At 72.6% G+C, this 57,347-nt stretch carries 46 protein-coding genes (1 of these 46 running past the window's edge); 14 read left to right on the top strand and 32 right to left on the bottom strand.

Going from position 1 to position 57,347, the window contains the following annotated elements; translation table 11 throughout:
* Positions 1-1,371: the 5' portion of a DUF4192 domain-containing protein gene (locus ABT129_RS18535; protein WP_351902100.1), read on the bottom strand. Its footprint begins 78 nt before the window's first position; 1,371 of the gene's 1,449 nt are visible here — the first part of the coding sequence; its start codon is at positions 1,369-1,371; its stop codon lies beyond the left edge, outside the window.
* A 142-nt stretch (positions 1,372-1,513) separates the two neighbouring features.
* Between ABT129_RS18535 and ABT129_RS18530 the strand changes: the two genes are divergently transcribed.
* Both ABT129_RS18530 and ABT129_RS18525 read left to right on the top strand, forming a co-directional pair.
* The gene (locus tag ABT129_RS18530) at positions 1,514-3,697 is read left to right on the top strand and encodes a RecQ family ATP-dependent DNA helicase (RefSeq protein WP_351902098.1); all 2,184 of its coding nucleotides are present in this window, start codon (positions 1,514-1,516) and stop codon (positions 3,695-3,697) included.
* A 228-nt stretch (positions 3,698-3,925) separates the two neighbouring features.
* Positions 3,926-4,555 carry a hypothetical protein gene (locus ABT129_RS18525; protein WP_351902096.1) on the top strand — a complete coding sequence of 210 codons (630 nt, stop codon included), beginning with the start codon at positions 3,926-3,928 and terminating at the stop codon, positions 4,553-4,555.
* An 80-nt stretch (positions 4,556-4,635) separates the two neighbouring features.
* On the opposite strand, the gene ABT129_RS18520 is transcribed toward ABT129_RS18525, so the two are convergent.
* From ABT129_RS18520 to ABT129_RS18510, 3 genes are all read right to left on the bottom strand, one after another.
* Positions 4,636-5,274, bottom strand: a complete 639-nt coding sequence (locus tag ABT129_RS18520; protein ID WP_351902094.1) for a hypothetical protein — start codon at positions 5,272-5,274, stop codon at positions 4,636-4,638.
* Positions 5,275-5,380: 106 nt separating this feature from the next.
* Positions 5,381-6,091, bottom strand: coding sequence for a ribonuclease HII (gene rnhB, locus ABT129_RS18515; protein ID WP_351902092.1), 711 nt, complete (start codon positions 6,089-6,091; stop codon positions 5,381-5,383).
* A 127-nt stretch (positions 6,092-6,218) separates the two neighbouring features.
* The gene (locus ABT129_RS18510) at positions 6,219-6,836 is read right to left on the bottom strand and encodes a TetR/AcrR family transcriptional regulator (RefSeq protein ID WP_351902090.1); all 618 of its coding nucleotides are present in this window, start codon (positions 6,834-6,836) and stop codon (positions 6,219-6,221) included.
* 133 nt (positions 6,837-6,969) lie between these two features.
* On the opposite strand from ABT129_RS18510, the gene ABT129_RS18505 reads away from it, so the two are divergent.
* Positions 6,970-8,523, top strand: coding sequence for an MFS transporter (locus ABT129_RS18505; RefSeq protein WP_351902088.1), 1,554 nt, complete (start codon positions 6,970-6,972; stop codon positions 8,521-8,523).
* Positions 8,524-8,639: 116 nt separating this feature from the next.
* Here the strand turns inward: ABT129_RS18505 and ABT129_RS18500 are convergent, their stop codons facing one another.
* Genes ABT129_RS18500 through ABT129_RS18490 form a run of 3 tightly spaced genes read right to left on the bottom strand, consistent with a single transcriptional unit; the run spans position 8,640 to position 11,846 of the window.
* A complete protein-coding gene (locus tag ABT129_RS18500) occupies positions 8,640-9,548 on the bottom strand; it encodes an ADP-ribosylglycohydrolase family protein (protein ID WP_351902086.1) in 909 nt (302 codons plus the stop codon).
* A gap of 12 nt (positions 9,549-9,560) precedes the next feature.
* Positions 9,561-10,220, bottom strand: coding sequence for a histidine phosphatase family protein (locus ABT129_RS18495; protein ID WP_351902084.1), 660 nt, complete (start codon positions 10,218-10,220; stop codon positions 9,561-9,563).
* A gap of 9 nt (positions 10,221-10,229) precedes the next feature.
* Entirely contained in the window at positions 10,230-11,846 is a 1,617-nt protein-coding gene (locus ABT129_RS18490) for an ABC-F family ATP-binding cassette domain-containing protein (RefSeq protein WP_502981807.1), read from the bottom strand.
* A gap of 111 nt (positions 11,847-11,957) precedes the next feature.
* Here ABT129_RS18490 and ABT129_RS18485 point away from each other — a divergent pair, with 111 nt between their 5' ends.
* Entirely contained in the window at positions 11,958-12,587 is a 630-nt protein-coding gene (locus tag ABT129_RS18485; RefSeq protein WP_351902081.1) for a TetR/AcrR family transcriptional regulator, read from the top strand.
* Positions 12,588-12,772: 185 nt separating this feature from the next.
* Here ABT129_RS18485 and ABT129_RS18480 read toward each other — a convergent pair whose 3' ends face one another.
* Positions 12,773-13,378 (bottom strand): YdbC family protein, encoded by a 606-nt coding sequence (locus ABT129_RS18480; protein WP_351902079.1) that lies wholly within the window; start codon positions 13,376-13,378, stop codon positions 12,773-12,775.
* 42 nt (positions 13,379-13,420) lie between these two features.
* Complete coding sequence (locus ABT129_RS18475; protein ID WP_351902077.1) at positions 13,421-14,197, bottom strand: arylamine N-acetyltransferase family protein; 777 nt, start codon at positions 14,195-14,197, stop codon at positions 13,421-13,423.
* 195 nt (positions 14,198-14,392) lie between these two features.
* Here ABT129_RS18475 and ABT129_RS18470 point away from each other — a divergent pair, with 195 nt between their 5' ends.
* Positions 14,393-14,923 carry a TerD family protein gene (locus ABT129_RS18470; protein ID WP_351902075.1) on the top strand — a complete coding sequence of 177 codons (531 nt, stop codon included), beginning with the start codon at positions 14,393-14,395 and terminating at the stop codon, positions 14,921-14,923.
* Positions 14,924-15,060: 137 nt separating this feature from the next.
* Here the strand turns inward: ABT129_RS18470 and ABT129_RS18465 are convergent, their stop codons facing one another.
* Both ABT129_RS18465 and nrdR read right to left on the bottom strand, forming a co-directional pair.
* Positions 15,061-17,955 (bottom strand): vitamin B12-dependent ribonucleotide reductase, encoded by a 2,895-nt coding sequence (locus ABT129_RS18465; protein ID WP_351902073.1) that lies wholly within the window; start codon positions 17,953-17,955, stop codon positions 15,061-15,063.
* 169 nt (positions 17,956-18,124) lie between these two features.
* Positions 18,125-18,634 carry a transcriptional regulator NrdR gene (gene nrdR, locus ABT129_RS18460; RefSeq protein ID WP_351902071.1) on the bottom strand — a complete coding sequence of 170 codons (510 nt, stop codon included), beginning with the start codon at positions 18,632-18,634 and terminating at the stop codon, positions 18,125-18,127.
* 439 nt (positions 18,635-19,073) lie between these two features.
* Here nrdR and lexA point away from each other — a divergent pair, with 439 nt between their 5' ends.
* Positions 19,074-19,862, top strand: a complete 789-nt coding sequence (gene lexA, locus ABT129_RS18455) for a transcriptional repressor LexA (protein WP_209497163.1) — start codon at positions 19,074-19,076, stop codon at positions 19,860-19,862.
* Between the two features lie 111 nt (positions 19,863-19,973).
* Here the strand turns inward: lexA and ABT129_RS18450 are convergent, their stop codons facing one another.
* The 5 genes from ABT129_RS18450 to ABT129_RS18430 form a co-directional block, all read right to left on the bottom strand.
* Positions 19,974-21,947, bottom strand: a complete 1,974-nt coding sequence (locus tag ABT129_RS18450) for an ATP-dependent DNA helicase (RefSeq protein ID WP_351902068.1) — start codon at positions 21,945-21,947, stop codon at positions 19,974-19,976.
* 50 nt (positions 21,948-21,997) lie between these two features.
* The gene (locus ABT129_RS18445) at positions 21,998-23,812 is read right to left on the bottom strand and encodes an IucA/IucC family protein (protein ID WP_351902186.1); all 1,815 of its coding nucleotides are present in this window, start codon (positions 23,810-23,812) and stop codon (positions 21,998-22,000) included.
* A gap of 100 nt (positions 23,813-23,912) precedes the next feature.
* Complete coding sequence (locus ABT129_RS18440; protein WP_351902066.1) at positions 23,913-24,599, bottom strand: GNAT family N-acetyltransferase; 687 nt, start codon at positions 24,597-24,599, stop codon at positions 23,913-23,915.
* A 55-nt stretch (positions 24,600-24,654) separates the two neighbouring features.
* On the bottom strand, positions 24,655-26,982 hold the full coding sequence (locus tag ABT129_RS18435; protein ID WP_351902183.1) for an IucA/IucC family protein: 2,328 nt from the start codon (positions 26,980-26,982) through the stop codon (positions 24,655-24,657).
* Between the two features lie 46 nt (positions 26,983-27,028).
* The gene (locus ABT129_RS18430; protein WP_502981805.1) at positions 27,029-28,516 is read right to left on the bottom strand and encodes a diaminobutyrate--2-oxoglutarate transaminase family protein; all 1,488 of its coding nucleotides are present in this window, start codon (positions 28,514-28,516) and stop codon (positions 27,029-27,031) included.
* 625 nt (positions 28,517-29,141) lie between these two features.
* Between ABT129_RS18430 and ABT129_RS18425 the strand changes: the two genes are divergently transcribed.
* Positions 29,142-30,320, top strand: coding sequence for a trypsin-like serine peptidase (locus tag ABT129_RS18425; protein ID WP_351902064.1), 1,179 nt, complete (start codon positions 29,142-29,144; stop codon positions 30,318-30,320).
* A 234-nt stretch (positions 30,321-30,554) separates the two neighbouring features.
* Positions 30,555-31,721: a trypsin-like serine peptidase gene (locus ABT129_RS18420; protein ID WP_351902062.1), complete on the top strand. Its 1,167-nt coding sequence runs from the start codon at positions 30,555-30,557 to the stop codon at positions 31,719-31,721.
* Positions 31,722-31,801: 80 nt separating this feature from the next.
* On the opposite strand, the gene hflX is transcribed toward ABT129_RS18420, so the two are convergent.
* From hflX to miaA, 6 genes are all read right to left on the bottom strand, one after another.
* Positions 31,802-33,295 (bottom strand): GTPase HflX, encoded by a 1,494-nt coding sequence (hflX, locus tag ABT129_RS18415; protein ID WP_351902060.1) that lies wholly within the window; start codon positions 33,293-33,295, stop codon positions 31,802-31,804.
* A 161-nt stretch (positions 33,296-33,456) separates the two neighbouring features.
* Positions 33,457-34,947 carry a M1 family metallopeptidase gene (locus tag ABT129_RS18410; protein ID WP_351902058.1) on the bottom strand — a complete coding sequence of 497 codons (1,491 nt, stop codon included), beginning with the start codon at positions 34,945-34,947 and terminating at the stop codon, positions 33,457-33,459.
* Between the two features lie 137 nt (positions 34,948-35,084).
* Positions 35,085-37,256: a RelA/SpoT family protein gene (locus ABT129_RS18405; RefSeq protein WP_351902056.1), complete on the bottom strand. Its 2,172-nt coding sequence runs from the start codon at positions 37,254-37,256 to the stop codon at positions 35,085-35,087.
* Positions 37,257-37,459: 203 nt separating this feature from the next.
* The gene (gene dapF / locus ABT129_RS18400) at positions 37,460-38,329 is read right to left on the bottom strand and encodes a diaminopimelate epimerase (RefSeq protein ID WP_351902054.1); all 870 of its coding nucleotides are present in this window, start codon (positions 38,327-38,329) and stop codon (positions 37,460-37,462) included.
* Positions 38,330-38,441: 112 nt separating this feature from the next.
* The gene (locus tag ABT129_RS18395; RefSeq protein ID WP_351902177.1) at positions 38,442-38,945 is read right to left on the bottom strand and encodes a hypothetical protein; all 504 of its coding nucleotides are present in this window, start codon (positions 38,943-38,945) and stop codon (positions 38,442-38,444) included.
* A 108-nt stretch (positions 38,946-39,053) separates the two neighbouring features.
* A complete protein-coding gene (miaA, locus tag ABT129_RS18390; RefSeq protein ID WP_351902052.1) occupies positions 39,054-39,992 on the bottom strand; it encodes a tRNA (adenosine(37)-N6)-dimethylallyltransferase MiaA in 939 nt (312 codons plus the stop codon).
* Positions 39,993-40,170: 178 nt separating this feature from the next.
* On the opposite strand from miaA, the gene ABT129_RS18385 reads away from it, so the two are divergent.
* Positions 40,171-40,500, top strand: coding sequence for a hypothetical protein (locus ABT129_RS18385; protein ID WP_351902050.1), 330 nt, complete (start codon positions 40,171-40,173; stop codon positions 40,498-40,500).
* A gap of 70 nt (positions 40,501-40,570) precedes the next feature.
* Complete coding sequence (locus tag ABT129_RS18380; RefSeq protein ID WP_351902048.1) at positions 40,571-40,936, top strand: antitoxin; 366 nt, start codon at positions 40,571-40,573, stop codon at positions 40,934-40,936.
* Between the two features lie 94 nt (positions 40,937-41,030).
* On the opposite strand, the gene ABT129_RS18375 is transcribed toward ABT129_RS18380, so the two are convergent.
* Entirely contained in the window at positions 41,031-41,771 is a 741-nt protein-coding gene (locus ABT129_RS18375; protein WP_351902046.1) for a class III extradiol dioxygenase subunit B-like domain-containing protein, read from the bottom strand.
* A gap of 330 nt (positions 41,772-42,101) precedes the next feature.
* Positions 42,102-43,622 carry a tRNA (N6-isopentenyl adenosine(37)-C2)-methylthiotransferase MiaB gene (gene miaB / locus ABT129_RS18370; RefSeq protein WP_351902044.1) on the bottom strand — a complete coding sequence of 507 codons (1,521 nt, stop codon included), beginning with the start codon at positions 43,620-43,622 and terminating at the stop codon, positions 42,102-42,104.
* A 250-nt stretch (positions 43,623-43,872) separates the two neighbouring features.
* On the opposite strand from miaB, the gene ABT129_RS18365 reads away from it, so the two are divergent.
* From ABT129_RS18365 to ABT129_RS18355, 3 genes are all read left to right on the top strand, one after another.
* Positions 43,873-44,535, top strand: a complete 663-nt coding sequence (locus ABT129_RS18365) for a DedA family protein (protein ID WP_351902042.1) — start codon at positions 43,873-43,875, stop codon at positions 44,533-44,535.
* A gap of 92 nt (positions 44,536-44,627) precedes the next feature.
* Entirely contained in the window at positions 44,628-45,809 is a 1,182-nt protein-coding gene (locus ABT129_RS18360) for a sensor histidine kinase (protein ID WP_351902040.1), read from the top strand.
* The gene (locus tag ABT129_RS18355; RefSeq protein WP_351902038.1) at positions 45,800-46,444 is read left to right on the top strand and encodes a response regulator transcription factor; all 645 of its coding nucleotides are present in this window, start codon (positions 45,800-45,802) and stop codon (positions 46,442-46,444) included. The genes ABT129_RS18360 and ABT129_RS18355 overlap by 10 nt, the downstream gene beginning before the upstream one ends.
* 73 nt (positions 46,445-46,517) lie before the next feature.
* Here ABT129_RS18355 and ABT129_RS18350 read toward each other — a convergent pair whose 3' ends face one another.
* Positions 46,518-47,603 carry a CaiB/BaiF CoA transferase family protein gene (locus tag ABT129_RS18350; protein ID WP_351902036.1) on the bottom strand — a complete coding sequence of 362 codons (1,086 nt, stop codon included), beginning with the start codon at positions 47,601-47,603 and terminating at the stop codon, positions 46,518-46,520.
* Positions 47,604-47,753: 150 nt separating this feature from the next.
* Here ABT129_RS18350 and ABT129_RS18345 point away from each other — a divergent pair, with 150 nt between their 5' ends.
* Complete coding sequence (locus tag ABT129_RS18345; protein ID WP_351902034.1) at positions 47,754-48,170, top strand: organic hydroperoxide resistance protein; 417 nt, start codon at positions 47,754-47,756, stop codon at positions 48,168-48,170.
* A 93-nt stretch (positions 48,171-48,263) separates the two neighbouring features.
* Here the strand turns inward: ABT129_RS18345 and hemL are convergent, their stop codons facing one another.
* From hemL to ABT129_RS18310, 7 genes are all read right to left on the bottom strand, one after another.
* The gene (hemL, locus tag ABT129_RS18340) at positions 48,264-49,577 is read right to left on the bottom strand and encodes a glutamate-1-semialdehyde 2,1-aminomutase (protein WP_351902032.1); all 1,314 of its coding nucleotides are present in this window, start codon (positions 49,575-49,577) and stop codon (positions 48,264-48,266) included.
* Entirely contained in the window at positions 49,574-51,637 is a 2,064-nt protein-coding gene (locus ABT129_RS18335; protein ID WP_351902030.1) for an acetate--CoA ligase family protein, read from the bottom strand. Before ABT129_RS18335 ends, hemL begins: the two co-directional genes overlap by 4 nt.
* The gene (gene hemA / locus ABT129_RS18330) at positions 51,634-53,004 is read right to left on the bottom strand and encodes a glutamyl-tRNA reductase (RefSeq protein WP_351902028.1); all 1,371 of its coding nucleotides are present in this window, start codon (positions 53,002-53,004) and stop codon (positions 51,634-51,636) included. The genes ABT129_RS18335 and hemA overlap by 4 nt, the downstream gene beginning before the upstream one ends.
* Positions 53,005-53,008: 4 nt before the next feature.
* Positions 53,009-54,028, bottom strand: a complete 1,020-nt coding sequence (hemB, locus tag ABT129_RS18325) for a porphobilinogen synthase (RefSeq protein WP_351902026.1) — start codon at positions 54,026-54,028, stop codon at positions 53,009-53,011.
* A 328-nt stretch (positions 54,029-54,356) separates the two neighbouring features.
* Positions 54,357-55,157: an aspartate/glutamate racemase family protein gene (locus ABT129_RS18320; protein ID WP_351902024.1), complete on the bottom strand. Its 801-nt coding sequence runs from the start codon at positions 55,155-55,157 to the stop codon at positions 54,357-54,359.
* Positions 55,126-56,376, bottom strand: coding sequence for an FAD-dependent oxidoreductase (locus ABT129_RS18315; RefSeq protein ID WP_351902022.1), 1,251 nt, complete (start codon positions 56,374-56,376; stop codon positions 55,126-55,128). The genes ABT129_RS18320 and ABT129_RS18315 overlap by 32 nt, the downstream gene beginning before the upstream one ends.
* Positions 56,373-57,164 carry a maleate cis-trans isomerase family protein gene (locus tag ABT129_RS18310; protein ID WP_351902020.1) on the bottom strand — a complete coding sequence of 264 codons (792 nt, stop codon included), beginning with the start codon at positions 57,162-57,164 and terminating at the stop codon, positions 56,373-56,375. Before ABT129_RS18310 ends, ABT129_RS18315 begins: the two co-directional genes overlap by 4 nt.
* Between the last annotated feature and the right edge of the window lie 183 nt (positions 57,165-57,347).

Below are 57,347 nucleotides of genomic sequence, written 5' to 3'. Positions count from 1 at the left end.
GGGCCGCACCCCGGCCGTCGGCCGGCGCTCGCCTCCGCCGGTCCGGCGGCCGGGGTCACGGAGGGTCTGCCGCGTGCCCTGCGGGCGGGCGGTGCGCATCCGGACCCGCCGGGAAGAGGCGGCGGTGTCCTGCTCCGAGGCCGCTCGGCCGTCCCGCTCGTTCCTCAGGCAGGAGCGGAGCGACTCGGGGTCGAGCCCTTCGTTGCACGCCTGGTGCAGCAGCTGGGCGAAGACGTACTCGGGGTCGGCGTCGAGTGCGAGTCCGAGGGCGACCCGGGCGGTGGGCTCGTCGCCGGTGGACCAGGCCGCCCAGCCCGCGAGGGTGAGGGGCGCGGCGGCGTGCTCCTGGTAGGGGGTGACGCAGCGCCGGGCCAGCACGCGCCAGAGCCGCAGGGCCGCCTTGCCCTCCCAGCCCTCCATCCATTCGGCGGCGCGGTCACGTGTGACGCGGTCCTGGAGACCGATGATCAGCGCGGCCGCTTCGTCGGTCCCGACGAGCGCGTCGTCGGCCGCGTCGCCCTCGGCCGTCCACACGACGGCCCTCCCCGCGCCCGCCGGGACCGCCCGGCCGGCCGGGGCAATCGGGGCCGTCGGACCGGCCGGGGCGGTCTTCTGGCTCTGCGGGTTCTGCGGGTTGGCGAACCGGCGGAGGACCTCACGGGCGAGTCGCACAGTCGTCTCGCGCACGTCCTGGCGCTCCCGGCCCTCGGCGTCTTCGAGGATCCGGGGGACGATCGACGCGGAGGTCGCGTCGAGTGCCGCACGCTGTTCCTCCTCCCGGGGCCCTCCGGACGGCTTGAACCGGCCCTCCATGTCCCGCAGGGAGCCCCGCACCTGGACTCCGGCGTAGGCCGCTGCCGCCGCCATCACCGACGTACCGCTGAGGGCGAGCGGGGTGCCGTCGGGCGGACAGCAGCGTGCGTCGGGGCAGCAGTAGGAGAAGTAGAGACCGTCGGAGATGCAGAGGGCCTCGTAGACGGGGATGTCGAGTGCGCCGCAGGCGGTGCGGAGGCGCTGGGCGAAGGGGCGCAGGCGCTCCATGACGCTGCGGCCCGTCTCCCCGGCGGCCGGGTCCTGGCACAGGAAGACGACGATGCCGTCCGGTCGGCTGCCGCTCCTCGCACCTCCCTCGACCAGGCATTCGGCGAGGTGATCGGCGGTGGACGCCCATTCACGGGGCGAGCGCGGAATGCCGAGCCTGACCCGGCCGCCGAAGCGGCCGTGCTCGCCGTGCAGGGCGGCCAGGACGACGGAGTCGGTGGGGTGGAAGCCCAGCATGAACGGCAGGGCGTCGGCCAGTTCCGCCGGGCCTCGCAGGGTGATCTGCTGGGTACGGGTGGGTCCGCTGGATTCGTGGTGGTTCGCGTTCATGGTCAGGACGTTCTCGTGATCTCCCGAAATCCGAAACCCCTGTGGATAACTCCCGGAACGCGGCATCCGTCCGTCCGTCGAGTTGTCCACAGGTCCGGCGTCTCATTCGCGCGATGTCCGAGGCATCGGGTTGCATGGAGGCATGACCCACGCAGACCCCTTGGAAGACCGCGCCGCCCTGCGCACCGCCGCCGATGCCGTGCTGGCCCGTCTCGTCTCGGACCCGACCGGCCGGGCGAGACTGCGCGAGGACCAGTGGCGGGCCATCGAGGCCCTGGTCGCGGACGGACGCAGGGCCCTGGTGGTGCAGCGGACCGGCTGGGGCAAGTCGGCCGTGTACTTCGTGGCGACGTCGCTGCTCCGCGAGCGCGGCAGCGGTCCGACCGTGATCGTCTCCCCCCTCCTCGCGCTGATGCGCAACCAGGTGGAGGCGGCTGCCCGGGCGGGCATCCGTGCCCGGACGATCAATTCTTCGAACACGGAGGAGTGGGAGACCGTCCAGGAGGAGGTCTCCGCCGGCGAGGTGGACGTGCTCCTGGTGAGCCCCGAGCGGCTCAACAATCCCGACTTCCGCGACCAGGTGCTCCCCCGCCTCGCGGCCGCCACCGGGCTGCTCGTGGTCGACGAGGCCCACTGCATCTCGGACTGGGGACACGACTTCCGGCCCGACTACCGCAGGTTGCGCACGATGCTGGCCGACCTGCCGTCCGGGGTACCGGTGCTCGCGACCACGGCGACGGCGAACGCCCGGGTGACGGCGGACGTGGCCGAGCAGCTCGGTACGGGGGCCGGCACGGACGCCCTGGTGCTGCGCGGGCCGCTGGACCGGGAGAGCCTGAGCCTGGGCGTGGTCAGGCTTCCGGACGCGGCGCATCGGCTGGCCTGGCTGGCCGATCACATCGGCGAGCTGCCCGGCTCCGGGATCATCTACACACTGACCGTCGCGGCGGCCGACGAGGTCACGGCCTACCTGCGCCAGTGTGGACACACGGTCTCCTCCTACACGGGCCGCACGGAGAACGCCGACCGGCAGCAGGCGGAGGACGATCTCCAGGCCAACCGGGTCAAGGCACTGGTGGCGACCTCGGCCCTCGGCATGGGCTTCGACAAGCCGGACCTGGGGTTCGTGGTGCACCTCGGGTCGCCCTCCTCCCCGATCGCCTACTACCAGCAGGTCGGCCGGGCCGGGCGAGGCGTGGAGCACGCGGAGGTGCTGCTGCTGCCCGGGCAGGAGGACGAGGCGATCTGGCGCTACTTCGCCTCGGTCGCGTTCCCGCCCGAGGAGCAGGTGCGCCGCACGATCGACGTGCTCGCGCAGGCCGGCCGGCCGCTGTCCCTGCCCGCCCTGGAACCCTTGGTGGAGCTGCGCAGGACCCGGCTGGAGACGATGCTCAAGGTCCTCGACGTGGACGGCGCGGTGAAGCGGGTGAAGGGCGGCTGGGAGAGCACGGGCCGGCCCTGGGCGTACGACACCGAGCGGTACGCGTGGGTGGCCCGGCAGCGGGCCGCCGAGCAGCAGGCGATGCGTGACTACGCGGCGACGACAGGGTGCCGGATGGAGTTCCTGCGGCGCCAGCTGGACGACGAGGAGGCCGCCCCGTGCGGTCGCTGTGACAACTGCGCGGGGAACCGGTTCGATCCCAAGGTGTCCGACGCGGCTCTGGACGCGGCCAAGGGCGAGTTGGGCCGGCCGGGCGTGGAGGTCGAGCCCCGGAAGATGTGGCCGACGGGGCTCGCCGCTGTCGGGGTCGACCTGAAGGGGCGTATCCCCGCCGGCGAGCAGGCGTTCGGCGGCCGGGCCCTGGGGCGGCTCTCGGACATCGGCTGGGGCAACCGGCTGCGTCCGCTGTTGGCCGACACCGCTGCGGACGGTCCCGTTCCGGACGATGTCGTGCAGGCGGTGGTGCATGTGCTCGGTGACTGGGCCAAGGGGCCCGGGGGTTGGGCCTCCGGGTCGCCGGACGCGCCTGCCCGTCCCGTCGGCGTGGTCACGGTCGCCTCGCACCGCAGGCCGCGCCTGGTGGATTCGCTGGGCCGGCGGATCGCCGAGATCGGCAGGATGCCCCTGCTGGGCACGGTGGAGTACGGCCCCGAGGCGGACGAACTGCGGTTGTCCCGGACCAACAGCGCCCAGCGGGTGGTCGGGTTGCAGCGGACCCTGACGGTCTCCGCCGAGCTGGCCGACCGGCTGGCCGCGGCGGGCGGTCCGGTTCTCCTGGTGGACGATCTGTCCGACAGCGGCTGGACGTTGGCGGTGGCGGCGCGGCTGCTGCGGCGGGCCGGAGCGGAAGGGGTGTTTCCGCTGGTGCTTGCCGTCCAAGGGTGAAACAGGAGGGGAAACGGGGAGTGAACAATGGGCAACTGGGCAGGGATATGAGTGGCATACCAACGCATTCCCGTCAGCGGCCTCAATTGCTCGTTGCCGCTCGCGCACGGGCCAGCAAGAATTGGGAAACCGCCTCGCACGGCCCGTCAGCGGTCCGGAAGGACTGTGCTGTGGTGCGCCCTCACCCGACCTTGCCCGCCTCGCGGGCGCGTATCCGAAGGGAGGACCGTGACCCTCGGATTCGCTCCGCCCACAGCCACCTCGCTCAGATCTTCGTCCGAGTCCGCCAGCCGCCTCGCTCGGGTACTCGAACCTGCCGAGTGGTCAGCGGCGGGGATCCCCCTGCTGCGCAATCCGCGTGAGGTCGTCAGCGGCCTCCACTCGCGTCACACGCCCACGCCCTCGACGGCGGTCCTGGCGATCCTGGACCACGAGGAACGACTCGCCGCCAGCGCCTCGTTCGTCCGGCGCCCCACGCCCGCGGACGGCTGGGAGTTCCGCAACGCTCTGCTCGCGCACCTGCGGCGGGTCATCCCGCACGACCTCCGAAGGCGCACGCCCGTGCGGACCGCGGTTCTCCTGTACTGCCGGGAGGGCGACGAGCGCTGGACGGAGGAGGACGGGGCCTGGATGTGGGGGCTCCGGGACGCTTGCACCCTGCACGGGCTCCGCTGCGGCGCGTACATCACGCTGACCCGTGGCGGTTGGCAGGTGCTCGGCGAGGGCCGGGGCGGCCGTCGACCGAGCTCCGACTCGATCCCGCTGCCTCTCGGTGACGGGCCGGCCGAACTCGGCCTGCTCACACCGCGAATCGCGAGCGGCGCCACCGAGCCCCTGCGCCGGGCCGCCGCCCGCTGATCTCTGATCTCTGATCTCTGATCGCGTGAACGACGTCGGCCCCCGCCGGGCCCGGTTCGGTCCGGCGGAGGGGCTGTCGGTCAGACGCCGGCGCCTGCTCCGAGGAGCGTCGTGACGCGCTGCGGGTCACCGCAGACGACAAGCAGCGCGCTCGCGCGGGCCATCGCCGTCGGCAGAGCCTTGGCGGCCGTCTCGTCGTCTCCGCTGTTGAGGGCGACGATCACCACGGGGCGGGTGGCGGCCCGCTCCACGGCGGCGGCGTGCGCGAAGAAGACGTCGTCACCGGTGTCCTGCTGGGCCCAGTAGGCGGCTTCGCCGAAGGACAGCTCGTGCGTGGCCCACGGGTGGGGGGCGCCGGTGGTGAGCACCAGGACCTCGCCCGGCGCCCGGCCGTTCTCCAGAAGCAGGTCCAGGGCCTCTTCGGCGGCGTCGAGCGCGCCGTCGACGGGGGCCGGGATCAGCTGGAGCTGCGGCGTGGATCGCTGATCGGAACGATTCTCCGGGGTGTTCGCCGGAGACTGCCCGGCACCGGGGTGCGGGCGCTGCGCCGGTGCGGCGGGCCTGGCCGGGCCGGGTACAGGGCGTCCGGGACGCGGGGTGGCCGCGGAACGCGGGCCGGGTACGGGACGGGGGGTCGACGCGGGGCGGCCGGCGGCCGCGGTGGCGCGGGGACCCTGGGCGCTCTCGTGAATCTGAGGCTCCTCGGGGATGAGAGGCATGAGTGGATGTCTATCAAATGCCGATGCGCCAGGCACCGGCGGGTGGGCACACATGTGCACCCCGGCCGTGTGGGAGCCCCGTCGGCAGGGCCCCTCGACCGGAAGTTCAGAAGTCGAAGCCGAGTTGGCCCCCGCTCTCCAGCGCGGCCGCCTCGGCGGAGAGGCGGACCTTTTTGAGGTGGCGCCACCTGGGCATCGCGTCCAGGTACGACCAGGAGAGACGGTGGTGCGGGGTGGGCCCCAGCTCTTCGAGCGCCGCTTTGTGGACCGGCGAAGGGTAGCCCGCGTTGGCGCCGAAGGCGTAGGCCGTGTACTCCCCGGCCCCGATCCCCAGCTCCGCCATGACCGTGTCCCGCCGGACCTTCGCGATGACGGAGGCGGCGGCCACGGCGATGCAGGACTGGTCGCCCTTGATCACCGTACGGACCTGCCAGGGGCTGCCGAGGTAGTCGTGCTTGCCGTCGAGGATCACCGCGTCGGGCCGTACGGGAAGACCTTCGAGGGCCCGGACCGCCGCGAGCCGCAGCGCCGCGGTCATTCCGAGTTCGTCTATCTCCTGGGGGGAGGCGTCGCCGAGCGCGTACGCCGTGACCCACCCCTCCAGCTCCGCGGCGAGCGCGGTACGACGCTTGGGGGTGAGCAGCTTGGAGTCGGTGAGGCCTTCGGGGGCCCGGCGTAGACCGGTGACGGCCGCGCACACGGTGACCGGGCCGGCCCACGCCCCGCGTCCGACCTCGTCGACTCCAGCGACGATCTTGGCGCCGGTGGTGGCTCGGAGCGATCGCTCGACGGTGTGGGTGGGTGGTTCATACGGCATGGCGCCTGACAGGTTACGCCGCCTGGTGCGGAGTGCGGTACCCGGATTCCCCTCGGGCGCCCGAGGGGACCTCGCGGGCCGGGGGCACCAGGCCTCGCGGCGGTCCCCCGGGCGCCGTCCCTCCGCCTCAGACGCGCAGCAGGGGCACCATGATCCGGTCGATGAGTTCGGCGAGCTCGGCATCCTGCCATTCGCTCGCGCACACCTTGGATCGGTACATCATCATGGCGGGAATGACGTCGACCACAAGATCGTCGATCGCGTCGGCCCGCACCTCCCCCCTTGCGATTCCCCGGCTCAGAACATCCCGGAAGAGCCGGGCCGAGGGCTCGACCACTCCCGTGAGAATCAGGCCGTGGAACCGCTCGGCGGAGTCGGCATCGCATTCGTGAAGCACCGCACGCAGAGCGAAACCGGGCTTGGAGTACATGACGTCCCGGACCCGTCGGCACAGCCCGTACAGGTCCTCCCGCACACCGCCGAGGTCGGGCGCCTCGTCGAGTGTCGGCAGTCCGGCCTGGAGGGCGTCGGCGACGAGGTCTTCCTTCGAAGGCCAGCGCCGGTACACCGCGGCTTTACCCGTCTGCGCGCCGATCGCGACACCCTCCATCGTGAGGCCGTTCCAGCCGACTCTTCCCAGTTGCTCGAGCGCGGCCTCCAGAATGGCCCGTTCGAGCACGGGGCCGCGGCGTCGCAGCGACACGCCGTCCGGCCGGGCGGCGGCCGCGGAGCGTGAAGTAACCATCAGGATCTCTCCGTTGAGGCGATCTCATGTCGTCGGCAGCACCCAGTGAACGGTTGCGTTCACTGAGGGGGACTCACTACCGTGGTGGACAGTGAACGGGTGCGTTCACTAATTCTTCCGTGGGGGATCCATAGTGACAACTTCTCCGGTGGACACACAGACCAAGGACGGGCCTGCTCGCGCCGGAGGTCGGCCGGGTATCGCCTTGACCGTGATCGCCGCCTGCCAGCTGATGGTCGTCCTCGACGCCACCATCGTGAACATCGCGCTGCCGCACATCCAGGACGCGCTCTCCTTCTCGACCACCGACCTGTCGTGGGTGCTCAGTGCCTACACGCTCACCTTCGGCGGTCTGCTGCTCCTCGGCGGACGGGCCGGGGACATCCTCGGGCGCCGCCGGGTGTTCATGGCGGGCATCCTGATCTTCACCTTCGCCTCGCTGCTCGGAGGCTTCGCACAGGAGCCCTGGCACCTGCTCGCGGCGCGGGCCCTGCAGGGCGTCGGCGGCGCGATCGCCTCGCCCACCTCGCTCGCGCTGATCACCACGACGTTCCCCGAAGGACCGGAGCGCAACCGGGCCTTCGGCGTGTTCGCCGCCGTCTCCGCCGGTGGTGGCGCGATCGGCCTCCTCGCCGGCGGCGCGCTCACGGAGTGGCTGGACTGGCGCTGGGTCCTCTTCGTCAACGTGCCGATCGGCCTGCTGATCGCCTTCCTGGCCCCGCGCTACATCTCGGAGTCCGAGCGTCACCCCGGTCGGTTCGACATCGCGGGCGCCGCGACCTCGACGCTCGGTATGGCGGCGCTGGTCTACGGCTTCATCCGGGCCTCCGAGAAGGGCTGGGAGGACGCGCTGACCATCGGTTCCTTCGTGTCGGCGGTGATCCTGCTGGCGGCCTTCGGGATCGTGGAGTCGCGCGCCAAGGAGCCGATCACCCCGCTCCGGATGTTCGCGGACCGCAACCGCTCGGGCACGTACGTCATCATGCTGAGCCTGTCGGCCGCCATGTTCGGCATGTTCTTCTTCATCGTGCTGTGGGTCCAGGACGTCCTGGGCTACAGCCCGATCCAGTCCGGGCTCGCCTTCCTGCCCGTGACGGTCGCGATCGGCGTCGGCGCGGGGCTCGCGCAGCGGCTGCTGCCGGTCCTCGGCCCCAAGCCGTTCATGGTGAGCGGTGCGGCGATCACGGGTACCGGTCTCCTCTGGCTGACCTTCATCGACTCGGGCAGCACCTACGCGAGCGGCGTCCTCGGTCCGATGGTCCTGTTCGGCTTCGGCATGGGCCTCAACTTCGTGACGCTCACGCTCACGGCCGTCTCCGGGGTGGCCCAGCACGAGGCGGGCGCCGCGTCGGGTCTGCTGAACGCCACCCAGCAGATCGGTGGTTCGCTCGGCCTGTCGATCCTGGTCACGGTCTTCGGCACCGCCAGCCGGGAGGAGGGCGAGAAGCAGCTGCCGGACTTCCTCGCGCACGCGACGCCCGAGCAGCAGGCCGAGGCCCTGAAGACGAAGGAGCTGCCGGCGCCCTGGGGCCACGAGGTGCTGACCTCGGGCATCTCCTCGGCCTTCACCGCCGCCGTCGGGATGGTGCTGATCGCGCTGGTCACGGCTGTCCTGGTGATCCGTGTCCGCAAGAGCGACCTGGAAGCGCTCAGCGGCCGCGCCGAGGCCGCCGGACCGATGGCCTGAGTACGCCCGGCGGCCCGGAGCACGCGAGGGCCGAGCACTCCGACGGCCGGGCCGGCCGCCTGAACGCACCGATGGCCCCTGATCCCCGCCCGGGGTTCAGGGGCCATCGTGTCGTCTCAGGCCGTCGTCGCCGGGACCCACTCCGGCAGGTCCTCGGTCCGCCCGAGCCAGTCGGCCGGCGGTGCACCGGTCGTCGCGGCGGCGACCACGCCCCCGGCGATGGCGCAGGTCGTGTCGACATCGCCGCCGACCTGCGCGGTCGTCCAGAACACCCGCTCGAAGTCACCGAGGCCGCGGGCCGCCGACCAGAGGGCGAACGGCACCGTGTCGTGCGCACTGGTCCGCCGACCGCTGCCGAGCACCGCGGCGACCGTGCCCGCGTCGCCGTAGTCGAGCATGTCGCGGGCCCGGCGCAGTCCTGCCCCGACCGCGCTGCGCGGCACCAGGGCGACGACCCCGTCGAGCAGCGCCTCGGGTGTGGGCGGGCCCGCGGGGTCGGCTGCCAGCGCGGCCGCGGCGGCGACGGCCATGGCGCCCACCACGGCTTCACGGTGCTGGTGGGTCGTGTAGGCGGAGATCTCGGCCTGGTGCGTCGCCTGCTCCGGGTCATCGGCGTACCAGGCCCCGAGGGGGGCGATCCGCATCGCGGCGCCGTTGCCCCAGGATCCCTGCCCCTGGAAGAGCGCGGCGGCCAGCTCCCGCCAGTCGCCGCCTTCCCGGATGAGGCGGAGCATCCGGTTGACCGCCGGGCCGTAGCCCCGGTCGAAGTCGTGATGCTGGGCGAAGGACATCGCCAGGGCGTCCTGGTCGATCCGTTCGTGGCGGGCGAGGACGGCCAGGACGGAGCAGGCCATCTCGGTGTCGTCGGTCCACTGCCAGCGGCCGTCGGGCAGCTCGCGCCGCTTCAGCAGTGGGTAGTTGGCGGGTACGAAGAACTGGGAGCCCAGGGCGTCTCCCACGGACAGCCCGCGCAGGCTGGCCAGGGCGCGGTCGAAGCGCCGGTCGAATGAGGAGTCAGCGGTCATCGGTCTGCCACTCTATCCGGTGGGGCCGTACGGTTCCGGGGTGCGCCAGCGTTCGAACGGCCTGTCCAGACGGTATCGCCCGTCCTCGTCGAGCTCCAGCACGCGCGTTTCCGCGTTGCCGGGGTTGGAGAGCGACTCGAAGTCCGCGACCGACCAATGGAACCAGCGCATGCAGAACAGGCGCATGGTCAGTCCGTGGGTGACCAGCAGCACGTTGGGCGGATGGTCCGGCGCCTCGAAACTGCGGTACAGGCTCTCCAGGAACGCCCCGACCCGGTCGTAGACGTCCGCCCCCGACTCCCCCTGGGCGAAGCGGTAGAAGAAGTGTCCGTACGCGTCCCGGTAGGCCTTCTGCAGACGCACATCCTCCCTCTCCTGCCAGTTGCCCCAGTCCTGCTCCCGCAGGCGGGGCTCCTCCCGCACCCGGACCCGCTCCGGGCGCAGCCGGAAGGCACGGAGGGTCTCGTGCGTGCGGCGGTACGGCGAGACGTAGACGCTGACCGCCTCGTCCCCGAAGAGCTCCCGCAGCCGCTCCCCCGTCTCCTCCGCCTGCCGCAAGCCGGTCTCCGTGAGCCGCAGGGCATGGTCGGGCTCCCGTTCGTACACCGTGTCATCGGCATTGCCCTCGGACTCTCCGTGCCGTACGAGAACGATGCGCCGCGGTCGTGCCATACCCCGACCCTAGATCGCCGCTCCCGGGGAGGCTCGACCGAGGAGGTGCCCGGAGTCCATCCGGCGGACCTGTCCGGTGAAGCGGCGGCGCAGCGCGCGGTCGTGCGAGACCACCACGAGGGCCCCCTTCCACTGGTCCAGGGCTGCCTCCAGTTCCTCGACGAGGCCCAGGGCCAGGTGGTTGCCCGGCTCGTCGAGCAGGAGGAGGTCGGCGGGCCGGGCCAGCAGCCGGGCGAGCGCCAGCCGACGGAGCTGGCCGGCGGAGAGACCTCCGACCGGAACGTCGAGGTCGGCCGGGCGGAACAGTCCGTACGACAGGAGGAGTTCGGCCCGCTCGTCCTCGGGGAGGCCGAGCCCTCGCCCGAAGCAGGCGAGCAGCCGTTCCTCCGGGCGCCGGACGGTGACGTCCTGGGCGAGGTACCCGATTCGTCCGGTGCGCCGGACCTCACCGGCGTCGGGTGGGACGATGCCGGCGAGGACGCGCAGGAGCGTCGACTTCCCCGCGCCGTTCCCACCGTGCACGAGGAGTCGCTCCCCCACACCGACCGTGAGCGAGTCGACGGCGAGGCGGTCCGCGACCCGCACCCCGGTCAGGGTGACGAGCGTTCCCTCGGCGGCGCCGGCCTGGGGGCGGGCGGTGAAGGAGAGGGGCGACGGCGGCTGGGGCACGGGCTCCTCGCGGAGGCGTCTCAGCCGCTCGCGGGCGTTGCGGACGCGACCGGAGACGGAGGCCTGGACGCGTCCCGCCGCCCGGTCGAACGCCATCTTGTTGTTGTCCTTCATCTCCCTGCCGGGCGCGACGCCGCGGGCCGTGGTCGACGCGTACGCCTCCAGCCGCGCCGTCTCCTCGCACCACTCCTCGTACGCCTCCTCCCAGCGTCGCCTGGCGGCCTCCCGCGCCGACCGGTAGCCGGCGTATCCGTCTCCGTACCGCACGAGCGCACGCCGGTCGGCGTCGACCTCGACGATGGCGGTGGCGACCCGCTCCAGGAAGGTCCGGTCGTGCGAGACCGCCACCACGGTGCCGCGATGCGCGAGGAGGGATTCCTCCAGCCAGTCGAGCGCCTGCGCGTCGAGGTGGTTGGTGGGTTCGTCGAGCAGAAGCACCTCGGGCCCGGCCGCGACGGCGCAGGCGATGCCGAGGCGGGCGAGCTCGCCACCGGAGAGGCTGCCGAGCCGGCGCTCGCGACCGGTGTTCGCGAGTCCGAGCACGTGCAGCGCCTTGTCGACCCGGGCGTCCGCCTCGTACCCGCCGCGCAGCTCATAGGTGGTGAGGAGCTCGCCGTACGCGTCGAGTGCCTCTTCGCCCGCCGTACCGAGTCCGGCTTCCAGTTCGCGCAGTCCCCGTTCCATGGTGCGGAGCTCGGCGAGCGCGGCGTCGACGGCGTCCCCCACGGTGGCGCCCGGCGGCAGTTCGGGGGTCTGCGCGAGCATCCGCACGCCGCCGTCGGCGACGGTGACCACCCTCCCCTCGTCGGGCAGTTCCACCCCCGCGAGGAGGCGCAGCAGGGTCGACTTGCCCGCGCCGTTCTCCCCCACGATCCCGATCCGCTCCCCGGGGCGGACGGAGAGCGAGACCTGGTCGAGCAGCAGTCGTTCACCACGGGTCACGACGACGTCGTGCATGGAGATCTGAGTGGGCAAGGGCGCCTCCTGGGCAAGAGCCATCAAACGCAACTTGGATCGCGTTAGGACGAGTGTGGCAGACTCGACCCCCTAACGCAACGGGAGTAGCAATTGAATGACTCGATTGAGGAGCTTCCCACCCCGGCACCCGGCAGCGCGCGCCCCGGCGGGCGGACCGCCCGCACCCGGGCTGCCGTCCGCGACGCGGTCCTGACCGGCCTCTCCGAGCACGGCTATCCGGCCCTGACCGTGGAGTACGTGGCGGAGCACTCGGGCGTCCACAAGACGACGCTCTACCGTCGCTGGGGCAGCGTGGAAGGCCTTCTCGCCGACGCGCTCGACCTGGCGGGCGAGGACACCTGGGCGCCGCCGGACACCGGCAGCCTCTCCGAAGATCTGCGCGCGCTCGCGCACGAGGCGGTCGAGGCCTTCGGCGATCCCGCCGCCGCGGCCGCACCGACCGCGTTCGTCGGCGCGGCCTTCCAGTCGCCGCGGGCCGCCGAGGCGCTGCACAGCTTCTACGAGGAGCGATTCCGCCGCTGCGAGGACGTGGTCACCCGGGCCGTCGCCCGCGGCGAAGCGCCTGCGGGCACGGACGCGGGCGCGGTCGTGCGCGCGGTCTCGGCGCCCCTCTTCCTCCGGCTCTTCGTCACCCGCGAACCGATCGACGGCGCGCTCGCGGACCAGGCGGCACGCGTGGTCCTCGCAGGGGTCGACGCGGGCGCGTTCGTGCCCGCCTAGGCCTGCTCAGACCATCATTCCCACCCGGGCCTGCCCCGACCGCCGTGGACGGCCCAGGCCTGCCCAGATCGCCGTGGACGGCACAGGCCTTCCCAGACCGCCGTCGACGGCCCGGGCCTGACCAGACCAACCGGTCAGGCCTGGTCGACCCTCCGGGGTCGTCCGGGCCGGCCGGCCTCTCCCCTCTAGACCGTCCAGGCCGACTCGAGCTGCACCACATCCCCGGCCAGAGCCGCCACATCGGCCGCGGTCCTGGCCCGCAGTCCGAGCCGCTCGATGCGCTCCGCCCGGTACTTTCCGTGCTCCGCGGCGGACTGCCATATCGAGAGCACCAGGAACTCGCTGCCCGGCGCCTCTCCGAAGAGCCCCCGCAGCATGCCGGGGGACCCTGCCATCGCCGGGTTCCACACCTTCTCCTGCATGAGCGCGAAGTGCTCGGCGCGGTCCTCATGGACACGGCAGTGCGCGACCCGCGCCACGTCGGCGTCGGAGAACCGCGGCTCGAACCCCGTCTTCACGTCGAAGCGGTGGTCGAACAGCTTGACCTGGGCGTCCTTGAACGTGCCCATCTGCGAGGCCGCCAGCCGGTCGTGGGAGCGGGCCATGAAGGAGTCGTAGAAGGCCCGGCTCTCCCAGAACGCGAAGACATGGGCGACGTCCGGCCGAGTCCGGCTCCACCCGCCGCCCTGCCCCCGGAACCCCGGCTCACCGAGCAGCCCCGCCCATTTCCGCTGTCCCCGCTCGAACCCTCGACGGTCCATCACGGTGCAGCGAATCCACTTGACCAGCACCGCGCCATCGTACGGGCCCGACGACCGCCCCGGCAGGCCTCTTCAGGCTCCCGCCGGGTGCATTCGCTCCAGTCCCGCGCGCTCCCCTTCGTCCAGCTCGATTCCGAACGCGGATTCCAGCAGGGCGATCAACTCACCCACCCGAACCGTCCGTTCCTCCGTGGTGCCGTCCGTCCGAACCGTCGACAGCGTCTCGCGCACCAGGGCTCTGCGCACGTCCGCGCCGGGCCTCTGGGCCACTACCTGGCCGAGGAACCGGGAGTCGGGGTGGCTGGAGCTGTAGTGGTTCATGACGGCGAAGTCACCGGGGTAGAGGGTCTGCGGAGAGAAGGCGTACAGATCGGTCCAGCCCTGCGGACGCAGGGAGCGGAGGACGTGGATGCCCTCGGCCTCGACACCGATCCCGAAGGTCCAGCCGCCCTGCTCGACACGCGCCCCGTCCCGCAGGGGCACCGGCTCCAGCGGCCCCTGCCAGCCGAACCCGACGTCGACGAGCCACTCCTCGCCCCCGATCGTGACGACCAGGAGGGCGTGCGTCACGGGCGTCAGCGCACCGCCCCGGGAACGGTTGCGGGCGCCACGGCCGGACACGGTGAAGCCGATCCGTTCGAGGACGGCCGCGAACAGGGAGTTCTGCTCGTAGCAGTAGCCGCCCCGGCGCCGCCCGACGAGCTTGTCCTGCAGGCTCTTCAGATCCAGCGGGACCCGCCGCCCCAGCGCCACGTCGAGGTTCTCGAAGGGCACGGCCCGGATGTGGGCCCGGTGAAGTGCCGCCAATGTCCCCGCATCGGGCACGAGTTCACGGCCCCGCTCGGCCACATATCCGATTCGAGCCAGATATGCGTCGAGATCCAGCTCGTCACCGCTCCACAAACCGCTCTCCCCCTCAACCCCCGGGCCCCCTGTCGTAGCCCCATGACACCATGAGCAATCGGCCCAGGACCACGGGCTTTTGAGCGGTCGACGGTACGACGCGAAGCGTGCGCGGGGGCGTACGCGGAGAGGGGAAGCACCATGAGCGGACTCAACAAGGGAGTGGGACGCGTCGAGGTGACGCTCAAGTGGGACCCTGCCCCGAGCGGCGCGCCGGCCCACGACCTGGACCTCGTCGCCGGCGTCTTCGCGGCGGACGACCCGGACGGGGCGCCGGTCCATCTGGTGCACTTCGGCAGCCGCTCCCCCGACGGCACGATCACGCTCCACCGCGACAGCCGCACGGGCCAGGGATTCGGCTACGACGAGGCCATGACCCTGGAGCTGGACCGGCTGGCGCCGCGGTACGCGCGCGTGGTGGTGGGCGTCGCCATACAGCAGGCCGGCGGGCGGCTGGCCTTCGGCGACGTGACGAACACGGGCATACGGGTCCGCGAGGGCTACACGGACCTGCTGGTGCACGACTTCGCGGACGTGCCGGAGGCCCTTTCGGCGACGGTCGTGGAGTTCACCCGCGTCGGCGCGGAGGGGTGGACGTACCGCCCGCTCAGCCACGGCTTCGACGCCGACCCCCAGGACTTCACCAGGGTGCTCGGCTCCGCCCGCCCCTGACGCCCGCCGCCACGAGAAGGCGGGCCGCCCGGACACGTGAAGGGGACCGGCCCGAGGCCGGTCCCCTTCGTGAGGCGCTGGTCAGTCACCCGTGCGGACCGCGCCGGACATCACGTCCGACGCGGCCCCGCAGGGTGTCAGCTGCAACCGCTGGTCGAGCCGCAGCCCTCGCAGATGTAGCAGGAGCCGGCGCGCTGCATCTTCGTGCCGCAGGAGAAGCAGAGCGGGGCGTCGGCGCTGATGCCGAGCTGCATCTCGACGAGCTCCGCCGAGGTGTGGGCCTGCTTCGGGGCCGGGACCTCGATCTTCGGGGCCGGGACGGCGACGGCCTTCAGCTCCTGGGCGCGGGGCGCCGACTGGGCCAGGCCCTCGACGTCGACGTCCTCCGCCTCGGACTGCTCGTACGAGCCGGTGTCCAGGTGGCGCTGGCGCTCCTCGGCCGAGTGGATGCCGAGGGCGGAGCGGGTCTCGAAGGGCAGGAAGTCCAGCGCCAGGCGGCGGAAGATGTAGTCGACGATCGACTGCGCCATCCGCACGTCCGGGTCGTCCGTCATGCCGGCCGGCTCGAAGCGCATGTTGGTGAACTTCGAGACGTACGTCTCCAGCGGGACGCCGTACTGCAGACCGACGGAGACGGCGATGGAGAAGGCGTCCATCATGCCGGCGAGCGTCGAACCCTGCTTGGACATCTTGAGGAAGACCTCGCCGAGACCGTCGTCCGGGTAGGAGTTGGCGGTCATGTAGCCCTCGGCGCCACCGACGGTGAAGGAGGTGGTGATCCCCGGACGGCCCTTGGGCAGGCGCTTGCGGACCGGGCGGTACTCGACGACCTTCTCGACGGCCTCGCGGATCGTCGCCTCGGACTTCGCGGTGACCTCGACCTTCTCCTCCTCCTTCTTCTTGGCGGAGAGGGGCTGGCCGACCTTGCAGTTGTCGCGGTAGATGGCGAGCGCCTTGACGCCCATCTTCCAGGCCTCGAAGTAGACCTCCTCGACGTCCTCGACCGTGGCCGTCTCCGGCAGGTTCACGGTCTTGGAGAGGGCGCCGGAGATCCACGGCTGGATGGCGGCCATCATGCGGACGTGGCCCATCGCGGAGATGGAGCGCTCGCCCATGGCGCAGTCGAAGACCTCGTAGTGCTCGGTCTTCAGACCGGGAGCGTCGATCACGTTGCCGTTCTCGGCGATGTGGGCGACGACCGCCTCGATCTGCTCCTCCTGGTAGCCCAGGCGGCGCAGGGCCTGCGGGACGGTGCCGTTGACGATCTGCATCGAGCCGCCGCCGACCAGCTTCTTGAACTTGACCAGGGCGAGGTCGGGCTCGAGGCCGGTGGTGTCGCAGGACATCGCGAGACCGATGGTGCCGGTCGGGGCGATGACCGAGGCCTGGGCGTTGCGGAAGCCGTTCTTGGCGCCGAGGCGGATCACGTCCTGCCAGGCCTCCGTGGCGGCGGCCCAGATCGGCGAGTCCAGGTCGTCCGTGCGGACGGCCTTGGTGTTCTCGTCGGCGTGCTGCTGCATGACGCGCTGGTGCGGCTCGGCGTTGAGGGCGTAGCCGTCGTACGCGCCGACGACCGCGGCGAGCTCGGCGGAGCGCTTGTAGGAGGTGCCGGTCATCAGGGAGGTGATGGCACCGGCGAGGGCGCGGCCGCCGTCGGAGTCGTACGCGTGGCCGGTTGCCATCAGCAGGGCGCCGAGGTTGGCGTAGCCGATGCCGAGCTGGCGGTAGGCGCGGGTGTTCTCGCCGATCTTCTGGGTGGGGAAGTCGGCGAAGCAGATGGAGATGTCCATCGCGGTGATGACGAGCTCGACGACCTTGGCGAAGCGCTCGATCTCGAAGGACTGGTTGCCCTTGCCGTCGTCCTTGAGGAACTTCATCAGGTTCAGCGAGGCGAGGTTGCAGGACGTGTTGTCCAGGTGCATGTACTCGCTGCACGGGTTCGAGCCGTTGATACGGCCGGACTCGGGGCAGGTGTGCCAGTGGTTGATCGTGTCGTCGTACTGGATGCCCGGGTCGGCGCAGGCCCACGCGGCCTCGGCCATCTTGCGGAAGAGCGACTTGGCGTCGACCTCCTCGATGACCTCGCCCGTCATGCGGGAGGTGAGACCGAACTTCCCGCCGGACTCGACCGCCTTCATGAAGGTGTCGTTCACGCGGACGGAGTTGTTGGCGTTCTGGTACTGGACGGACGTGATGTCGTCGCCGCCCAGGTCCATGTCGAAGCCCGCGTCACGGAGGGCGCGGATCTTCTCCTCCTCCTTGACCTTGGTCTCGATGAAGTCCTCGATGTCGGGGTGGCTGACGTCGAGGATGACCATCTTGGCCGCGCGGCGGGTCGCGCCGCCCGACTTGATCGTTCCCGCGGAGGCGTCGGCGCCGCGCATGAAGGAGACCGGGCCGGAGGCGTTGCCGCCGGAGGAGAGCAGCTCCTTGGAGGAGCGGATGCGGGAGAGGTTCAGGCCGGCTCCGGAGCCGCCCTTGAAGATCATGCCCTCTTCCTTGTACCAGTCGAGGATGGACTCCATGGAGTCGTCGACGGACAGGATGAAGCAGGCGGAGACCTGCTGGGGCTGGGGCGTGCCGACGTTGAACCAGACCGGCGAGTTGAAGCTGAAGATCTGGTGCAGGAGGGCGTAGGCCAGCTCGTGCTCGAAGATCTCGGCGTCGGCGGGCGAGGCGAAGTAGCCGTACTCCTCGCCGGCCTTCGTGTACGTCTTCACGATCCGGTCGATGAGCTGCTTGAGACCGGTCTCGCGCTGCGGGGTGCCGACGGCCCCGCGGAAGTACTTGCTGGTGACGATGTTGACCGCGTTCACCGACCAGAAGTCGGGGAACTCGACGCCACGCTGCTCGAAGTTGATCGAGCCGTCGCGCCAGTTGGTCATGACGACGTCACGGCGCTCCCAGGCCACCTCGTCGTACGGATGCACGCCGGGGGTGGTGTGGATGCGCTCGATACGCAGGCCCTTGCTCGCCTTGGTTCCCTTGGAACGAGAACCACGTGCTGCCGGACCGCTCGCCGTCTCTGTCATGCCGCCTCCCATATACGGGCAAAACACACTTCGGCGCCCAGAAAGTCCCAGGGCACCGTCTTCTGTACGTCGTTCTGTGCTGCTGCCACGAACGCCACGGGGGTCGCGCTCGGGGCACGTCTGTCGGGCCGCTCTGCGGCCGGCCGGGCCCGTGGACCCGGGCCGCCGGTCAGTCGGCGGCGGTGGCGGGAACGGGGACCTCAGGGGTCGCACCGGTCCCGCGGTCCTCGGAGAGAGGCCGCACGCGGAGTTCCGCGATGGCGGTCTCGAAGTCTTCCAGGCTGTCGAAAGCCTTGTACACGGACGCGAAGCGCAGGTACGCGACGAGGTCGAGCTCCTGCAACGGGCCGAGGATGGCCAGGCCCACGTCGTGGGTGGTCAGCTCGGCGCTGCCGGTGGCGCGCACCGCCTCCTCGACCCGCTGGCCGAGCTTGGCGAGGGCGTCCTCGGTGACCGGTCGCCCCTGGCACGCCTTGCGCACCCCGGAGATGACCTTGGTACGGCTGAAGGGCTCGGTGACACCGGACCGCTTCACCACCATGAGCGAGCACGTCTCGACCGTCGTGAAACGACGGGAGCAGTCGGGGCACTGGCGACGGCGTCGGATCGACGTCCCGTCGTCGGTGGTGCGACTGTCGACGACACGGCTGTCGGGGTGCCTGCAGAAGGGGCAGTGCATTGGTTCCGACCCTCCCTCACGGCACGACTGGTGAACCTCACCGGGGCCGTCAAGGCCCTGCGAGGCGACCACCAGCATAGGCGATGTGGGCACCCCCGGCAGACCGGGGACCACTACCCCTGGGTGGCCGGTGCCATCCAACCACTAGATCTTGGGTTGAGGGCGTTTCCGGACCCTCCGCGTGTCGTGACGCGCCCGCTCCCGCGATTCCGCCCCCGCGGGTGCGACACTGGGAGGGCGCACCGGATGCTCGCGACCCAGCGGCGAAGGCTACTGTAACGACCGTTTTGGGGCGGCGGCGTGAGAGTGCTCATACACCCCTATGCGTACAGGCGTAAGGCAATCTGCGAATTTTCACTCGAACGTGTGTTTGGCGCAACCTTTCGAAAGCCACTACCGTTGTGCCAGCCAGGGAGACCATTCGAGAGGGGCCGACGACGTGACCACCACCGCAGACAGTGCCACCATCACCGCCCAGGACCGCTCCCAGGGCCGACTCGAGCCGGTACACGCCATGAATGACACAAGCATGAACGGCGAGGAGCCCGGGCGACCCGCCCGCGCCCTCCCCGGGCGACCTCCAGGCATCCGAGCCGACAGTTCCGGTCTCACCGACCGGCAGCGCAGGGTCATCGAAGTCATCCGCGACTCGGTCCAGCGACGCGGCTACCCGCCGTCGATGCGCGAGATCGGGCAGGCGGTCGGCCTCTCCAGCACGTCCTCGGTCGCGCACCAGCTCATGGCGCTCGAGCGCAAGGGCTTCCTCCGCCGCGACCCGCACCGCCCCCGGGCGTACGAGGTCCGCGGCTCCGACCAGCCCAGCACCCAGCCGACGGACACCACGGGCAAGCCCGCCGCGTCCTACGTGCCGCTGGTCGGCCGGATCGCGGCCGGCGGCCCGATCCTGGCGGAGGAGTCCGTCGAGGACGTCTTCCCCCTCCCCCGGCAGCTGGTCGGCGACGGCGAGCTGTTCGTCCTCAAGGTCGTCGGCGACTCGATGATCGAGGCCGCCATCTGTGACGGGGACTGGGTCACCGTCCGCCGGCAGCCGGTCGCGGAGAACGGCGACATCGTGGCGGCCATGCTGGACGGCGAGGCCACGGTGAAGCGCTTCAAGCGCGAGGACGGTCACGTCTGGCTGCTCCCGCACAACGCCGCGTACCAGCCGATCCCCGGCGACGAGGCCACCATCCTCGGCAAGGTCGTGGCGGTACTCCGGCGGGTGTGACCACCTCGCCGGCTCTGACCGGGCCCCGGAACCCACTGCGCCGGTTCCGGGGCCCTGCCGTGTCCGGAGGGACTCGGGGAGAACCCGGGCCCCCACACTCCACGGTGAAGCTCAGCCGCCGGCGGCCTTGGACGCCGCGTCGATGGCCGCGAGTGATTTCCGTACCTGGTTGCGGTCGGTCGTGTACCAGAAATCGGGCAGCGAGGCCTTGAGATAGCTGCCGTACCGGGCCGTGGCCAGCCGAGGGTCGAGGACCGCCACGACACCCCGGTCACCCGTGGCCCGCACCAGGCGGCCCGCTCCCTGCGCCATCAGCAGGGCCGCGTGGGTCGCCGCGACCGCCATGAAGCCGTTGCCCCCGGCCTCCTCGACCGCCTTCTGCCGGGCGCTCATCAGCGGGTCGTCCGGGCGAGGGAACGGGATCTTGTCCATGACGACCAGCTGACAGCTGGCTCCCGGAACGTCCACGCCCTGCCAGAGCGACAGCGTGCCGAAGAGACAGGTCTGCGGATCGGCCGCGAAGTTCTTGATCAGCTCGCCGAGCGTGTCCTCGCCCTGCAGCAGGATCGGGAGCTCCGGGACCCGGGTCCGCAGCTCCTCCGCCGCCTGCTGCGCCGCACGCATCGACGAGAACAGCCCGAGGGTCCGTCCGCCGGCCGACTGCATCAGCTCCGTCAGCTCGTCGAGCATGTCGCCCCGGTCCCCGTCGCGGGCGGGGCGGGAGAGGTGCTTGGCGACGTAGAGGATGCCCTGTCTGGGGTAGTCGAACGGGGAGCCGACGTCGATGCCCTTCCAGACGGGCAGGTCGTCGCCCGTGGTGCCCTCCGGAGCGAGACCGAGCGAGGCACCGACGCCGTTGAAGTCGCCGCCCAGCTTGAGCGTCGCCGAGGCCAGCACCACGGACCGCTCGGTGAACAGCTTCTCCCGCAGCAGCCCCGAGACGGTGAGCGGCGCGACCCGCACCGACGCCCCGAAACGGTCGTGACGCTCGTACCAGACGACGTCGTACTCCGAACCCTGCGTGATCCGCTCCGCGACACCGTGGACGGACTCCACGGAGGCCATGGCCTGCTTGCGTACGGCGTCCTCGTCCTGCACGGACCGGTCCCGCGTGGAGCCCAGGGCCGTGATCACCGCACGGGCCGCGTCCCGCAGCGCCATCAGCGCGTACGCGAGGTCCTCCGGGATCTCCTCCAGGCGCCCCGGCAGGGCCAGCTCCATCACGCGCTCGAAGCCCTCGGCGGCCGTCTGCAGCTGGTCGGCGACCTTCTCGTCGACCAGCTTCGCGGACCGGCGCACGGCACGGTTCACCTGGCCGGGGGTGAGTTCGCCGGTGGCGACCCCGGTGACCCGGGAGACCAGCTCGTGCGCCTCGTCGACGATCAGCACCTCGTGCTGCGGAAGGACCGGGGCGCCCTCGATGGCGTCGATGGCGAGGAGCGCGTGGTTGGTGACGACGACGTCGGCGAGCTTGGCGCGCTCACGCGCCGCCTCGGCAAAGCACTCCGGGCCGTACGCGCACTTGCTCGCGCCCAGGCACTCCCGGGAGGAGACGGAGACCTGGGCCCAGGCCTTGTCCGAGACGCCCGGTGTCAGGTCGTCCCGGTCGCCGGTCTCCGTCTCGTCCGACCAGTCCCGGAGCCGCATCAGGTCCTGGCCCAGCTTGCTCGTGGGCGCGGCCGCCTCGAAGGGGTCGAAGAGGCCGTCCTCCTCGTCCTGCGGCACTCCTTCGTGGAGCCGGTGCAGGCAGAGGTAGTTCGAACGGCCCTTGAGCATGGCGAACTGCGGACGGCGGCGCAGCTGCGGATGCAGCGCGTCCACGGTCCGCGGCAGGTCGCGCTCGACGAGCTGGCGCTGCAGCGCCAGGGTGGCCGTGGCCACCACCACCCGCTCCCCCTGGGCCAGCGCCGGCACCAGGTAGCCGAGCGACTTGCCCGTGCCGGTGCCGGCCTGGACGAGGAGGTGGGAGTTGTCGTCGATGGCCTCGGCCACGGCCTCGGCCATGGTGACCTGGCCGGGCCGCTCCGTGCCGCCGACGGCGGAGACGGCGGCGTGGAGGAGGTCGGGGAGGGATGGCTTCGTCATAGCCCCACAAGCCTACGGGGCACCACTGACAGTCCGGACCCGCGCGGGCGTCACGCGAGCGGGTTGGGAACGGTCCCGTGGACGGCCGCGTGCGGGCGCTCGGGGCGGTCCCGGTAGCCGTCCAGGTGCAGACGGTTCCGGTTGAGACAGAGCCGTTCGATCCGGGGGGTGAGGAGATCGAAGAGTTCGAACCGTTCCTTCAGCTCGGGGAAGCCTGCCTGGTGCCGGAGGATCTCCGCACGCACGAGGGACCAGAAGTCCGTCTCGGGAACTCCTAGTTGTTCCTCGCAGAGCGGTGCCAGATAGCGGAAGACGCCGACGAAGAGCCCCGAATGGATGAACTGGACGAGGAAGTCGGGCTCCTCGGTCAGGAGGACCGCGCGGACGTCGTCCGGCAGGGTGTCGTGCTCGGGAAGCGGCTGGGCGCTGATGTTGACGTCGTCGACGAAGTCCTTGATCGCCAGGCGTACGGGAACGTCCTGACCGTCGTAGACGACGATCGCGTTCTCGCCGTGCGGGGAGAAGACCGTGCCGTACCGGTAGAGGAAGTGCAGCAGCGGGGGCAGCAGGGCGGCGAAGAGGTGCTGGAGCCAGACGGCGGGGGCGAGTCCGGAACGCTCGACGAGTTCGGCGACGAAGGCCCGCCCGGCGGGGTCGACGTGGAGCAGGGAGGCGAGGGTGCGGGCCCGCTCGCCCGGAGGCAGTCGCAGCGGCTCCCGCCAGATCGCGCCGAGGAGTTCCTTGTACTGGTACGGGACTTCGGGCAGCCGGTCGTACAGAGGGTGCTCGACGGCGACGGAGGCGACTTCGCCGAGGAGGATCACCCCGCACTCGTCCCGCAGGAACGGGTCGGCGTCACGCAGGCCGTGGACCCATGCCGTGACCGCGGGCGCGGCCAGGGTCCGCTCGGTGGGCAGACCGCGCCAGACCAGGGTGTTGAGCACCGAGAGCGGGAGCTTGACGGTGTGCCGGTCGGGGCGGCTGGTGTTGAGGAAGGTACGGACCGACTGCTGCGGCAGTCTGAGGTCGCCGTCGGCGGTGAGTGGGACGACGGTCCCGGCGGCGACGGCCGGAGCGTAGAGCGGGAGCAGGACCTCGTCCCACTGCCAGGGGTGGACGGGCAGCAGGAGGTAGCCGTCGGGTTCGAGGCCGCGGGCGGTCAGTTCGGCGCGGAAGGCCGTGTGGACCTCTGGGTCGAGCTCCTGGGCGTAGAGACGGTCGGGGGTGCCGAGGCCGGCCACGCCGCGGTAGGCGGCGAGTCGGTTGCTGACGGCGATCCACGGCAGCCGGGTGGCACGTCGGGCCTCGGGTGCCCACCGGGCCGCGTCGGTGGCGGAGAAGCCGATGCGGCCCTTGTTGAGGACGAGCCAGGGGTGACCCGTCTGGTGGCCTTCGAGTTCCGCGTAGGAGAGGTCGGCCAGCCGGGCGGCGGTGAGGGCCGTGTGGTCGAGGCGGGCGTCGGCGGCGAGGGTCGCGGAGAGCTCGCGGATGAGGTGGCCGAGGGTGGCGCCGTCGAGCTGGAGGAGACCGCGGGCACGGACGAGGAAGTCGAGGGGGTCGGTCATGGGCCGGCCGTCGAGGGTGACCGAGTCGGCGGCGACGTGCCACCCGTCGTAGGCACCTCGGCGGGCACGGAAGGCGAGGGCGGTGCCGTCGTCGAGCCGCAGGACGTGGAGATCGGGATCCTCCTCGCCGGCCGGGACGGGCTCGACGATCTCCTCGTAGGCGAACTCGGCGAGGGCCTTGGCGAGCAGGCGGGAGGAGGCCCGGGTCCAGGCGGCGGCGTTCAGCTCGGGGGGCGCGAGCAGCTCGGGCGACGCGTTCGGATCGGCCGTGGGAGAGAGGACGGGAGGCGTGAGGGGCATGGGCTGTGCGGAGTCGTGGGGTGCAGGGGACATCGACACGAGGACTCCTCGAAGTGGGAACCGGTGTGGGGCGAGCGGTGTATAGAAGACAGAGGGTTGTTCACAGAACGTGACGGAGGGCGCGGTCACGCAGCATGAGCGCCGCTCGTTTGTCGGGGAGGTCGACTTCCGCCGCATAGCGGAAGCCGCCGCCGAGGAAGGCCGAGACGGAGGGGGTGTTACGGATGTCGGGTTCGGCGACGACGCGGGTACAGCGGGGACGGTGGTCGAGGACGAGATCGGCGACGGCGCGCAGCAGTGTGGTGCCGACGCCGCGGCCACGGTCCGTGACGCCTCCGATCAGCAGATGGATACCGGTGTCGTGGGGGCGCGACGGATAGTGCCGGGCGAGCGGATCGAGGTCGGCGCGGTAGATCTCGAAGTAGCTCATCGGTGTGGCGTCGAGCACGCCCAGACAGGGGACGCTGCGGCCGTCGCCTTCGAGTTGGGCGCGAAGGTGCTCGGCGGTCACGGTCTCGGGTCCGGAGAGCTCCCAGAAGGCGGCGACTGCGGGGTCGTTCATCCATCGGGTGAGGAGCGGCAGATCCCGTTCGATCCGTACGGGGACGAGCCGGAAGGTTCCGACCGCGGTGTCGGCCGGCGCCCACGAGGCCACGGAGTCCAGCAGGGAGCCGTCGGCGAGGTCGTCGTCGGGGTGACCGCGTTCGAGGAGGGCGACGAGTTCGTCGAGCCTCAGGTCGAGGGTGTCGTCGCCGGGCGGTTCTGCCGGGGGGCGGTGGGGTGACACGGTGTCGCTCTCCTCTCGGCGGTGCGGTCTGGACGTGGGTACCCGAGAGCCGGACTCAGGTACGGAGGGGGTTGGTGACGGTGACGTAGACGGACTGGGTGTCGACGGGCCCGACGAGCTCGTCCAGGCCGTGCAGGCGGGTGAGGAGGTTGGCCTTGCTGCGCAGGGTCGCGGCCTCCAGGAGCCGGTGCGGCAGGGGTGAGCCGAGGCTGGTGGCGGAGGCGAGGAAGCTGCGGAGCGCGGCGAGCAGGACGCGCTCGTCGGCGAGGTGCTGGGCGCCGAAGGCGCCGATCAGGCCGAGGATGTTGTTGATGCCGAGGTAGTAGGCGAAACGCTCGTCGGTGACCTGGTCGGAGACGAAGGTGTCGCTGTGGGCGCCGATGCCGGGGAGGCGGCTCTCCAGCTCGCTCCTGCGGGACTCGCGGAAGTAGTAGCCCTGGTTGTCGCGGTAGCGGCCGCCGACCGGCCAGCCGTCCGGGTCGAGGAGCACCAGGGTGTTCTGCTGGTGGGCCTCCAGGGCGATGCCGGCGTGGCCGTCGAGCCAGAGGACGGGGCGGACGACCTGGTCGAGGTAGCGGAGGAACCACTCGGCGGAGACGGCCGTGGTGGGGCGGCCGGTGCGGGCGGCGAGGCGGCCGATGACGTCGGCGAGCCGGGAGCGCATGGCGGTGGTCCCGGGCCAGGGACGGGGAGCGGTGAGGGAGGCGATGCAGACGGCGTCGTCGCCGGGCCCGAAGGGGTTGTGGCGGATCATGACGTCGAGTCCGGGGACAGGGGTGTCGTCCGGGGAGTCGACGGCGAGCCAGGCGGGATCGCGGACGATGTCGAAGCCCGGGTGGGCGGCCTGCCACTCGTCGACGAGGCCGGTACGGAGCAGCCGGTGGACCTCGACACCGCGGTGGAGCTCCTTGCGGAGGTTCTCACGGCGCGAGTTGGTGATGCGCAGCCCGAGGGAGAGCTTGAGCATGGCCCGCGCGCCGGGACGGTGCACGGTACGGACGGAGGAGGTGGGGTGCCAGGGGCTGCCGTGGAGCCCGAGGTCGTGGAGGAGACCCGCGTCGAGGAAGGCGCGGATGTCGGGGCGGTGCAGGAGCTCACGGGCCTGCCAGGGATGGACGGGGAGGGGCACGGTGCCCACGGGGGTCGGCAGCCCCTCGGCGAGACCGGAGACGAGTTGTTCCGCGGTGACGGGACGGCCCTGTTCCGTCCACGCGGAGTCGGACGCCAGGAGAGAGGAATCGACGGCGATCCAGTGAAGGGGGAAGGAGCCCTGCAGTTCGGGTGAGTAGAGCCGGGCCTCGGCCTCGGAGAGGCCTTCGCGGCTCTTGGGGGTGGGGTGGAGCGGGTGGCCGAGCAGCAGGGACTGTTCGGCGGCGAGGAAGAGATCCGCGTCCGGGTGCGGCTGGGGCCGGTGGCGGCGCTCGGCGAGGAAGTCCGCGGTGCGGCGGGCGGAGTCGGCGACCCGGCCGACGAGGTCGGTGCCCCCGGAGCGGCCGGTCTCCCGGCTGAGCAGCGCGGCCACGGTCACGGCGTCGACGGCGGGAGCCGTGACCGGGAGGCCTTCGAGGGCGGGGGCGCCGAACCGGTGCCATCCGGTGGCCGACCAGTAGCGGACGGGGACGAGGAGGGCGGTGCCGCTGGCTTCGAGGGGGATGCGCAGGGTGGTGGAGCCGGGGGCGGGCAGGTTCTTCTCCCGGACCCAGCAGCGGAGCAGGTTCTCGACGGCGGCCGAGTCCGCGGCGCGCTGCGGGTCCGGGTCGTCCAGCGGGTCGCCGACGGCCGGGCGGTGCGGCCGGGGGTCGTACGGGCCGGCGTGCTGACGGGGGACGGTGCGCTCGGCGACACCGGGTTCCGGGGCGGCGGGACCGGTGACGCCGGGGTTGGTCACGCCGTCCCTGGTGACGCCGGAGGCGGGGGTGCCGAGGCCGGCGGTGCCGGAGGTGGTCGTCCCGAGATCGGAGGCGCCAAGGCTGGTGGCGCCGAGGCCGGTCGTCCCGAGCCCGGTCGTCCCGAGGCCGGAGGCGGCGGCCCCGAGCCCGGTGGTGTGCGAGGCCGGGGTGAGGGGGGCGCGGGTGGGGGTGACCGGGGGCTCGGAGGCGGCGAACCCGGAAGCGGGAAGCGTGGAGGCGGTGGTCTCGGAGGCGGGTCCGGCGGCGGTGGGAGTCTCGGTGCCGCGCGCCTCGGAGGCGGATCCCGCTGAGGTGGGTGTTTCGGTGCCGCGCGCCTCGGAGGGCGGGCGGTGGAGCGTGGTCTCGGAGGGCGGGCGGTGAGCGGTGGTCTCGGGGAGCAGGAGGTGGGGGGTGGCCTCGGGGGTGGATGCCTGGGAGGCGAGTCGGTCGACGCTGAGGGGGGCCTCGGTCTCGGGTGCGGGAGAGGGGGGCATGGCGTTCACGGGGGCTTCCTTGGGGTGGGGCCGGGGGCGGTCCGGGTCAGTGGGACGGCCCGGGGGCGGTCCGGGGGGCCGTGGCCCGGCGGGCGGCGGGCAGCTGGGGGGTGTGGGCCCGTTCGGCCGCGGCAAGGGCGTCGGCGAAGCGGTCCAGGACGGCGGTGGCCTGCTCGTCGGTGAGGGTGAGCGGGGGCAGGAGCCGGACCACCGCGGAATGGCGGCCGCCGAGTTCGACGATGAGCCCGCGGGCGAGGCACTCCTGCTGGACGGTGAGGGCCAGCGCGGGAGCGGCCGGAGGCGCGGGGTCGTCCGGTCCTGCGGCGTCGGGGTCGACGAGTTCGACACCGATCATGAGGCCCCGGCCGCGGACGTCGCCGACGCAGGGGTGGGCGGCGGCGAGACCGCGGAGTTGGCCGAGGATGCGGTCGCCCAGGACGCCGGCCCGTTCGGCGAGCTTGTTCTCGCGGACGTAGGCGAGGGTGGCCGTGCCCGCCGCCATGGCGAGCTGGTTGCCGCGGAAGGTGCCGGCGTGGGCGCCGGGTTCCCAGGCGTCGAGTTCGGCTCTGTAGACGATGACCGCGAGGGGGAGGGAGCCGCCGATGGCCTTGGAGAGGACCATCACGTCGGGTACGACGCCGCTGTGCTCGACGGCCCAGAAGGCGCCGGTGCGGCCCACCCCGGTCTGGACCTCGTCCACGACCAGGGGGATGGAGCGGTCGGCGGTGATCCGGCGCATCCGGCGCATCCAGTCGTCGGGCGCGGGGATGACCCCGCCCTCGCCCTGGACTGCTTCGACGATCATTCCGGCGGGGGTGGTGACGCCGCTCTTGGGGTCGTCGAGGAGGTTCTCGGTCCAGCGGGCGGCGAGTTGGGCGCCGCGGTCGCCGCCGACGCCGAAGGGGCAGCGGTACTGCTGCGGGTAGGGCAGCCGGGTGACGCGGACGTCGGTCGCCCCGCCGGAGGCGTCGAGGGCGCCGGACGTCATGCCGTGGTAGGCGCCGGTGAAAGCGAGGAGGCCGCTGCGGCCGGTGGCGGTGCGGACGAGTTTGAGGGCCGCCTCCACGGCGTCCGTTCCGGCCGGACCGCAGAACTGGATGCGGGCGTTGTCGGCGAGTTCGCCCGGCAGGGTGGCGAACAGTTCGGAGGTGAAGGCGTCCTTGACGGGGGTGGCGAGGTCGAGGACGTGGAGCGGGGCGCCCGAGTCGAGGACCTTCTTGATGGCTTCCAGGACGACGGGGTGGTTGTGGCCGAGGGCGAGGGTCCCGGCGCCGGAGAGGCAGTCCAGATAGCGGCGGCCGTCGGCGCCCTCGATGGTCAGGCCTCGCGCGCGCACGGGGACGATCGGCAGGGACCGGGCGTAGGTGCGCGCGGCGGATTCACGGAGTGACTGGCGGCGCAGGATGCCCTCGTATCCACCGCTGCCGCCGACCTGTTCCGAAGCCCCTCGCCCCTGAGTGCCCCGTTCCGGAGCCTCTCGCCCCGGAGCCTCCCGGTCCTGAGCGCCTCGGTCATGAGCACCCCGGCCTGGCATACCCGCGCCCGGCGCTCCCCGATCCGGCACCACCTGGTCCGGCGTGCTCCGGCCCGGCACCACCTGGCCCGGCGCTCCCCGATCCGGCGCCACCTGTTCCGGCACCACCTGGCCCGGAGTGCTCCGGCCCGGCATGCCCTGGCCCGGCGTGTTTCGGTCCGGCGCGTCCAGGTTCGGGGTGTCTCGGAGGGGTGGGGTGTGCGTCCCGGTGCCGGGGGCGTCGGGCGGTCCGCCGGAGGGCCCGTCGGGCGTCCGGGGCTGCGTGCGCGCGGCCGGTGGGACGGCCGGAGCTGGTTCGGTCACGGCCACGGCTCGGTGTCCTCCCGCTGTAACAGTTGCGTTGCACCTCGGGGCGTCGTGGAGCCGCCGCAAGGGCCGCCCTGAACGCCACCGTTGTGTCCCCCGTACGTACCAACGACGCGAACTGCCGGGGATCACGGGCCGGAGGCAAGAACTTGGCGTGTCCCGGATCACGTCACGGCAACGACCGAACGAGGGCCGGAACCGCCGACCGGCCGCGTACCGTCCCCTCCGGCACCGGCATAGTGGGGGCCGTCGGCCGCTGTCCGCGCGGGCACGGCCGCTGTCCATGCACAAGTTGACGTAGTCCCAGGGGGATCACGAGATGCGATCGATTCGTCCGCTGCTGACGGCGGCTTCCGCCGTCGCGGCGCTGACGCTCACCGTCACGGCCTGTGGCCCGAGCGAGGAGAACGCGGGAGACAAGCCCAGCGCGCCCGCGACCGCCCAGAACCCGGCCGACAAGATCAAGATTCCGGAGGACCTGAAGGACCGCCTGAAGGAACACGGGATCGACGTCGACAAGTGGCGCGACGGCGAGTGGAGGAACTGGGACCGCGACAAGTGGCTGCGTGAGGCCAAGGACTTCGTCAACCCGATCATCGAGGACCTCTGGGACCCGGACCGGATGCGGGACGCCGAGCGTCCCGACAAGCCGGTCGAGGAGGAGGACATCTCGGGTGACGCCGGCGTGACGGATCCGACGCCGGTGCCGGTGCGGGCGAAGCCCGTGGCGCCGAAGTACCACGCGAACGCCCCGGAGTCCGGGAAGGTCTTCTTCGACGGCCCCGAGGGCTCGATGGTCTGCTCGGCCACGGTCGTGAAGGACCCGGCGCACCCGGGCAAGTCGAACATGGTGTGGACGGCCGGCCACTGCGTGCACAAGGGCAAGCAGGGCGGCTGGTACCGCAACATCGCGTTCGTGCCCTCGTACAACGACGCCTCGCTGTCCACCGCCGACCTGGAGAAGGCGACGCGGGAGCAGGTCGCCCCGTACGGCGTGTGGTGGGCGGACTGGGTCAAGACCTCCGACCAGTGGATCGCCGAGGGCGCGTCCACGGGTGGCGCGGGCGCTCCCTACGACTTCGCGGTCATCAAGGTGACCCCGGAGAAGGGCGGCTCGGGCAAGTCCCTGGAGGAGACCGTCGGTTCGGCGCTTCCGGTGGACTTCAACGCGCCGGCGGTGCCGAAGGTCGCGAGCCTGGAGGCGACCGGCTACCCGGCGGCGCCGCCGTTCGACGGTCAGAAGATGTTCCAGTGCGAGGACAAGCCGGGTCGGCTGTCCCTGAAGGCGGAGCAGCCGACGATGTACCGCATCGGCTGCTCGATGACCGGTGGTTCGTCCGGTGGCGGCTGGGTCGCCCAGGGCCGTGACGGCCGGCCGGCGCTGGTGTCGAACACCTCGATCGGCCCGTCGTCGGCGGGTTGGCTCGCCGGTCCGCGCCTCGGTCCCGAGGCCAAGGCCATGTTCGACGAGGTCAGCAAGAAGTACGCCGGGCAGTAGGCGCGGCGGGAGGCGGGACCCCACGGGTCCCGCCTCCTCCATGTCCGGGCCGGATACGCAGTCCGGGCCGGTTACGCAGTCCGGGCCGGATACGCCGCTGAGCCTCACCGGCGTCCGGACCGACCGGCATACTGTGCACCGCTAGTGACGCGTCCATGGCAACGTCAAGGTGAGATCGCGCCGGAGACGTGGCCGGTCCCGGGCGCGGGAATCATCTCAGGGGGAATTCACCACATGCGTTCCGCACGACTCATACCCGCCGCCCTCGGCGTGGCGACAGCGCTCGCGCTGACCGCCACGGCCTGCGGCCCCACCGAGACCCCGGCCTCCGACAAGCCGTCCGCCGGAGCCAGCAGCTCCGCGCCCGCCACCGACGGCGGAGGCTCCGACCTCACCCAGGACCTCGCCGACAAGCTCAAGAAGCGCGGCGTGGACCTGGAGAAGTGGAAGGACGGTGAGTGGAAGAACTGGGACACGAACACCTGGCTGCGTGAGGCCGAGGACTTCGTCAACCCGGTCATCGAAGGACTCTGGGACCCCGCGCGGATGCAGTCCGCCAAGAGCCCGGACCAGACGATCACCGCGCAGGCCGGAGGCAGCGGCACCGACCCGACGCCCCGCCCCGTCAAGGCGCAGCGCGAGAAGACGCCGTACCACCGCAACGCGGCCCCGGTCGGGAAGATCTTCTTCGACTCGCCCCAGGGCCACATGGTCTGCTCCGGCACCATCGTGAAGGACCCGCGGCGGCCCGGGAAGTCCAACCTGGTCTGGACGGCCGGCCACTGTGTCCACGCGGGCAAGAAGGGCGGCTGGTACCGCAACATCACCTTCGTCCCGGCCTTCAACGACCTGGGCAAGTCCCCCGCCGCGCTGAACAACGCGAAGCCGCACGAGGTCTACCCGTACGGCCAGTACTGGGCCGACTGGGCCGTGACCTCGGGTGAGTGGATCAAGTCCGGCGGCGGCAACCAGGCCTGGCCGTACGACTACGCCGTGCTGCACGTGCAGCCGCAGCGGGGCGGCAAGTCCCTGGAGGAGACGGTCGGCGCCGCGCTGCCGGTCGACTTCTCCGCGCCGGCTCCGGCGGCCTCCGGGACGGTGGGCGCCTGGGGATACCCGCAGGCACCCCCGTACAACGGTGTGATCATGCACAAGTGCCTGGACCGGGCGAAGCGGATGACCACGGCGCCCGCCACCCCGGTGATGTACCGGATCGGCTGCACGATGACCGCGGGTTCGTCCGGTGGCGGCTGGTTCCGGGTGCTGCCGAACGGGAAGACGGCGCTGGTGTCGAACACCTCGATCGGCCCGGCCGGCGGCAACGGCTGGCTCGCCGGACCGCAGCTGGGCCGGGGCGCCAAGGCGGCCCACGAGATGGTCAGCAAGAAGTACGCGCGCTGATCCGTCGCACCCCATGACGAAAGGCGTCGGCCCCCTCCCCGAGGGAGGGGCCGACGCCTTCGTCGTGCTCAGGAGCCGGGTCAGTGCGCGGCGGGAACGTACGGCGCGAGCATCGCCGCCAGCTCCTCGTGCACCCGGGCCTTGAGCAGGGTGCCCTCCGGGGTGTGCTCCTCGGACTCGACCTCGCCCTCGGCGTGCACCCGCGAGACCAGACCGCCGTGCGTGTACGGCACGAGGGCCTCCAGCTCGACCTCCGGGCGCGGCAGCTCACGGTCGATGAGCGCGAGCAGCTCCTCGATGCCCTGGCCCGAACGGGCCGAGACGACGAGGGAGTGCTTCTCCATCCGCAGCAGGCGCTGGAGCACCAGCGGGTCGGCCGCGTCCGCCTTGTTGATGATGACGATCTCCGGCACGTTCACCGCGCCGACGTCCCGGAAGACCTCGCGCACGGCGGCCAGCTGCTCCTCCGGCGCCGGGTGCGAGCCGTCCACCACGTGCAGGATGAGGTCGGAGTCGGCGACCTCCTCCATGGTGGAGCGGAACGCCTCGACCAGGTGGTGCGGCAGGTGCCGGACGAAGCCGACGGTGTCGGCCAGGGTGTAGACCCGGCCGGTGGGCGTCTCGGCCCGGCGGACGGTCGGGTCGAGCGTGGCGAACAGCGCGTTCTCCACGAGGACGCCCGCGCCGGTGAGCCGGTTGAGCAGGGACGACTTGCCGGCGTTGGTGTAGCCGGCGATGGCGACCGACGGCACCTTGTTGCGACGGCGCTCCTGCCGCTTGATGTCACGGCCGGTCTTCATCTCCGCGATCTCCCGGCGCATCTTCGCCATCTTCTCGCGGATACGGCGCCGGTCGGTCTCGATCTTGGTCTCACCGGGACCGCGGGTGGCCATGCCGCCACCGCCGCCGCCACCCATCTGACGGGAGAGCGACTGACCCCAGCCGCGCAGCCGCGGCAGCATGTACTGCATCTGCGCGAGCGCGACCTGCGCCTTGCCCTCTCGGGACTTGGCGTGCTGGGCGAAGATGTCGAGGATCAGGGCGGTCCGGTCGACCACCTTGACCTTGACGACGTCTTCGAGGGCGATGAGCTGGCCGGGGCTGAGCTCGCCGTCGCAGACGACGGTGTCGGCACCGGTCTCGACCACGATGTCGCGCAGTTCGCGCGCCTTGCCGGAGCCGATGAAGGTCGCCGGGTCCGGCTTGTCACGGCGCTGGATCACGCCGTCGAGCACGAGGGCGCCCGCCGTCTCGGCGAGGGCGGCGAGTTCCGCGAGGGAGTTCTCCGCGTCCTGGACGGTCCCCGAGGTCCACACACCGACCAGCACGACGCGCTCCAGGCGCAGCTGGCGGTACTCGACCTCGGTGACGTCCTCGAGCTCGGTGGAGAGGCCCACGACACGGCGCAGGGCCGCACGCTCGGAACGGTCGAACTGGTCGCCGTCCCGCTCTCCGTCGATCTCGTGGCTCCAGGCGACGTCCTCTTCCATCAGGGCATCGGCCCGAAGGCTCTCGGTACGGCTCGTCTCCGCGAAGCTCTGCTCGTCCTGGGAAGGGGAAGAAGAGGAGGTCATTTGATCCTTACGTCGAGTGCTCCACGTCGGTCGTCTCGATGAGGCGACGCGTACGGAGCGATGAGTCTTATGCCGTGGCAACGTGTGGGGGCTCGGGAAGATTCCCGGGCCACCGGCCGCGTCGCCGACCTGACGATGGTGACACGGCCCGGCGGGGCTCGTCACCCGGGTTTCGGGGCGGTCCCGGCGGCCTCGACCGGACGGCTGCGCCAGTCCGGGTGCCCGGGCATCGCCGGGGTCTTCGCCTCGTACAGCCACCCGCGGAAGAAGGCGGTGAGGTCCCGTCCGGCGATCTCGCCGGCCAGGGCCGTGAAGTCGGCGGTGGTGGCGGTGGAGTCCCGGTGGTCGGCGACCCAGCGGCGCTCCAGGCGCCGGAAGGCCTCGGTGCCGATCTCCTGGCGGAGCGCGTAGAGGACGAGGGCGCTGCCGTCGTAGACGACGGGCCGGAAGAGGCTGATCTTGTGCTCGGGCGAGGGCGGCTCGGGGGCGGCGGGCGGGCCGCCGTCGGCCCTCCACCCGTCGGAGGCGGCGTAGGCGGCCTTCATCCGCTTCTCCAGGGACCTGCCGGCGGTCTCCTCGGCGTACAGCGCCTCGTACCAGCTGGCGTGTCCCTCGTTGAGCCAGAGATCGGACCAGGTCCGGGGCGAGACGCTGTCGCCGAACCACTGGTGGGCCAGCTCGTGCACCATCACCGAGTCGACGTACCACTCCGGGTAGGCCGGCTCCGTGAAGAGGCGCCGTTCGAAGAGCGAGAGGGTCTGGGTCTCCAGCTCGAAGCCCGTCTCGGCGTCGGCGACGAGCACGCCGTACGTCTCGAAGGGGTACGGGCCGACCTGCCGCTCCATCCACTCCAGGTGTCCGGGCGTCCTGCGGAGCCAGGGCTCCATGAGCTCCCGGTCGGCGGTGCGCACCACGTCCCGTACGGGCAGGCCGTGCGGCCCCGTCCGGTGGACGACCGTGGAGCGGCCGATGGAGACCTGGGCGAGCTCGGTGGCCATGGGGTGGCGGGTGCGGTAGGTCCAGGTGGTGGTGGCGCCCCGGGTGGAGCGACCGGCGAGCAGGCCGTTGGCGACGGCCGTGAGCTCCTTGGGGGCGGTGACGCGGAAGGTGAAGTACGCCTTGTCCGCCGGGTGGTCGTTGGAGGGGAAGACGCGGTGGGCGGCGTCGGCCTGGTTGGCCATGGCGAGACCGTCGCCGGTACGGACCCAGCCGCCGGTGTCGGCCGGGCCGCTCGGGTCGCTGGTGTGGGTGACGGTGACCCGGATCCGCTCCCCCGCGTCGATCGGCACGGCGGGGGTGACGACCAGGTCCTCGCCGCTGCCGATGTACGTGGCGGGCAGGCCGTCGACGGTGACGGCGGAGACCGTCCCGTGGGTGAAGTCGAGGTTGAGCCGCTCCAGGTCGTCGGTGGCACGGGCGTCGATCCGGGTCACGGCGGCCAGCGGCTCGGTGTTGACCCCGGGGTAGGTGAGGTCGACGGTGTACGCGAGGACGTCGTAGCCGGGGTTGCCGAGGTGCGGGAAGAGCGGGTCCCCGATCCCGAGCGGAGGCGGGGCGGGCAGCGCGGCGGCGACGAGACCGGCCGAGGCGGCGACCAGGACGGCGGAGCGGAGCCACCGGGCGCGGGGCAGGGGGGTTCGGACGAGCGGCATGGGCCAGGCCTTTCCGGAGGACTGGCCCTACGGCTACCAGGGCTTCGTCCGCTCCCCCGGGCGGCGCGCTCGCCCGCCACCCGAAGGGGGCACGGCTCGGGTGGCGCCCGGCGGGACGCGGGGCGGGCCGGGGTGCGTCAGGCCCGGCGGGGCGCCCGGGGGGAGTGGGGGCGGGCGCGGCTCACGTCGTACACGCCGGGCACGTCCCGCATGGCCCGCATGAGGGCGGAGAGCCGGGCCACGTCGGGCAGGTGGAGGGTGTACGTGTGGCGGACCCGCTGCTCGCTCGGTGGCTCGACGGTCGCGGAGACGACGGCCGCTCCGGCGACGGCGATGGCCTCGGTGAGGTCGGCGAGGAGACCGGGCCGTCCGAAGGACTCGGCGACGAGGGTGACCCGGCCCTGTGCCGTGTCGCCCCAGCGGACGGCGACCGGCTCGCGGCCCAGCCCGCCCATGGTGTCGACGGCCGCGCAGCCCGTGCGGTGGACGGTGACCGACCCGCCGCGCACCCGGAAACCGGTGATCTCGTCCGGCGGTACGGGGGTGCAGCAGCCCGCCGGGCGGACGGCCGGACACGGCTCGCCCTCCAGCTCCGCGTGGAGGTCGGCCCCGGGGCGGCGCTCGGCGGTGACGTTGACCTGCGGGCGGGGGCCGGTGGTGGCGGCGGGGGGCGCGGCACTCTCCGGATGCGCCCGGAGCCAGCCGGTGATGGCGATCCGGGCCGCCGGGGTACGGGCGTGGTCGAGCCACTCCGGGGACGGTCCGGAGACGGTGTCCTGGGCGAGCAGCAGCTGGACGGTGTCCCCGTCGCGCAGGACGGTGCTCAGCGGGGCGAGGCGCCCGTTGACGCGCGCGCCGAGGCAGGCGTGGGCGGCTTCGCCGTGCTGGGCGTAGGCGGCGTCGACGCAGCTGGCCCCGGCGGGCAGGCTGATCGTGCCGGGGGCGCTGCCGTCGGCGCGGAAGACGGTGATCTCGTCGTCCTCGGCCAGGTCGGCGCGGAGCGAGGTCCAGAAGGTGTCCGGGTCGGGGGCGGCCTGCTGCCAGTCGAGGAGCCGGGAGAGCCAGCCGGGCCGGGTGGGGTCGACGCGCTCGCCGTCCTCGGAGGCGGGGGTGTCGGCCGGGGCGGGCTCCGCGGTGGTCGTGCTGTCCGTGCCGAGGGCGACGACTCCCGCCTCCGCGACCTTGTGCATCCGGTGGGTCCGGATGAGGACCTCGGCCACGGCGCCGTCGGGGGCCGCGATCGCCGTGTGCAGGGACTGGTACAGGTTGAACTTGGGTGCCGCGATGAAGTCCTTGAACTCGGAGATCACCGGGGTGAAGCAGGTGTGGAGCTCGCCGAGGACCCCGTAGCAGTCGGCGTCCTCGGCGACCAGGACGAGGAGCCGCCCGAAGTCGCAGCCGCGCAGCTCGCCGCGCTTCAGGCGGACCCGGTGCACGGAGACGAAGTGCCGGGGTCTGACGAGGACTTCGGCGCCGATGTCCGCCTCGCGCAGGACCGTCGCCACCTGCTCGGCGACGGCGTCGAGGGCGTCGCCCGCGTGCGGGTTGTCGGCGATCAGCGCCCGGGTGGTCTCGTACTCCTCGGGGTGGAGGATGGCGAAGACGAGGTCCTCCAGCTCGGTCTTGAGCGCCTGGACCCCGAGGCGTTCGGCGAGCGGGATGAGGACGTCCCGGGTGACCTTGGCGATCCTCGCCTGTTTCTCGGGCCGCATCACTCCGAGGGTGCGCATGTTGTGGAGCCGGTCGGCGAGTTTGATCGACATCACCCGCACGTCGTTGCCGGTGGCGACGAGCATCTTGCGGAAGGTCTCGGGCTCGGCGGCGGCGCCGTAGTCGATCTTCTCCACCTTGGTGACGCCGTCGACGAGGTAGGCGACCTCGTCGCCGAACTCCCGGTGCACCTGATCGAGCGTCACCTCGGTGTCCTCGACGGTGTCGTGGAGGAGGGAGGCGGTCAGGGTGGTGGTCTCCGCGCCGAGTTCGGCGAGGATGAGCGTCACCGCGAGGGGATGGGTGATGTACGGCTCGCCGCTCTTGCGGAACTGGCCCCGGTGCGAGGACTCGGCGAGCACATAGGCCCGGCGCAGCACCGAGAGGTCCGCCTCCGGATGGTGGGCCCGGTGCGCCTCGGCCACATGGCTGATGGCGTCGGGCAGCCGGTCCCGGGGCGCCGGTCCGGCGGTGGCGCCGAGCAGGGCCGCACGGCCGAGCCGGCGAAGGTCGATCCGGGCGCGTCCGCGTCTGCGGGCGGTCACATCGGTGACAACGGCTTCCGCCGCGCTCACGGGGTTGGTGGCCTCTGCGCTCATGGGGCACCTCCGGCAACGTCGACCGGCGGTGGGCGGGCCAGGCGTGCCCGGGGGGCCGGTGCTTGATGCTACCGACCCCACCACGTGGCGCAGTCACGCTCTCGCTCAGCGTGAATCGGATCACCCATTCGAGCGACAAATCAGTCGTTGACTGTTTCGATTTCGTCGCTTCCTTCGATTCGGCCCGGGCGGGCCGGCGCGCCTCAGCCGAGCCAGGCGGGGTCGACGGTGCCCTCGGCGACGATCACGGCGGGCCCCGTCATGTCGATCCGGCCGTCGGGGTGCTCGGTGATGAGCAGCGTCCCGCCGAGGACGTCGACGGTGTACGTGACGGGGGTGCCGGTCTCGGCGGGGTCGGCGCCGTCCCTGCGGGCGGTGGCGACGGCCACGGCGCACGCGCCGGTGCCGCAGGAGCGGGTCTCGGAGGCGCCGCGCTCGTGGACGCGCATCGCGACGTGGCGGGGGCCCCGGTCGGCGACGAACTCGATGTTCACGCCCTCCGGGTAGACCTCGGCCGGCGCGTACGGCGGCTCGGTGTAGAGGGTGCCCGCGTGGGCGAGGTCCTCGACGAAGGCGACCGCGTGCGGATTGCCCATGTTCACGTTCCGCGCGGGCCAGCTGCGGCCGTCGACCGTGACGGTCACCCCGGCCTCGGAGAGGACCGCGCGGCCCATGGCGACGGTGACGGAACCGTCCTTGTCGAGGTGGACGCGCTTGATCCCGCCGCGGGTGGCGACGGCGACCTCGCCCGCGGTGACGTGCCCGGCGTGCTCCAGGTAGCGGGCGAAGACCCGCACTCCGTTCCCGCACATCTCGGCGACCGAGCCGTCGGCATTGCGGTAGTCCATGAACCACTCGGCCTCGTCGGCCATGTGCCGCGCCTCGGGGTGGGCGGCGCTGCGCACGACGTGCAGCAGCCCGTCGCCGCCGATGCCGGCCCGCCGGTCGCAGAGCCGCGCGACGACCGCGGGCGGCAGGTCGACGGCGTTCTCCGCGTCGGGGACGATCACGAAGTCGTTCTCGGTGCCGTGGCCCTTGAGGAAGGGGAGCGGGGCGGTCTGCGTGCTGGTCACGAGATCAACTGTACGGGGTGGTGCCGACCGGGGGCCCGGTCGTCCACAGGGCGGTCGGTACGGGCCGGGGGCCGCGGACGGACGTCGGCCCGTGCCGCTCGGCGGAGGTCGCTCAGCGGAGACGGGCGACGCGCCAGACCGCCAGGGCGACCAGGGCCGCGATCGTTGTCACGTACAGGGCGAGGTACCGCCAGTTCGGGCGCTCGCCCGAGCCGCGCCGCGGGAGCCCCGGCCAGGTGTAGCCGACCTTGCGGGCGGCCATCACTCCCCAGCCGGCCGCGCAGGAGCTGATCAGCAGGCCGAGCATGGCGAGCACCGCGCCGCCGTCGCCCGAGCCGAAGGCGAGCGGGAAGGCGAACATTAGCGAACCGACGGCCGCCAGACCCACGATCGGGGCGAGCTGCCAGATCCTCAGCCTGCGCTGGGGACGCAGCTCGACCTCGACCTCGTCGGCGTCCACCTCGACGGCGGTGCCCACCGCGTCGTCGGGGCCGTCCGGGGTCAGCCCCGGGGCGCCGACCGGCAGGTCGTCGCCGGGCGGGCCGCCCGGTGTGTCACCCGTCGGGTCACCGAGCGCCGCCTGGTGCTGTTCCATGTCGCGAGGGCCGGCCTCCATCGCCACGCGCCCTCCCCACTCGGACTCCACTTGGTCGATCGATGCTCGATGATGGCACGCTCCTGACCGCCGAAATGACGGGCAGGGCGTCCCGATGCCATCACGTGATCAGGCTGTAACCGCTCGTTCGACCAACGAGAGCGCCTCTCCCGGGAGTTCCCCCCGGTGATCGGCGGCTCCGCTGAGCCAGTGGACGCGCGGGTCGCGGCGGAACCACGAGTCCTGGCGGCGGGCGAAGCGCTTGGTGGCGCGGACGGTCTCGGCGCGCGCCTCGTCCTCGGTGCACTCCCCCGCCAGCGCGGCGAGGACCTGCTGATAGCCGAGGGCGCGGGCCGCGGTGCGCCCCTCGCGCAGGCCCTGGGCCTCCAGCGCGCGGACCTCGTCCACGAGCCCGGCCTCCCACATCCGGTCCACGCGCGTGGTGATCCGCTCGTCCAGTTCGGGGCGGGCCACGTCGACGCCGATCTGCACGGTGTCGTAGACGGAGTCGGGACCCGGCAGGTTGGCGGTGAAGGGCTTGCCGGTGATCTCGATCACCTCCAGGGCGCGGACGATCCGGCGCCCGTTGCTGGGCAGGATCGCGCGGGCCGCCTCGGGGTCGGCGTCGGCGAGCCGGGCGTGCAGGACGCCGGAGCCGTGCTCCTCCAGTTCGGCCTCCAGGCGGGCCCGGACGGCGGGGTCGGTGCCGGGGAACTCCAGGGCGTCGACGGCCCCCCGGACGTAGAGCCCGGAACCGCCGACGAGGACCGGGGTGCGGCCGGCGGCGAGCAGCCGGTCGATCTCGGCGCGGGCGAGCCGCTGGTACTCGGCGACGCTGGCGGCCTCGGTCACGTCCCAGATGTCGAGGAGGTGGTGCGGGACGCCGCCCCGCTCCTCCCGCGTCAGCTTGGCGGTGCCGATGTCCATCCCCCGGTAGAGCTGCATCGAGTCTGCGTTGACGACCTCGCCCCCGAGCTGCTGGGCCAGGAATACACCCAGATCGGACTTTCCGGCCGCAGTGGGGCCGACGACGGCGATGACCCGCGGGGCGGGAGCTGCACTTCTCACCGCCCCAGTCTCGCAAACCTCCCGGCCCGTCCCCGAATGAGCTACGTGACGGGCCTCATCCACCTTCGTTGCCTGTTGCGAGGTTCCGGCCGTCGATCACCACGGAATCCCTCCCATCCACGTACGCTATGGAGTGAATATGGGCGTTTTTGCAGTGTTTCGCCGCAAGAAGAAGGATGTGACCCCGGCTTCCACCGCGGAGACCGCGACCGTCGTCCCCTCGGAGGACGACGCCGGCGGGCCCGGCTCTGACGCCCCGGCGGCGACGGTCCCGGCCCCCGCCGAGGCGGCGACGGCCGGGGACACGGCCAGGGTCACGGCGGTGGCGGCGGCGGACGGCGGGAACGAGGCCGCGAGCACGGACGTTGTGCAGGACGAGGACACGGAGGGTGTCGACGCGGACGAGGTGGTGGCCGGAGCGGTCGCCGCGGAGGCCGTGGAGATCCCGAAGCAGCAGTCTGCCGAGGCCGCCGCGGACAACGAGGCGGGCGAAGGCGCCCGTCGCTAGGCCCCCGGGGTCCTGGGGGCAGGACACGGAACTCGGACCCCACGGGGGGTCCGCGGAGGGAAGGTGCCCGATGGGTCTCCTGGATTCACTCAAGGCCAAGCTCGGCCCGGCCAAGGACAAGGTCGCGGACCTCGCGCAGCAGCACGGGGGGAAGATCGACGACGGCCTGGACAAGGCCGCGAAGCTGGTCGACGAGAAGACCAAGGGCAAGTACAGCGACAAGATCCAGTCCGGTACGGGCAAGGCCAAGGACGCCCTGGACAGGATCGGTCACAAGGACGACGGCACCCCCGGGACCGGTGGGACGCCCGGGACGCCCGGGACGCCCGGTGCGCCTGGTGCGACGGGAACCACTGGAACCAACGGCACCCCCGGTGCGCCCGGCACCCCCGGTGCGCCCGGGAGCGGTGGCACGACGCCGCCGCCCGCCGGCTGACCTCCGGCGTCACCACCCCGACAGTCCCCGCGCACGGCGGACGGCCGCGGAGCACCTCGCTCCGCGGCCGTCCGCCGTTTCGTCGGGTGTTCCGTCAGGACCAGGCGGCGACGAAGTACCCCACGCCGTACGGCGCGTCCTCGAACAGCAGCCGGCCGTCCAGACCCGCGCCCTCGGCGGCGCCCGCGAGGACCTGCCAGGGCGCGCGTCCCGCCGCCTTGAGCTCGTCCGCGAGCTCCGTGTCCAGCGCGAGCAGCGCGGCCCCGTCGGCCGCGCCCAGCGCACGGGCGGCCGCCGCGTCGAAGCCCTCGGCCCGCTCGTCCAGGTAGCCGGGGGCCTTGACGGTCCGGCAGGCGCTGCCGTCACCCATCACCAGGAGTGCGACCCGCTCGGCGGAGGCGGCCAGCCCGCGGCCCAGCCCGGCGCAGACGTCGGGTGCGGCCGTCTCGTCGACGCCCAGCCCCTCGATCGGCGCGTCGGCCCAGCCCGCCCGGCCGAGAAGCCAGGCTCCGACGGCGAGGGAGGTGGGCAGGGCGCGGTCGTGGGCCTCTTCGGCCGGGCGGGCGTCGTGGTCGGCCGCCGCGCCTTCGCCGAGCCGTACGGAGAGGTCGACACCGAACCCGGCGAAGGAGCCCACCGCGCCCGCCGGATAGGTACCTCGGGCGCCCCCGGGCGTCGGCCCGACGACGTACAGCCGGTCCGGGCGGGCGGCGGCGAGCAGCCCCACGGCGTCCGCGCAGGCCGCCCGAGCGGCGTCCAGCTCGGGGGCGGCGCCGGTCGCGATCTCGGGCACGAGGAGCGGCGGGCAGGGGCAGACGGCTGCGGCGACAAGCATGATCCGCAGCCTACTGCGCCGCTCCGACGCGACGGCGCGGCTTCCCCGGCGCACGCGTCGGTCGGCCGGTCCGCCGTTCTGTCGGGCGGCCTGCCGGTCCGCCGGTGCGCCGCTCTGGCTCTCTGGCTGGCCGGACGGCGTCTGGCTCTCTGCCCGTGGGCCTGCCCGGCTGTCAGGCGGTCGGACCGCCTGACAGCCCGTCGGCCGGTCGGCCGCTTCGGGCGTACGGGACCGGACGGCCACGCGCGCCCGCCCCGGGCACACCGCCGCCCCGGCGGATTCCCTGCCGGGGCGGTGGCGACGTGCTGGGGTGGCGGTGTGCCGGGTGGGTCAGTGGCTTCCGCAGGCCGGGACCTCGGCCGCCGGGAGCGGGGCCGGGACGCCGATCTTCGGGAGACCGAGGAGGACGCCGGTGGGCTTCGTCGCCGTGCGCTTCTCCCAGGCGTCGCCCGCGCGGGTACGGCGCACCGACGTGACGGCGCCCTCGGCGAGCAGGTGGTGCGGGGCCGCGTAGGTGATCTCGACGGTCACGACGTCGCCGGGGCGGACGTCCTCGTCCGGCTTGGTGAAGTGGACGAGCCGGTTGTCGGGGGCGCGGCCGGAGAGGCGGTCGGTGGCGCCGTCCTTGCGGCCCTCGCCCTCGGCGACCATGACCTCCAGGGTGCGGCCGACCTGCTTCTTGTTCTCCTCCCAGGAGATCTCCTCCTGGAGGGCGACGAGCCGCATGTAGCGCTCCTGCACGACCTCCTTGGGGATCTGGTGGTCCATGTCGGCCGCCGGGGTCCCGGGACGCTTGGAGTACTGGAAGGTGAAGGCGTTCGCGAAGCGGGCCTCGCGCACGGTGTGCATGGTCTGCTCGAAGTCCTCCTCGGTCTCGCCCGGGAAGCCCACGATGATGTCGGTGGAGATGGCCGCGTGCGGGATGGCGGCGCGGACCTTCTCGATGATGCCCAGGAACCGCTCCTGCCGGTACGAGCGGCGCATCGCCCGGAGGATCGAGTCCGAGCCGGACTGGAGCGGCATGTGCAGCTGCGGCATGACGTTCGGCGTCTCGGCCATCGCCGCGATCACGTCGTCGGTGAAGTCGCGGGGGTGCGGGGAGGTGAAGCGGACCCGCTCCAGTCCCTCGATCTGTCCGCAGGCGCGCAGCAGCTTGGAGAAGGCCTCGCGGTCGCCGAGGTCGGAGCCGTACGCGTTGACGTTCTGGCCGAGCAGGGTGATCTCGGAGACGCCCTCGGCGACCAGGGCCTCGATCTCGGCGAGGATGTCGCCGGGCCGGCGGTCCTCCTCCTTGCCGCGCAGGGCCGGGACGATGCAGAAGGTGCAGGTGTTGTTGCAGCCGACGGAGATCGAGACCCAGGCGGCGTACGCGGACTCGCGGCGGGTCGGCAGCGTGGAGGGGAAGGCCTCCAGCGACTCGGCGATCTCGATCTGGGCCTCCTCCTGCACGCGGGCGCGCTCCAGGAGGACGGGCAGCTTGCCGATGTTGTGCGTGCCGAAGACCACGTCGACCCAGGGGGCCCGGCTGACGATGGTCTCGCGGTCCTTCTGCGCGAGACAGCCGCCGACGGCGATCTGCATGCCGGGGCGCGTGGTCTTCATGGGGGCGAGCCGGCCGAGGTTGCCGTACAGCTTGTTGTCGGCGTTCTCACGGACCGCGCAGGTGTTGAAGACGACGACGTCGGCGTCCCCGTCGGAGCCCTTGGGGGCCTTGACGTAACCCGCCTCTTCCAGCAGACCGGAGAGCCGCTCGGAGTCGTGGACGTTCATCTGGCACCCGTAGGTGCGGATCTCATAGGTCTTGGTGCCGTCAACGCTCACTGCGGTGCTCCGGTCGCTGCTGCTCGTCATGCGTCCAAGGGTAGGCGGTCCGTGGAGAGCCTCCGCCCGGCCCGGGAAGCCCCGGGCGCCCCGTACCGTGAGAGTGCCGGGGATCCCGCCCCGCGGTTTTCCGCAGGGTGGGAGGTGCGGGGAACACCACCGGGGCGGACGGCAACCCTCGTACCGGCGCCGAGCTGCGCTTCCTACCTTGGTGGGAGCGGAACGGGGCCCGCCCCCGCCCGCCCCCGCCCGTCCTCGTCACCGTCCTCCTGGAGTCCTCATGAACCTCACCGCCACGGCGCTCGCCCAGCAGCCCGCGGACGGCGTCGCCGGCTGGGCCGCCGACCTCGTCGACACGATGGGCGGCCCGGGAGCCGGTCTGGCGATCGCCCTGGAGAACCTCTTTCCGCCGCTGCCCAGCGAGGTGATCCTGCCGCTCACCGGCTTCGCCGCAGGGCAGGGGGTGCTCAGCCTGGCCTCGGCGCTGTTCTGGACGACGCTCGGCTCGGTGGTCGGCGCGGTGGCGCTCTACTGGATCGGGGCCCTCTTCGGCCGGGAGCGGATGCACGCGCTCTGGGGGAAGCTGCCCCTGGTGAAGGCCTCGGACCTGGTCCGTACCGAGGAGTGGTTCGCGAAGCACGGCACCAAGGCCGTCTTCCTCGGCCGGATGGTGCCGATCTTCCGGAGCCTGATATCGGTGCCCGCCGGTGTCGAGCGGATGCCGTTGCCCCTGTTCGTCACGCTCACCACGCTCGGCAGCCTCATCTGGAACAGCGTCCTCGTGATGGCCGGCTACTGGCTGGGCGACCGGTGGGACGTCGTGGAGACCTATGTCGGCCTCCTGTCGAAGATCGTCCTGGTCCTCGTCGTCGTCGCCGTCGCGGCCTACGTGGCGGTCCGGGTGCGAAGCCGGGGCCGGACCGGGCGCCGCCGCGCCTCGTGACCCCCGGCTCCCCTTCCGCCGGTACGGCCCCGCCTCCCGCGCGGCCCGGGCGATCTTGCCCGGGCCGTGCGGGCGCACTAGCCTCGGGCCCCGTGCGGGGGGATGCGGCGGACGGCGGCGACGAGGCCGACACCCGTACGACCACCCCCTCCTGGCCCCGGCGCGGTCTCGGCGTCCTCCTCGGCAGCGCGACCGCGCTCCTCGGCGCCGTCCACTTCCTCGTCGCCGGCGTGGTCCTCGGCCCGTTCCTGCTCGGGCCGCGCACCCGCTCCGGCGCCCTGGCGATCCTGATGGTCGGCGCCAGGCGCCTGGCCGCCCTCGAACGGGCCCGCCGCTCCGCCTTCTTCGGCGACCTCTTCCCCGAGCACTACAAGGCCTCCGACCGGAGGATCCTGCGCTACCTCGCGATCCGCGCCTCCACCGGACTGCTGTGCGGGGTGGTCGTCGGGCTCCTCGTCCTCGGCGCGGTCCTGGCCGGGCTGCTGGTCTCCGGAGCGGTCCGGGGCACCCTCGGCTGGGACGAGCTGCTCACCCAGGTCCTGCTCGGGGGCGTCCTGCTCTTCCTGGACGTCCAGGGGCTGTACTCGCTGGCCGCGCTCGACGCCCGTACCGCCCGCGCGTGCTTCGGTCCCTCCGAGCGGGAGCTGCTGCGGCGCCGCATCGACGAACTGGCGACCAGCCGGGCCGCGGTCGTCGAGGCGGTCGACGCCGAGCGGCGGCGCATCGAGCGCGATCTCCACGACGGGGTCCAGCAGCGCCTGGTGGCGCTGGCCGTGCTCATCGGGCGGGCCCGCCGGGGCCGTACCGCCGAGCAGGCCGCCGCGCTGCTCCTCCAGGCGCACGAGGAGTCCCGGGGCGTGCTCACCGAACTGCGCGAGGTGGCCTGGCGGGTCTACCCGTCGGCGCTGGACAGCCTCGGGCTGGAAGAGGCGCTCGGCGGGGTCGCCGAGCGGTGCGGCATTCCGCTGCGGACCCGTTTCGAGGTCGGCGCCCCCCTGCCCCGGCCGGTGGAGACCGCCGCCTACTTCGTGGTGTCGGAGGCCGTGACCAACGCGGCCAAGCACTCCGCCGCCTCGGCGATCTCGGTGGCGGTGGCGCTCGACGGGGCACTGCTCACCGTCCGGGTCGAGGACGACGGCACGGGTGGCGCGGACGGGACCGGCGGCGGGCTGACCGGGCTGCGCAGCCGGGTGGCCGCGCTCGACGGCGTCCTGCACGTCCACAGCCCCCTCGGGGGACCCACCACCATCACCGCGGAGCTGCCGTGCGCGTAATCCTGGCCGAGGACTCGACCCTGCTGCGCGAGGGCCTGGTCAGGCTGCTCGTCGAGGAGGGCCACGAGGTCCTGGCGGCGCTGGGCGACGCGGTGACCCTGGTCGAGGAGGTCGGGGAGCGGCGGCCGGACATCGTCGTCGTCGACGTCCGGATGCCCCCGACCCATACGGACGAGGGGCTGCGGGCGGCCGTCGAGATCCGGGAACGGTGGCCCGAGGTCAGCGTCCTCGTCCTCTCGCAGTACATCGAGCGCCACTACGCGGCCAAGCTCCTCGCGTCCAGTGCCGAGCGGGTCGGCTATCTGCTGAAGGACCGGGTGGCGCAGGTCGAGGAGTTCCTCGACGCGCTGGAGCGGATCCACGCGGGCGGGGCGGCGATCGACCCGGAGGTCGTACGGCAGCTGGTCGTCCGGACCACGCGCGGGGACCCGCTGGCGCGGCTCACCCCACGGGAGCGGACGGTCCTGGAGGCGCTCGCGGAGGGCCACACGAACACGGCCATCGGGCAGAAGCTGCACCTCTCGCTGAGCTCGGTGGAGAAGAACCTCAACTCCGTCTTCGACAAGCTGGAGCTGTCCCGGACGACCGGCTACAGCCGGCGGATCCTGGCGGTGCTCCGCTATCTGGAGTCGTAGCGGGGCCGAGGGCCCTGACGGACCCGTTCCGTGGCGGTCGCCCGCCACGGGCGGGTCCGTTGCCCGCTGTCCGCTATCCGCGCCACTCGGCGAGGACCTCGCCGGTGTGCTCGCCGGGGAGCGGGGAGCGGCCCGGGGCCTCGGCCGGGGTGCGGTCGAAGCGGGAGGGCGGAGCGGGCTGGAGGGTGTCGCCGATCTCCACGAAGGAGCCCCGGGCGGCGAGTTGGTGGTGTCCGGCCGCCTCGGCGGCGGTGAGGACCGGGGCGACCCCGGCGTCCACGGCGTCGAAGACCTTCACCCAGTGCTCCCGGTCCGCGGTCGCGAAGCGGGCGGCGATCAGCTCGCGCAGCGCGGGCCAGTCGGCCGGGTCGGCGCGGTCGGGGAGCCCCTCGGTGTCCGCGAGGCCCAGCTGGTCCAGGAGGTTCTGGTAGAGCTTGGGTTCGATGGCGGCGACCGCGAGGTGACGGCCGTCGGCGGCCCGGTAGAGCGAGTAGTGCGGGGCGTCGGTGACGGTGTGGTTGCCGGGGACCTCGCGCCACTGGTGGACCAGGGTGGAGATGAGCGCGGCGCCGTCCGCGAGGGCGGTGTCGACGACCTGGCCCCGGCCCGAGCGCTCCCGCTCGTGGAGCGCGGCGAGCAGCCCGTGGACGTGGACGTTGGCGCCGCCGGCGAAGCTGGAGAGGTACGCGGTGGGGGGCGGCTGCGGGTCGCCGGTGGCCGGGTCGGTGTCGAGGGCGCCGGTGAGGGCCAGGACCGCCAGGTCGTGGGCGGCGCGTCCGGCCCACTCGCCCTGCTGGCCCCAGCCGCTGACCCGCCCGTAGACCAGGCGCGGGTTGCGGGCGAGGGCCGCCTCGGGGCCGATGCCGAGGCGGTCGGCGACGCCGGGGCGGAAGCCCTCGACGAGGATGTCCGCGTGCTCGACGAGCGACAGGGCCTGCTCGACCCCTTCGGGGCTCTTGAGGTCGAGGGCGACCGAACGGCGTCCGCGGGAGAGCGGGTTCTCCGCCGGACGCGGGGCGTCGGGGCCGGGGGTCGCGCCGGGCGCCCGGTCGACCCGTACGACATCGGCACCGAGACCGGACAGGACGGTGCCGACGAACGCGGTCGGCGCCGATCCCGCGAATTCCAGTACGCGCACTCCGGTCAGCGGTCCTGCCATGGCCAACTCCCTCGTTTCTCCGGTTTCCTGACGCGTTCCACGCTAATCCTGGGGCGGGGGGAAGAAACTGCGGAGATCCGTAGCGCCCGGAATTCGACGGCGCCCGAGAATGGTCGAATTCCCCCTTCCCTCTTCCGAAAGGCCTGACTCATGGCCGTCGTCTACACCGCCGAGGTCACCTCCACCGGAGACGGGCGCAACGGCGCCGTGCGCTCCTCCGACGGGCTGCTCGACCTTCCGCTGTCGAGCCCCAAGGCCGTGGGCGGTTCCGGCACCGCCACCAACCCCGAGCAGCTCTTCGCCGCCGGCTACGCCGCCTGCTTCCACAGCGCGCTCCGGGTCTCCGCGCGCGAGTCCAGGGTCGCGCTCGCGGACGACACCGTCGTCGCCGAGGTGGCGCTGCACAAGGAGGAGAGCGGATTCCACCTGTCGGTGGTCCTGACCGTCGAACTGCCCGGACTCGACGCCGCCGAGGCCCGTCGGCTCGCCGACGCGGCGCACGGGCGCTGCCCGTACTCGAAGGCGATCCGCGGGAATGTCGAGGTGCGGGTGAATATCGCGGCGTGAGCCGCCTCGTTCCTTTCGGATGAAAGCCGGGAAAGCCCCCGTGGCAGCGACCACGGGGGCTTTCCCGGCTTTCCCTCGCGTACGGCCCTGGCGTCAGGGCGTCGCCGCCGCGGCGGCCGCGGCCGCCGCGGGCAGCGCCTCGACCACCCGGCTCACCGCCCGGTCGTCGTGCGAGGCGGAGATGAACCAGGCCTCGAAGGGCGACGGCGGCAGGTAGACGCCCTGGCGCAGCAGCTCGTGGAAGAAGGGGGTGTAGCGGTACGACTCCGTGGCGCGGACGCCGTCGAAGTCGACCACGTCGTCCTCGGTGAAGAAGACCGAGAACATGGTCCCGGAGTACTGCAGCCGGTGGGCCACGCCCTCCTTCGTCAGCGCGGCGGAGACCTCGCGGCCGATCGTCTCCGAGACGTGGTCGAGCCGCTCGTACACCTCGGGGGTGCTGTGCCGCAGGGTGGCGAGGCCGGCGGCGGTGGCGACCGGGTTCCCCGAGAGCGTGCCCGCCTGGTAGACGGGTCCGGCCGGGGCGAGGTGGCCCATGACGTCGGCGCGGCCGCCGAAGGCCGCCGCCGGGAAGCCGCCGCCCATGACCTTGCCGAAGGTCAGCAGGTCGGGGGCGACGCCGTCCCGCCCGTACCAGCCGGAGCGGCTGGCCCGGAAGCCGGTCATCACCTCGTCGGAGATGAACAGGGCCCCGTGACGGGCGGTGATCTCCTTGAGGCCGGCGTTGAAGCCGGGCAGCGGCGGGACCGCGCCCATGTTGCCGGGGGCGGCCTCCGTGATGACGGCGGCGATCTCGTCGCCGATCTCGGCGAAGACCTTCTCGACGGCGGCCAGGTCGTTGTACGGCAGGACGATCGTGTCGCTCGCCTGGGCGCCGGTGACTCCCGGGGTGTCGGGGAGGGCGAAGGTGGCGAGGCCCGAGCCGGCGGAGGCGAGGAGCGCGTCCACGTGGCCGTGGTAGCAGCCCGCGAACTTCACGATCTTGCCGCGTCCGGTGAAGCCGCGCGCGAGCCGGATCGCCGACATCGTCGCCTCGGTGCCGGAGCTGACGAGGCGGACCTGCTCGACCGGGGCGACCCGGTCGACGATCTCCTCGGCGAGTTCGACCTCTCCGGTGGACGGCGCCCCGAAGGAGGTGCCGTGCTCCAGGGCCCGGGTGACGGCCTCGACGACGGCCGGGTGCCGGTGGCCCAGGATCATCGGGCCCCAGGAGCAGATCAGGTCGACGTACTCGTTGCCGTCGCTGTCGGTGAGGTACGGGCCCTGCGCCGAGGCGATGAAGCGGGGGGTGCCGCCGACGGCGCCGAAGGCGCGGACCGGGGAGTTGACGCCGCCGGGGGTGACCTTGCGGGCCCGCTCGAAGAGCGCCTTGCTGCGGGTCTCGCCGTGGCTCGCCGTGCCGCTCATCGGCCCGCCTCCTCTGAGGTGTCGAAGCTGAGCGCCGCGTCGAGGACGACGGCGCCCCGGGGAAGGACGCGGACCGGGTTCAGGTCGAGGGCGAAGCCGGCCGGCCAGTCCTGGACGAGTGCGCCGACCTTGTGGAGGAGTTCGGCCGCGGCCGCCACGTCGACGGCGGCCCGGCCGCGGGTGCCCGCGAGTATCTTGGCGCCGCGCAGCCCGGCGAGGAGTTCGGCGCCCTCGCCCGGGGCCAGCGGCAGGAGCCGGTGGCCGACGTCGTCCAGGACCTCGGTGAAGATCCCGCCGAGGCCGGCGGTGAGCACCGGGCCCAGGTCGGTGGTGTGGACGCCGACGATCAGCTCGACGCCTTCGGCTCCCTCGTCGATCAACTCCTCGACGAGCACCTGACCGCCGAGGGCGGCGAGCCGGGCGTGGGCCTCGGGCGCGGTGTCGGCGGTGACGCCGATCTCGACGCCGCCGGCCTCCGTCTTGTGGAGCAGGCCCGGGACGACGGCCTTGAGGACCGCCGTACCGCCGGCCTCGGTCACGGCTCGGACCGCGTCCTCGGCGTCGACGGCGATCCGCCCCTTGGGCACGTCGATCCCGGCCTCGGCGAGGAGCCGCTTCAGTTCGGGCTCGGTGGCCTCGGCGCCCGGGCCGGGCACCGTGCCGGGGCGCGGGGCGTCCGGCAGCGTACGGGGGCGGCTGACCTCCCACAGGGCGGCGGCGGCGCGCAGGGCGCGGGCCGGCGTCGGGTACTCGGGGAGACCGGCCTCGCGCAGGTCGCGCGGGGCGTCGGGGGCGAGGAAGTCGGCGCCGGTGCGGGCGACGAGGATGGGCTTGCCGCCCTTCTCGGCGGCCCGGGAGAGGGCGTTGACGGCCTTCTCGACGTCCGGTCCGGCCATCACGCAGAAGGCGGCGACGATGATGTCGACGGTGTCGTCGGCGATCAGGACGTCGAGGGAGCGGTCGAAGAGCGAGGGGTCGCTGAGGACGGTCGCCGTGATGTCGACCGGGTTGTCGATGGCGCCGAAGGCGGGGACGATCTCGGCGAGCGCCTCCTTGCTGCGGGGTTCCAGGGCGCTGAGTTCGAGGCCGTGGGCCTCGACGGCGTCGGCGGCGAGGATGCCGGAGCCGCCGGAGGTGGTGACGACGGCGACGCGGTTGCCGGTGGGGCGCCGCTCGGACTCGAAGACCCGTGCCACGTCGAGGAGTTCGTCGATGTCGTCGACGCGGACGATGCCGAGACCGCGCAGGGCGGCGTCCAGGACGCGGTCGTCGGTGGCGAGGGCCCCGGTGTGCGAGGCGGCGGCGCGGCCGCCGGCCTCCGTACGGCCCGACTTGAGGAGGGCGACGGGCTTGCCGGAGCCGGCCAGTTCGCGCAGGGTCCCGATGTCCGGGGTGTCCTCCAGGTAGCCGAGCAGGCCGGTGACCTCGGGGACGGTGGCGAGTTCGCGGAGCACTTCGAGGGCGGTGACGTCGGCGTCGTTGCCGGTGCTGACCACCCAGCCCGGGCGCAGGCCCCGCTCGAGGGCCAGGCTGGCGGCGCCGAAGCCGAGGGCGCCGCTCTGGCTGACGAAGGCGAGGGTGCCGGGCTCGAAGGGCACGGACTCGGCGCCGAAGAGAGGGCTGAAGGTGGCGAGGACGCGGTTCTCGTAGGCGACGGCGCCGATGCAGTTCGGGCCGATGATCCGCAGGCCGCCGGCGCGGGCCTTCGCGACGACCTCGGCCTGGAGGCGGGCGCCCTCCTCGCCGGTCTCGGCGAAGCCGGAGGAGGCGATGACGGCGAGCTTGACGCCGGCGGCGACGCAGTCGTCGACGGCGCCGAGGACCCGTTCGGCGGAGACCATGATCAGCGCCAGGTCGACCGGTCCGGGGGCGTCCTTCACGCTGGGGTACGCGGGGACGCCGAGGATCTCCGGGGAGCGCGGGTTGACCGGCAGAATGCGGCCCTTGAAGCCGTACCGGAGCAGGTAGTCGAGCGGCTTGCGGCCCAGGGCTCCGGGGCGCTCGCTGGCGCCGATGACGGCGATGGATTCGGCTTCCCAGAGGGCCGAGATGTCACTCATGCGATGGCCTCGATCTTTGTCTCGTTCGGGTCGTTCGTGCTGGTGGGACTGGTGGTGCCGGGCTCTCCCGCCTCGCCCTCGGCGGCGGCGAAGAGGCGGGTGAAGGCGGCGATGTGCCGGGCCCCGTCCGGGTCGGCCGCCAACTCCCGTACGAGCACGGTCGGCTGGTGCAGGGCCTTGTCGACGATGCGCCGTACGCTGCGGTCGATCTCCCGTCGTACCGAGCCGTCGAGACCCTCCAACCGGCGTGCCAGCCGGTCGAGTTCGGCCTCCGCCGCCTCGGTCGCTGCGGTACGGAGTGCGGTGAGCACGGGCTTGGCGCCGGCCAGCCGGAGCCCGGTGCGGAACTGCTCGACCTCCGCGTCGATCAGTTCGTGCGCGGCCTGGACGCTGGCCGCCGAGATCTCGTCCTCCTGCCCCTCCTCCGCGATCCGGCGCAGGTCGACGAAGGTGACGCCGGGCAGCTCCGCCGCGCCGGGCGCGATGTTGTGCGGCAGCGACAGGTCGAGCAGGAACAGCTCGCGGCCGTCCCGGGCGGCGAGCGCCTCCTCGACATCGCGGGCGGAGACGAGGTGGCCGGTGGCGGCGGTCGCGCCGACCACCACGTCCACCTCGGTGAGCAGCCGGGGCAGTTCCGTCAGGTCGTACCCCACTCCCCCGGTGGTCTCGGCGAGGCGCTGGGCCTTCTCCGGGGTGCGGTTGGCGACGTGCACCCGGTCGAGGCCGGAGCGGCGCAGCGCCGCGACGACGACTCCGGCGAAGGCGCCGGCGCCGATGACCAGGGCGGTCTTGCCGTGCAGGGAGCCGACCTCGCGCTCGAAGAAACCGAGTCCGGCGGTGGCGAGCGAGCGGCCCGCCTCGTTGAGCCCGGTCTCGTTGCGGGCCCGCTTGCCGACCCGCAGGGCGGTCTGCACGGCCTTGCCGAGGACCCCGCCGGTCCGGTCGAGCCGCTGGGACCGTTCGAGGCCCAGCTTGACCTGGCCGAGGATCTGGTCCTCTCCGACGACGACCGATTCGAGTCCTGAGGCCACGGCGAAGAGGTGGCGTACGGCCCGGTCGGCGTGGTGGCTGTAGAGGTGCGGGGCGATCTCCTCGTGGTCGACGCCGGTGTGCTGGGCGAACAGCGCGCCGAGGCCGTCGAGTTCGCCGGGGCTGCCGGGGCCGGAGGGGCCGCCCCGGGTCTCGGCGTAGATCTCCAGGCGGTTGCAGGTGGAGACGACGACGGCGGCGTCGATGCCGTCGACGGAGGTCACGTCGGAGACGAGCTCCTCGGCGGGCCGGTCGGTCCCGGCGAGTCTCTCCAGGAGGTCGAGCGGGGCGCTGGCATGGCTGATGCCGAGGACCAGCATGGAGGAGGACGGGGTCACCGGGTCACCGGTCCAGCGTCTGGGCGAACTCGGAGGCCCAGTAGGTGATGATCTGCGTGGCGCCCGCGCGGTGGATGGAGGCGAGGCTCTCGCGGACGACCTGGTCGCGGTCGATCCAGCCCTTGGCGGCGGCCGCCTCGACCATCGAGTACTCGCCGGAGACCTGGTAGGCGGCGACGGGCACCTGCACGTGGTCGGCGATGAGCCGGACGATGTCGAGGTAGGCGAGGGCGGGCTTGACCATCACGAGGTCGGCGCCCTCGGCGACGTCCAGCGAGACCTCCAGGAGGGATTCGCGGATGTTGCCGGGGAACTGCTGGTAGCCCTTGCGGTCGCCGCGCAGGGTGGACTCGACGGCGTCGCGGAAGGGGCCGTAGAAGTGGGAGGCGTACTTGGCGGAGTAGCCGAGGATGGCCACCGACTGGTGGCCGGCCCGGTCGAGCGCCTCGCGGATACGGCGGACCTGGCCGTCCATCATGCCGCTGGGGGCGACGATCTGGGCGCCCGCGTCGGCCTGGACGACGGCGGCCTGCGCGTACAGCTCGATGCTGGCGTCGTTGTCGACGTCGCCGTCGGCGTCGAGGACGCCCGTGTGACCGTGGTCGGTGTACTCGTCGAGGTTGATGTCGCCGATGATCACGGTGGAGTCGCCGACCTCGGCGACGACGTCGCGCAGGGCGACCTGGAGGATGCCGTCGGGGTCGACGGCGCCGGTGCCGGTGGGGTCCTTGTGCTCGGGGATGCCGAAGAGGATGAGTCCGCCGACCCCGTTGGCGACCGCCTCGGCGGCGGCCTTGCGGAGGGTGTCGCGGGTGTGCTGGAAGACACCCGGCATGGAGGGGATCTCACGCGCTTCGGTGAGGCCCTCGCGGAGGAAGAGGGGCTGGACGAGGTTGGCGGGGCCGACGCGGGTCTCGGCGGCGAACCGGCGCAGCGCGGGGGTGCGGCGCAGCCGGCGGGGGCGGTAGTAAGGGGCGGCGGGGTCGGTGGCCGCGGTGTTGCGGCCGTAGGCGTCGTACGTCATGAGCGTGACTCCTTCGAGAGCGTGGCGGCGTGCGGGACGCGGAGAGGTACGGGGTGCGCGGCGTGGGGGGCCGCGGGGTGCGGGTCCCGGTGTGCGGGGTGCGCGGCGCGGGGACCTGCGGTGCGGGGGTGTGCGGGGTGCGGGTCCCGGGGACTCGCGGTGCGGAGGTGTGCGGGGTGCGGGTCCCGGAGGTTCGCGGTGCGGTGGTGCGCGGCATGCGGGTCCCGGTGGCTCGCGGGGTGTGCGGTGCCGGGGAGTGCGGCATGCGGTGGCCGGTGTGGGACCGGGGCGGCGGGCAGGGCGGACAGGAAGGCGGACACGGCATCTTCTAGAGCGCCTCGCCGAGGAACACCTGCTCCAGGTGCTTGGCGACGGGCTCTTCGGGGCGGCTGAACCAGTAGCCGTGCCCGCTGCGCTGGAAGAGCTTCAGCTCCCCGAGCTTGACGAGGGTCTCGGCGAGCTTGACGGCGAGTCCGGCGGGGTCGATCACCGGCAGGCCGTGCAGCTCGTGGATGCCGAGGTGCCAGAGGATCTCGTTGGGGATGCCCTCGGCGGGGATGATGACCTCGGCGCCGGCCTTGGCCGCGCGCAGGGCGGCGGCCGAGTACACCTCGACGAACTCGTCGAAGTCCCCCTCCAGGGAGCGGTGCACCGAGTCCCAGCCGCCGGGGACGACCTCGTACGAGCTCAGCGAGGACTCCAGGCGGTACTGCCGGATGTTGGCCCGGATGGGCTCTTCGAGGGGCGGCATGAAGCCGAGGACGCCGAAGCGCTGCCCGGTGAGCGCCGAGAGGAAGAAGGCCGTCTCGCCGTAGCCGAGGGTGGGGATCGAGGCGAGGTGGCGGGCGTCGCGCAGGCCGGGGTCCTGCCCGGCGGCGATCACCCAGGCGTCGTAGCCCTCCCGCTCCGCGACGAGCGCGGACTCGGAGAAGTGGCGGCTGAAGAGCACCTGGGCGGAGTGGTGGCCCACCAGACCGAAGGGTGTGCGGTCGGGGTACGTGTCGGCCGGCAGGGTCTTGATGTCGATGGTGGTGCCCGGTGCGGCGATCGCGTCGAGGTGCTCGCGATACCACTGGTCGAGCAGGGGCAGACGTCCCTCAACGGTGTGCTTGTGAAACCAGATCCGCATGTGCCTCACCTTTCAGTGGTCGTGGTGCGACGTCGAGAAGTGATGCCGTGAACAGGTAGTCGGTGGCCGCGCGGGGGTCCTCGGCGGTGCGCCTCAGGGAGGCGAGCCGGGCGGGGAGTTCGGCCGCGCTGTCCAGTCCGGCCGTGCGGGCCTCGCTGCGCGGGATGACGGCGGTCTCGACGACGGAACGGCGCCGTTCGAGGGCCGCGTCGAGCACGGCCTCGCCCGCCCCGTCGCCCCGCAGGACGGCGGCGAGGGCCCGGCCGGTCTCCACGGCGTCGTGGATCCCGCAGTTCATGTTCAGACCGCCGGCCGTGGAGGTCAGATGGGCCGCGTCCCCGGCGAAGAGCACCCTGCCCGCCCGGTAGCGGGGCAGCAGGAACCGCGCGAGGCGGTAGGTGTGCGCGTCGGCGATCCGCACGGCCCGCCCGGCGGCCCCCGGCAGGGCCTGCTCGACCCTGGCCCGTACGGCGTCGGGTGCGAGCACCGCGTCCCGGTCCGTCCCCCGGGGGATCCGGAAGATCAGCCGCCAGTGGTCGGGCATGCCGAGCGCGCTGAACGAGCCCCGCCGGTCACGGACGTAGGAGAGCGCGGCGAGTCCGGGGACCAGCTCGTCGAGCGGGGTCTCCGTGACCACGCGGAGCGCGTAGTCCGGGTACTCCTCGGCGGTGCCGGGGAGTCCGGCGAGCTCGCGCAGCCGGCTGCGGCTGCCGTCGGCCGCGAGGACGTACGGGTGGCGGGTGACGGTGATCCGCCCCGCCCCGTCCTCGGTCCGCAGCCGCACCCCGTCGCCGGCGTCCTCCGCCCCGGTGACGGTGGTCCCGAAGCGGATGTCGGCGAGGCCGGTCGCGGCCAGCTCGGCGAGCAGCAGGGGGGTGAGCCGGGCCTGTTCGACATGGAGCCGGTACGGGTGACCGGTGTGCCCGGCGAGCAGGGAGTAGTCGAGCTCGGCGTGGACGACTCCGTCCAGGTCGCGCCAGTGGACGCGGTCGACGGTACGGCCCTGGCGGCGCAGGGCGGCGGCGACGCCGAGTTCGTCGAGGAGGTCGAGGGTGGACGGGTGGAAGGTGGAGGCGCGGGACTCGGTGGCGAGCGCGTCCCGGGACTCCAGGAGCGTCACCGGCACGCCGGTCCGGGCGAGGACGAGCGCGGCGGTCAGCCCCACGGGCCCGGCGCCGACGACGGCGACCGGTCCACGGGAGCCGGTGTCGCCGCTCACGGCACGGCCACGGCATCACGGCCGGTGACGGTGTCGTGGCCGGGGCGACCGCCGCCGGTCCGCTCCGCGAGCCGGCGCAGCAGCGGGTGGGCGTCCGGTCCTTCGACCGGGAGGCCGAGGGTGTCCCGGGCCCACCAGGCGCTCGCCAGGTTGGAGGTGAGCAGGGTCTGCCCGCCGTCCCGTCCGAGCTCGGCCAGCGCGTCGAAGGTGAACATGCCGGTGCCGGTGAACAACAGGGTCGCGTCCTCGGGGAGTTCGGCCTCCCGTACCTGCGCGACGAGTTCGTCGGTGGTCACGTCGTACGGGGAGAAGCGGGCGCCGGCCCGGATCTTGACCACGCGGTCGACCGTGAGGCCGGCCGACTCCCAGTAGGCGTGCGACAGTTCGGTGAGCCAGGGCTCGTACGGCGAGATCAGGACAAGACGTTCGGAGCCGACCGCCCGTGCGGTGTCGAGGATCGCGAGGGCCGCGGACCGTACGGGGGCTCCCACGCGCTCGGAGAGCTCCGCGCAGAGCGCGCGGTCGCCGTCCGGGGTCAGCAGGTAGTGCGAGCCGGTGCAGGAGACGACGGCCGCGTCGAGGCGCAGCCCGCCGAAGTTCCCCAGCACGTCGGGGAGTACGTCGTTGTACTTCTCCAGTCGACCGCGGAGGTCCTTTCCGGGAAGTACCGGGAACCGTGAGGTGTGGACATTGAATGCGGGGCTGACGAGGCTGCCGATCTCGGGTTCGGCTGCGGCGTTTCCCGAGGGAACCACCACTCCGAGTCGCGGCGCCGAATGCAGAGCCATGAACGAGTCTCTCCCATCCGTCGGTGCCATTGACATCACCGTACGAGCCGAACGCCACTCACATCGATACGGGATTCCGCACCCGTGGCCGGAAGCCGACATACGGACGGCGCCGCACCGTGAATACGCCTCCTTGGGCGCCCGCCCCGACAGGTGCGCCATGACCTGGAGCTGTTCGGCCAC

The organism is Streptomyces sp. NPDC002057, assembly GCF_040296665.1.
Classification (GTDB): domain Bacteria; phylum Actinomycetota; class Actinomycetes; order Streptomycetales; family Streptomycetaceae; genus Streptomyces.
This window is presented reverse-complemented; position numbering and strand designations above follow the sequence as displayed.

Coding starts and splice junctions, on each gene's coding strand:
- ABT129_RS18530 (WP_351902098.1), top strand. CDS start 1,514: ATGACCCACGCAGACCCCTTGGAAGACCGCGCCGCCCTGCGCACCGCC.
- ABT129_RS18520 (WP_351902094.1), bottom strand. CDS start 5,274: ATGCCTCTCATCCCCGAGGAGCCTCAGATTCACGAGAGCGCCCAGGGT.
- rnhB (WP_351902092.1), bottom strand. CDS start 6,091: ATGCCGTATGAACCACCCACCCACACCGTCGAGCGATCGCTCCGAGCC.
- ABT129_RS18510 (WP_351902090.1), bottom strand. CDS start 6,836: ATGGTTACTTCACGCTCCGCGGCCGCCGCCCGGCCGGACGGCGTGTCG.
- ABT129_RS18500 (WP_351902086.1), bottom strand. CDS start 9,548: ATGACCGCTGACTCCTCATTCGACCGGCGCTTCGACCGCGCCCTGGCC.
- ABT129_RS18495 (WP_351902084.1), bottom strand. CDS start 10,220: ATGGCACGACCGCGGCGCATCGTTCTCGTACGGCACGGAGAGTCCGAG.
- ABT129_RS18490 (WP_502981807.1), bottom strand. CDS start 11,846: ATGCACGACGTCGTCGTGACCCGTGGTGAACGACTGCTGCTCGACCAG.
- ABT129_RS18470 (WP_351902075.1), top strand. CDS start 14,393: ATGAGCGGACTCAACAAGGGAGTGGGACGCGTCGAGGTGACGCTCAAG.
- ABT129_RS18465 (WP_351902073.1), bottom strand. CDS start 17,955: ATGACAGAGACGGCGAGCGGTCCGGCAGCACGTGGTTCTCGTTCCAAG.
- nrdR (WP_351902071.1), bottom strand. CDS start 18,634: ATGCACTGCCCCTTCTGCAGGCACCCCGACAGCCGTGTCGTCGACAGT.
- ABT129_RS18450 (WP_351902068.1), bottom strand. CDS start 21,947: ATGACGAAGCCATCCCTCCCCGACCTCCTCCACGCCGCCGTCTCCGCC.
- ABT129_RS18445 (WP_351902186.1), bottom strand. CDS start 23,812: ATGCCCCTCACGCCTCCCGTCCTCTCTCCCACGGCCGATCCGAACGCG.
- ABT129_RS18435 (WP_351902183.1), bottom strand. CDS start 26,982: ATGCCCCCCTCTCCCGCACCCGAGACCGAGGCCCCCCTCAGCGTCGAC.
- ABT129_RS18430 (WP_502981805.1), bottom strand. CDS start 28,516: ATGCCAGGCCGGGGTGCTCATGACCGAGGCGCTCAGGACCGGGAGGCT.
- ABT129_RS18425 (WP_351902064.1), top strand. CDS start 29,142: ATGCGATCGATTCGTCCGCTGCTGACGGCGGCTTCCGCCGTCGCGGCG.
- ABT129_RS18420 (WP_351902062.1), top strand. CDS start 30,555: ATGCGTTCCGCACGACTCATACCCGCCGCCCTCGGCGTGGCGACAGCG.
- hflX (WP_351902060.1), bottom strand. CDS start 33,295: ATGACCTCCTCTTCTTCCCCTTCCCAGGACGAGCAGAGCTTCGCGGAG.
- ABT129_RS18410 (WP_351902058.1), bottom strand. CDS start 34,947: ATGCCGCTCGTCCGAACCCCCCTGCCCCGCGCCCGGTGGCTCCGCTCC.
- ABT129_RS18405 (WP_351902056.1), bottom strand. CDS start 37,256: ATGAGCGCAGAGGCCACCAACCCCGTGAGCGCGGCGGAAGCCGTTGTC.
- ABT129_RS18395 (WP_351902177.1), bottom strand. CDS start 38,945: ATGGAGGCCGGCCCTCGCGACATGGAACAGCACCAGGCGGCGCTCGGT.
- ABT129_RS18380 (WP_351902048.1), top strand. CDS start 40,571: ATGGGTCTCCTGGATTCACTCAAGGCCAAGCTCGGCCCGGCCAAGGAC.
- ABT129_RS18375 (WP_351902046.1), bottom strand. CDS start 41,771: ATGCTTGTCGCCGCAGCCGTCTGCCCCTGCCCGCCGCTCCTCGTGCCC.
- miaB (WP_351902044.1), bottom strand. CDS start 43,622: ATGACGAGCAGCAGCGACCGGAGCACCGCAGTGAGCGTTGACGGCACC.
- ABT129_RS18365 (WP_351902042.1), top strand. CDS start 43,873: ATGAACCTCACCGCCACGGCGCTCGCCCAGCAGCCCGCGGACGGCGTC.
- ABT129_RS18350 (WP_351902036.1), bottom strand. CDS start 47,603: ATGGCAGGACCGCTGACCGGAGTGCGCGTACTGGAATTCGCGGGATCG.
- ABT129_RS18345 (WP_351902034.1), top strand. CDS start 47,754: ATGGCCGTCGTCTACACCGCCGAGGTCACCTCCACCGGAGACGGGCGC.
- hemL (WP_351902032.1), bottom strand. CDS start 49,577: ATGAGCGGCACGGCGAGCCACGGCGAGACCCGCAGCAAGGCGCTCTTC.
- ABT129_RS18335 (WP_351902030.1), bottom strand. CDS start 51,637: ATGAGTGACATCTCGGCCCTCTGGGAAGCCGAATCCATCGCCGTCATC.
- hemB (WP_351902026.1), bottom strand. CDS start 54,028: ATGACGTACGACGCCTACGGCCGCAACACCGCGGCCACCGACCCCGCC.
- ABT129_RS18320 (WP_351902024.1), bottom strand. CDS start 55,157: ATGCGGATCTGGTTTCACAAGCACACCGTTGAGGGACGTCTGCCCCTG.
- ABT129_RS18310 (WP_351902020.1), bottom strand. CDS start 57,164: ATGGCTCTGCATTCGGCGCCGCGACTCGGAGTGGTGGTTCCCTCGGGA.